Source organism: Streptomyces sp. ISL-99 (genome assembly GCF_018614005.1).
Taxonomy (GTDB): Bacteria; Actinomycetota; Actinomycetes; order Streptomycetales; family Streptomycetaceae; genus Streptomyces; species Streptomyces flavidovirens.
On the sequence record NZ_JAGGPC010000034.1, the window covers coordinates 1 to 55111 of the forward strand.

General features: G+C 70.0%; 54 protein-coding genes and 5 pseudogenes. 32 read left to right on the forward strand and 27 right to left on the reverse strand.

Features of this window, described 5'->3' with window-relative positions; all coding sequences use genetic code 11:
* The first annotated feature begins 343 nt into the window (after positions 1 to 343).
* A pseudogene (locus J7E91_RS21400) lies at positions 344 to 1289 on the forward strand (endonuclease/exonuclease/phosphatase family protein).
* 53 nt (positions 1290 to 1342) lie between these two features.
* Here the strand turns inward: J7E91_RS21400 and J7E91_RS21405 are convergent.
* The 3 genes from J7E91_RS21405 to J7E91_RS21415 form a co-directional block, all read right to left on the reverse strand.
* Complete coding sequence (locus tag J7E91_RS21405; protein ID WP_214907249.1) at positions 1343 to 1861, reverse strand: CAP domain-containing protein; 519 nt, start codon at positions 1859 to 1861, stop codon at positions 1343 to 1345.
* A gap of 93 nt (positions 1862 to 1954) precedes the next feature.
* Positions 1955 to 2365, reverse strand: a complete 411-nt coding sequence (locus J7E91_RS21410; protein WP_214907251.1) for an ATP-binding protein — start codon at positions 2363 to 2365, stop codon at positions 1955 to 1957.
* 61 nt (positions 2366 to 2426) lie between these two features.
* The gene (locus tag J7E91_RS21415) at positions 2427 to 3617 is read right to left on the reverse strand and encodes a PP2C family protein-serine/threonine phosphatase (protein ID WP_214907253.1); all 1191 of its coding nucleotides are present in this window, start codon (positions 3615 to 3617) and stop codon (positions 2427 to 2429) included.
* Between the two features lie 213 nt (positions 3618 to 3830).
* On the opposite strand from J7E91_RS21415, the gene J7E91_RS21420 reads away from it, so the two are divergent.
* Positions 3831 to 4181, forward strand: coding sequence for an STAS domain-containing protein (locus tag J7E91_RS21420; RefSeq protein ID WP_308376868.1), 351 nt, complete (start codon positions 3831 to 3833; stop codon positions 4179 to 4181).
* On the opposite strand, the gene J7E91_RS21425 is transcribed toward J7E91_RS21420, so the two are convergent.
* Entirely contained in the window at positions 4178 to 4684 is a 507-nt protein-coding gene (locus J7E91_RS21425) for a MarR family winged helix-turn-helix transcriptional regulator (protein WP_214907255.1), read from the reverse strand. The two genes, J7E91_RS21420 and J7E91_RS21425, sit on opposite strands and share 4 nt — an antisense overlap.
* 62 nt (positions 4685 to 4746) lie before the next feature.
* Positions 4747 to 5607, reverse strand: coding sequence for an RNA polymerase sigma factor SigF (locus tag J7E91_RS21430; RefSeq protein WP_251016058.1), 861 nt, complete (start codon positions 5605 to 5607; stop codon positions 4747 to 4749).
* A gap of 182 nt (positions 5608 to 5789) precedes the next feature.
* Here J7E91_RS21430 and J7E91_RS21435 point away from each other — a divergent pair, with 182 nt between their 5' ends.
* Positions 5790 to 6371 (forward strand): hypothetical protein, encoded by a 582-nt coding sequence (locus J7E91_RS21435; RefSeq protein ID WP_214907260.1) that lies wholly within the window; start codon positions 5790 to 5792, stop codon positions 6369 to 6371.
* Positions 6372 to 6473: 102 nt separating this feature from the next.
* Positions 6474 to 7019 carry a flavoprotein gene (locus tag J7E91_RS21440; RefSeq protein ID WP_214907268.1) on the forward strand — a complete coding sequence of 182 codons (546 nt, stop codon included), beginning with the start codon at positions 6474 to 6476 and terminating at the stop codon, positions 7017 to 7019.
* A gap of 12 nt (positions 7020 to 7031) precedes the next feature.
* Here J7E91_RS21440 and J7E91_RS21445 read toward each other — a convergent pair whose 3' ends face one another.
* Both J7E91_RS21445 and J7E91_RS21450 read right to left on the reverse strand, forming a co-directional pair.
* Entirely contained in the window at positions 7032 to 8144 is a 1113-nt protein-coding gene (locus J7E91_RS21445; protein ID WP_214907270.1) for a serine/threonine-protein kinase, read from the reverse strand.
* A gap of 88 nt (positions 8145 to 8232) precedes the next feature.
* A complete protein-coding gene (locus J7E91_RS21450) occupies positions 8233 to 8838 on the reverse strand; it encodes a hypothetical protein (RefSeq protein WP_214907272.1) in 606 nt (201 codons plus the stop codon).
* A 102-nt stretch (positions 8839 to 8940) separates the two neighbouring features.
* Between J7E91_RS21450 and J7E91_RS21455 the strand changes: the two genes are divergently transcribed.
* Positions 8941 to 10467: an alpha/beta hydrolase gene (locus J7E91_RS21455; protein ID WP_214907274.1), complete on the forward strand. Its 1527-nt coding sequence runs from the start codon at positions 8941 to 8943 to the stop codon at positions 10465 to 10467.
* A 28-nt stretch (positions 10468 to 10495) separates the two neighbouring features.
* Here J7E91_RS21455 and J7E91_RS21460 read toward each other — a convergent pair whose 3' ends face one another.
* A complete protein-coding gene (locus tag J7E91_RS21460) occupies positions 10496 to 11236 on the reverse strand; it encodes a PP2C family serine/threonine-protein phosphatase (protein ID WP_214907276.1) in 741 nt (246 codons plus the stop codon).
* A gap of 72 nt (positions 11237 to 11308) precedes the next feature.
* Between J7E91_RS21460 and J7E91_RS21465 the strand changes: the two genes are divergently transcribed.
* Positions 11309 to 11569 (forward strand): LuxR C-terminal-related transcriptional regulator, encoded by a 261-nt coding sequence (locus J7E91_RS21465; RefSeq protein WP_214907279.1) that lies wholly within the window; start codon positions 11309 to 11311, stop codon positions 11567 to 11569.
* 45 nt (positions 11570 to 11614) lie between these two features.
* On the opposite strand, the pseudogene J7E91_RS21470 reads toward J7E91_RS21465, so the two are convergent.
* Together J7E91_RS21470 and J7E91_RS21475 are read right to left on the reverse strand one after the other, a co-directional pair.
* Positions 11615 to 11908 (reverse strand): annotated as a pseudogene (locus J7E91_RS21470) (ABC transporter ATP-binding protein); the annotation flags it as partial.
* A 175-nt stretch (positions 11909 to 12083) separates the two neighbouring features.
* Complete coding sequence (locus tag J7E91_RS21475) at positions 12084 to 12848, reverse strand: DUF72 domain-containing protein (RefSeq protein ID WP_214907280.1); 765 nt, start codon at positions 12846 to 12848, stop codon at positions 12084 to 12086.
* A gap of 195 nt (positions 12849 to 13043) precedes the next feature.
* Between J7E91_RS21475 and J7E91_RS21480 the strand changes: the two genes are divergently transcribed.
* Entirely contained in the window at positions 13044 to 13784 is a 741-nt protein-coding gene (locus J7E91_RS21480) for a transglycosylase family protein (protein WP_214907282.1), read from the forward strand.
* A gap of 18 nt (positions 13785 to 13802) precedes the next feature.
* Here J7E91_RS21480 and J7E91_RS21485 read toward each other — a convergent pair whose 3' ends face one another.
* Positions 13803 to 14108 carry an antibiotic biosynthesis monooxygenase gene (locus J7E91_RS21485; RefSeq protein ID WP_214907284.1) on the reverse strand — a complete coding sequence of 102 codons (306 nt, stop codon included), beginning with the start codon at positions 14106 to 14108 and terminating at the stop codon, positions 13803 to 13805.
* 185 nt (positions 14109 to 14293) lie between these two features.
* On the opposite strand from J7E91_RS21485, the gene J7E91_RS21490 reads away from it, so the two are divergent.
* The 13 genes from J7E91_RS21490 to J7E91_RS21550 all read left to right on the forward strand — a co-directional run bounded on the left by J7E91_RS21490 (position 14294) and on the right by J7E91_RS21550 (position 27713).
* Positions 14294 to 15436 (forward strand): lytic murein transglycosylase, encoded by a 1143-nt coding sequence (locus J7E91_RS21490; RefSeq protein WP_251016051.1) that lies wholly within the window; start codon positions 14294 to 14296, stop codon positions 15434 to 15436.
* Positions 15437 to 15517: 81 nt separating this feature from the next.
* Positions 15518 to 16630, forward strand: a complete 1113-nt coding sequence (locus tag J7E91_RS21495; protein WP_214907286.1) for an RNA polymerase sigma factor — start codon at positions 15518 to 15520, stop codon at positions 16628 to 16630.
* A gap of 139 nt (positions 16631 to 16769) precedes the next feature.
* A complete protein-coding gene (locus tag J7E91_RS21500) occupies positions 16770 to 17837 on the forward strand; it encodes an ABC transporter ATP-binding protein (RefSeq protein ID WP_251016052.1) in 1068 nt (355 codons plus the stop codon).
* Complete coding sequence (locus tag J7E91_RS21505; RefSeq protein WP_214907288.1) at positions 17834 to 18604, forward strand: ABC transporter permease; 771 nt, start codon at positions 17834 to 17836, stop codon at positions 18602 to 18604. Before J7E91_RS21500 ends, J7E91_RS21505 begins: the two co-directional genes overlap by 4 nt.
* Positions 18605 to 18657: 53 nt before the next feature.
* A complete protein-coding gene (locus J7E91_RS21510; RefSeq protein ID WP_214907383.1) occupies positions 18658 to 19422 on the forward strand; it encodes an ABC transporter permease in 765 nt (254 codons plus the stop codon).
* 8 nt (positions 19423 to 19430) lie between these two features.
* Positions 19431 to 20675 (forward strand): MCE family protein, encoded by a 1245-nt coding sequence (locus J7E91_RS21515; protein WP_214907290.1) that lies wholly within the window; start codon positions 19431 to 19433, stop codon positions 20673 to 20675.
* Positions 20672 to 21709 (forward strand): MCE family protein, encoded by a 1038-nt coding sequence (locus J7E91_RS21520; protein WP_214907292.1) that lies wholly within the window; start codon positions 20672 to 20674, stop codon positions 21707 to 21709. The genes J7E91_RS21515 and J7E91_RS21520 overlap by 4 nt, the downstream gene beginning before the upstream one ends.
* Entirely contained in the window at positions 21706 to 22689 is a 984-nt protein-coding gene (locus J7E91_RS21525) for an MCE family protein (RefSeq protein WP_214907294.1), read from the forward strand. The genes J7E91_RS21520 and J7E91_RS21525 overlap by 4 nt, the downstream gene beginning before the upstream one ends.
* Complete coding sequence (locus J7E91_RS21530; protein ID WP_214907296.1) at positions 22686 to 23858, forward strand: MCE family protein; 1173 nt, start codon at positions 22686 to 22688, stop codon at positions 23856 to 23858. Before J7E91_RS21525 ends, J7E91_RS21530 begins: the two co-directional genes overlap by 4 nt.
* Positions 23855 to 25195 carry an MCE family protein gene (locus tag J7E91_RS21535; RefSeq protein ID WP_214907298.1) on the forward strand — a complete coding sequence of 447 codons (1341 nt, stop codon included), beginning with the start codon at positions 23855 to 23857 and terminating at the stop codon, positions 25193 to 25195. The genes J7E91_RS21530 and J7E91_RS21535 overlap by 4 nt, the downstream gene beginning before the upstream one ends.
* Entirely contained in the window at positions 25192 to 26397 is a 1206-nt protein-coding gene (locus J7E91_RS21540) for an MCE family protein (protein WP_214907300.1), read from the forward strand. Before J7E91_RS21535 ends, J7E91_RS21540 begins: the two co-directional genes overlap by 4 nt.
* Positions 26394 to 26909, forward strand: coding sequence for a hypothetical protein (locus J7E91_RS21545; RefSeq protein WP_251016053.1), 516 nt, complete (start codon positions 26394 to 26396; stop codon positions 26907 to 26909). The genes J7E91_RS21540 and J7E91_RS21545 overlap by 4 nt, the downstream gene beginning before the upstream one ends.
* 45 nt (positions 26910 to 26954) lie before the next feature.
* Positions 26955 to 27713: a hypothetical protein gene (locus tag J7E91_RS21550; protein WP_214907301.1), complete on the forward strand. Its 759-nt coding sequence runs from the start codon at positions 26955 to 26957 to the stop codon at positions 27711 to 27713.
* 18 nt (positions 27714 to 27731) lie between these two features.
* Here the strand turns inward: J7E91_RS21550 and J7E91_RS21555 are convergent, their stop codons facing one another.
* Complete coding sequence (locus J7E91_RS21555; protein ID WP_214907303.1) at positions 27732 to 28283, reverse strand: hypothetical protein; 552 nt, start codon at positions 28281 to 28283, stop codon at positions 27732 to 27734.
* A gap of 44 nt (positions 28284 to 28327) precedes the next feature.
* On the reverse strand, positions 28328 to 29104 hold the full coding sequence (locus J7E91_RS21560; RefSeq protein WP_214907305.1) for a hypothetical protein: 777 nt from the start codon (positions 29102 to 29104) through the stop codon (positions 28328 to 28330).
* A 609-nt stretch (positions 29105 to 29713) separates the two neighbouring features.
* Here J7E91_RS21560 and J7E91_RS21565 point away from each other — a divergent pair.
* Positions 29714 to 30187, forward strand: a pseudogene (locus tag J7E91_RS21565) (NAD-dependent epimerase); the annotation flags it as partial.
* 48 nt (positions 30188 to 30235) lie between these two features.
* Here J7E91_RS21565 and J7E91_RS21570 read toward each other — a convergent pair.
* From J7E91_RS21570 to J7E91_RS21590, 5 genes are read right to left on the reverse strand one after another with little or no spacing between them, the layout of a single operon-like run.
* On the reverse strand, positions 30236 to 32104 hold the full coding sequence (locus tag J7E91_RS21570) for an ABC transporter ATP-binding protein (RefSeq protein ID WP_214907307.1): 1869 nt from the start codon (positions 32102 to 32104) through the stop codon (positions 30236 to 30238).
* Positions 32101 to 32535: a lasso peptide biosynthesis B2 protein gene (locus tag J7E91_RS21575; RefSeq protein ID WP_214907316.1), complete on the reverse strand. Its 435-nt coding sequence runs from the start codon at positions 32533 to 32535 to the stop codon at positions 32101 to 32103. Before J7E91_RS21575 ends, J7E91_RS21570 begins: the two co-directional genes overlap by 4 nt.
* Entirely contained in the window at positions 32532 to 32786 is a 255-nt protein-coding gene (locus J7E91_RS21580; RefSeq protein ID WP_214907318.1) for a lasso peptide biosynthesis PqqD family chaperone, read from the reverse strand. The genes J7E91_RS21575 and J7E91_RS21580 overlap by 4 nt, the downstream gene beginning before the upstream one ends.
* A gap of 30 nt (positions 32787 to 32816) precedes the next feature.
* A complete protein-coding gene (locus J7E91_RS21585) occupies positions 32817 to 34673 on the reverse strand; it encodes a lasso peptide isopeptide bond-forming cyclase (RefSeq protein WP_214907320.1) in 1857 nt (618 codons plus the stop codon).
* 24 nt (positions 34674 to 34697) lie between these two features.
* A complete protein-coding gene (locus tag J7E91_RS21590; RefSeq protein WP_214907322.1) occupies positions 34698 to 34808 on the reverse strand; it encodes a keywimysin-related RiPP in 111 nt (36 codons plus the stop codon).
* Positions 34809 to 35399: 591 nt separating this feature from the next.
* Here J7E91_RS21590 and J7E91_RS21595 point away from each other — a divergent pair.
* Together J7E91_RS21595 and J7E91_RS21600 are read left to right on the forward strand one after the other, a co-directional pair.
* Positions 35400 to 36182 carry a PASTA domain-containing protein gene (locus J7E91_RS21595; protein WP_214907324.1) on the forward strand — a complete coding sequence of 261 codons (783 nt, stop codon included), beginning with the start codon at positions 35400 to 35402 and terminating at the stop codon, positions 36180 to 36182.
* Positions 36183 to 36218: 36 nt separating this feature from the next.
* Positions 36219 to 36878, forward strand: coding sequence for a hypothetical protein (locus J7E91_RS21600; protein ID WP_214907325.1), 660 nt, complete (start codon positions 36219 to 36221; stop codon positions 36876 to 36878).
* Positions 36879 to 36917: 39 nt separating this feature from the next.
* Here J7E91_RS21600 and J7E91_RS21605 read toward each other — a convergent pair whose 3' ends face one another.
* Entirely contained in the window at positions 36918 to 37613 is a 696-nt protein-coding gene (locus J7E91_RS21605) for a CPBP family intramembrane glutamic endopeptidase (RefSeq protein ID WP_251016055.1), read from the reverse strand.
* 749 nt (positions 37614 to 38362) lie between these two features.
* On the opposite strand from J7E91_RS21605, the gene J7E91_RS21610 reads away from it, so the two are divergent.
* Positions 38363 to 40012 (forward strand): CdaR family transcriptional regulator, encoded by a 1650-nt coding sequence (locus J7E91_RS21610; protein ID WP_214907327.1) that lies wholly within the window; start codon positions 38363 to 38365, stop codon positions 40010 to 40012.
* 215 nt (positions 40013 to 40227) lie between these two features.
* The gene (locus J7E91_RS21615; protein WP_214907329.1) at positions 40228 to 41529 is read left to right on the forward strand and encodes a diaminopimelate decarboxylase; all 1302 of its coding nucleotides are present in this window, start codon (positions 40228 to 40230) and stop codon (positions 41527 to 41529) included.
* A 704-nt stretch (positions 41530 to 42233) separates the two neighbouring features.
* Here J7E91_RS21615 and J7E91_RS21620 read toward each other — a convergent pair.
* Complete coding sequence (locus J7E91_RS21620) at positions 42234 to 42518, reverse strand: hypothetical protein (protein ID WP_214907331.1); 285 nt, start codon at positions 42516 to 42518, stop codon at positions 42234 to 42236.
* A 345-nt stretch (positions 42519 to 42863) separates the two neighbouring features.
* Here J7E91_RS21620 and J7E91_RS21625 point away from each other — a divergent pair, with 345 nt between their 5' ends.
* On the forward strand, positions 42864 to 43304 hold the full coding sequence (locus J7E91_RS21625; protein ID WP_214907333.1) for a hypothetical protein: 441 nt from the start codon (positions 42864 to 42866) through the stop codon (positions 43302 to 43304).
* Between the two features lie 43 nt (positions 43305 to 43347).
* On the opposite strand, the gene J7E91_RS21630 is transcribed toward J7E91_RS21625, so the two are convergent.
* The 3 genes from J7E91_RS21630 to J7E91_RS21640 form a co-directional block, all read right to left on the reverse strand.
* Complete coding sequence (locus tag J7E91_RS21630) at positions 43348 to 43554, reverse strand: hypothetical protein (RefSeq protein WP_214907335.1); 207 nt, start codon at positions 43552 to 43554, stop codon at positions 43348 to 43350.
* A gap of 307 nt (positions 43555 to 43861) precedes the next feature.
* Positions 43862 to 44661 (reverse strand): IS5 family transposase gene (locus J7E91_RS21635; protein WP_214907390.1). Its coding sequence is split into 2 segments (ribosomal slippage): positions 43862 to 44313 and positions 44313 to 44661, totalling 801 coding nucleotides; the frame shifts between segments, so codons are not numbered across the junction.
* A gap of 59 nt (positions 44662 to 44720) precedes the next feature.
* Positions 44721 to 45176, reverse strand: coding sequence for an NUDIX hydrolase (locus J7E91_RS21640; RefSeq protein WP_214907337.1), 456 nt, complete (start codon positions 45174 to 45176; stop codon positions 44721 to 44723).
* A gap of 30 nt (positions 45177 to 45206) precedes the next feature.
* Between J7E91_RS21640 and J7E91_RS21645 the strand changes: the two are divergent.
* A pseudogene (locus J7E91_RS21645) lies at positions 45207 to 45929 on the forward strand (GntR family transcriptional regulator); the annotation flags it as partial.
* Positions 45930 to 46031: 102 nt separating this feature from the next.
* Here J7E91_RS21645 and istB read toward each other — a convergent pair.
* Together istB and istA are read right to left on the reverse strand one after the other, a co-directional pair.
* Positions 46032 to 46877 (reverse strand): IS21-like element helper ATPase IstB, encoded by an 846-nt coding sequence (gene istB / locus J7E91_RS21650; protein WP_214907339.1) that lies wholly within the window; start codon positions 46875 to 46877, stop codon positions 46032 to 46034.
* Positions 46874 to 48439 (reverse strand): IS21 family transposase, encoded by a 1566-nt coding sequence (gene istA, locus J7E91_RS21655; protein WP_214907392.1) that lies wholly within the window; start codon positions 48437 to 48439, stop codon positions 46874 to 46876. Before istA ends, istB begins: the two co-directional genes overlap by 4 nt.
* 255 nt (positions 48440 to 48694) lie before the next feature.
* On the opposite strand from istA, the pseudogene J7E91_RS21660 reads away from it, so the two are divergent.
* From J7E91_RS21660 to J7E91_RS21680, 5 genes and pseudogenes are all read left to right on the forward strand, one after another.
* A pseudogene (locus J7E91_RS21660) lies at positions 48695 to 49390 on the forward strand (tyrosine-type recombinase/integrase); the annotation flags it as partial.
* A gap of 346 nt (positions 49391 to 49736) precedes the next feature.
* On the forward strand, positions 49737 to 49997 hold the full coding sequence (locus J7E91_RS21665) for a CopG family transcriptional regulator (RefSeq protein ID WP_214907341.1): 261 nt from the start codon (positions 49737 to 49739) through the stop codon (positions 49995 to 49997).
* Positions 49994 to 50437, forward strand: coding sequence for a PIN domain-containing protein (locus J7E91_RS21670; RefSeq protein WP_214907343.1), 444 nt, complete (start codon positions 49994 to 49996; stop codon positions 50435 to 50437). Before J7E91_RS21665 ends, J7E91_RS21670 begins: the two co-directional genes overlap by 4 nt.
* Before the next feature lie 865 nt (positions 50438 to 51302).
* Positions 51303 to 52883, forward strand: coding sequence for a molybdopterin-dependent oxidoreductase (locus J7E91_RS21675; protein WP_308376881.1), 1581 nt, complete (start codon positions 51303 to 51305; stop codon positions 52881 to 52883).
* 54 nt (positions 52884 to 52937) lie between these two features.
* On the forward strand, positions 52938 to 53585 hold the full coding sequence (locus J7E91_RS21680; protein WP_214907345.1) for a fasciclin domain-containing protein: 648 nt from the start codon (positions 52938 to 52940) through the stop codon (positions 53583 to 53585).
* 159 nt (positions 53586 to 53744) lie between these two features.
* Here the strand turns inward: J7E91_RS21680 and J7E91_RS21685 are convergent, their stop codons facing one another.
* Positions 53745 to 54494 carry an anti-sigma factor domain-containing protein gene (locus J7E91_RS21685; protein WP_214907347.1) on the reverse strand — a complete coding sequence of 250 codons (750 nt, stop codon included), beginning with the start codon at positions 54492 to 54494 and terminating at the stop codon, positions 53745 to 53747.
* Positions 54491 to 55078: a sigma-70 family RNA polymerase sigma factor gene (locus J7E91_RS21690; protein WP_214907349.1), complete on the reverse strand. Its 588-nt coding sequence runs from the start codon at positions 55076 to 55078 to the stop codon at positions 54491 to 54493. Before J7E91_RS21690 ends, J7E91_RS21685 begins: the two co-directional genes overlap by 4 nt.
* Positions 55079 to 55111: the final 33 nt, after the last annotated feature.

A 55111-nucleotide genomic window follows, 5' to 3' on the forward strand; every position in this document is an offset into this window, starting at 1 on the left:
GGGGGAGGGGGGTGCGGCGGGGGTGGGGGGCCCTGGGCTTCGGGGTCGGTGCCGTGCCGGGGCGTCTCCTCGGGCGTCGAACGTTCGGGTAGGTGTTGGTTCGTTCGCGGGGCTTGCGTTCAACGCCCTGCGGGGAGCGCCCCGGCGCGTCCCCTCACCGGCGGCGTGGCAGGTGAGGCGGGGGCGGGTGGGGTCCACGGGGCTGGCGGCGGTCCTGGGGGAGCGCTCCGGCGTGTTCTGTCCTGGCGGCGTGGCAGGTGAGGCGGGGGCGGTCCACGGGCCGTCGGCGGCCTTTCGCGTTCCTCTCGGGGATGCTGACCGGTGGCAGCGTTACGGTCGGGTGATGAGTAGCGACCTCGTACGCCGGTGGGAGTGGGGGCGGGGGTTTGTGCCGGCCTCGTTCGCCGTGGTGGTTGCCGGTCTCCTGGTTTTCCCTTCCGTTGTGCCTGATGTGGCCGGGCGGCCCGGCAGCCTTCTGGAGACGTTCCTGCCCTGGCTCGGCGTCGCCGTTCCCGTGCTGCTCGTTCTGGTCGCTGCTGCGCCGCTCGCTCGTCGGCCTGGCGGCCCTTCTGCTGCCCGTTGGTGCCTGGGTCGGCGCCTTCGGTGGGATGGTGATCGGTGCGGATGAGCCGGCGTACGACCTCATCGCGGTTCAGCACAATGTGAGTGACGAGAACGCTGATCCGGCAGGTACGGCTCGCGCCCTGATGGAGACGCATGCGGGGGTCGTTGCCGTGGAGGAGCTGACCGCCGGCGCTTTGCCGGTGTACGCCTCGACGTTCGGCGCGGAGTATCCCCACCACGCGGTGGTGGGCACGGTCGGGCTCTGGTCGAAGTACCCGCTGACGGACGTGCGGCCGGTGGACATCAAGCCGGAGGGGGTGGGCGCGGGCTGGAACAGGGGGCTGCGGGCCGATCTGCGGATGCCGGGACGGGAGCCCGTCGCGGTGTACGTCGCTCATCTGCCGTCCGTACGGATGGGGCCCACCGGATTCCGCTCCGGGTGGCGGGACGAGAGCGCGGGTCTGCTGGGGGCGGCCATTGCCGAGGAGCCACGGGAGCGCGTGATCCTGCTCGGCGACCTCAACAGCACGGTGGACGACCGCGGGCTGGACCCGGTCGGCGAGCAGCTGAGCACGGCCGAGGGCTTCGCCTTCAGCTGGCCCGCCTCCTTCCCCGTGGCGCGGATCGACCAGGTCATGGCCCGGAAGGCGACCGTCACCAAGGTGTGGTCACTGCCCGCCACGGGGAGCGACCACCTGCCGGTCGCCGCTCGCATCAGGTGGTGACGATCGACCCCTGGGTACTGTGGCGGTGTCAGGAGATGTGTGGTTTCCGGTGGTTATCGCCGTTTGGTGAGGAGTAGCGTCCACCAGCCCTGGCCGTCGCGGGTGCTCATGCCGACGCCCGCGTGGTGGTAGGCGCAGGTGAGCATCGCGGCGCGGTGTTTCGGGCTGTTCTTCCACAGCCGGAGGGCCGTGGCCGCTTTGGGCTTCGAACGGGCGAGGTTCTCGGCCACCCGGTGCCACCTGTACCCCTCGTCCGTGAGCCGGTCGCCCGGACGGGACGCGTGGGCGCCGGTGTGGGACAGCTCGCCGACGCGTGCCATGTAGTCGCTGTGCCGCTGGGCGGCTCTGGTCACGGCGGGGTGGGTTCGTAGCGGCCGGCAGCCGTTACGGATCCGCTCGCGGTTGAGGAGGCGGACCAGGGCGGCCTGGGCGCGCGGTCGGTACGTCTGCCCGGTGACGGGTGGCTGCCACGTCTCTTCCCAGGGGTCCGGCAGCGACGGCGTGTGCTTCTCGGCCGGAGGGGGCGGCTCGGCGGTCGTGGCGGCAGGTGTGGTGGCCGCCAGCGAGAGCAACAGAAGGACGGTCGTCGCGCGGCGTCTGACTTTTCGGTCCGTCGGTCCGCGCACGGCTGCCCCTGTCTCTTGGCGATTACGGGACCAATCGTGTCAGAGGCTGACGGCCGCGCAGATCTTCTTGCCCCCTTCGGGGGACGCGGTGACCGTGACGAAGCGGGCCAGGAAGTTGACCAGGGTCAGGCCGTAACCGCCTTCGTAGCCGGTGATGTCCGGGTGACGGGGGCGGGGGCGGGACGGGCTGGGGTCCTGCACGGTGATCTCGACGGTGTGCGGGTTCGCGGTCAGGCCCAGCTTTGTGATGCCGCCCGCGTGCCGCAGTGCGTTGGTGACCAGCTCGGAGACCACCAGCACGACGTTCTCGGTGGTCTCCTGGGTGGGGGCGGGGGCCAGGTCGGACAGGAACTCGCGAGCGGTGTCGCGCGCCTCGGCCGCTGTGTGCGGCCGAGTGGTCTTCTCGGCGACGCCGGTGCTTCGGTCGCAGGTGGTCTGCGTGCGGTTCATGTCGTTCACCCCCGTTGGATGGAAAACCGTGCTCTGGTGATCCTGGGGCTTCTGCCCCGCTTTACCGCGCGCTAACTTCGCGCGTCGCCCGGCCGAACCAGTCCAGACAGACGACGAGGGCGTCGTCGGCGGCGTCCGCGTCGGTGTCACGGTACGAGGCCAGCTCCTGGAGGACCGCACGGGGTACCGCGGCGGCGGGCAGGAGGCTCGCGGCCTGGATGGCTCGCGCGAGTGCCCGTTCGCCGTACGTCTCGCCTGCCCGGGTGGCTGCGGCGTACACACCGTCGCTGACGAAGACCAGCCGGTCGCCGGGGAGTACGCGGAACTCCTGGGCGACGTACGCCGTCTCCTCGAACATGCCGAGCGGGAGCTGTGCCTCGAAGGGCACGCGCTCGACGGTCTTGTCGCGCTGGCGCCACAGCTGGGGGGAACCGGCGTCGACGACCTGGGCGTGCCCGGTGGCCAGTTCGAAGGAGAACAGAAGGGTGGAGACGTACGCCTCGCCGTGGTGCTGTCCGTAGATGGCCTGGTCGGCGAGGGCGGCCTGGTCGGCGATGCCGGTGCCGGCGCGGCGGGCGTTGCGCAGCGCGTTGACGGCGAGGTTGGTGAGGAGGGAGGCCTCGATGCCCTCGCCCATTCCGTTGGTGACGGTGAGGGTGAGGGTCTCGGCGGTGGTGGCCCAGTCGAAGTTGTCGCCGTGGATGGCGTACGCGGGCTCCAGCTGGGCCCCGATGGCGTACTCCTGGCGGGAGCAGGCGCGGCCGGGCAGCAGTTGCCACTGCATTTCGGCGGCCAGCGTGAGGCGGCTGACCCGGCGGGCCTGGAGGTACAGGTCGGTGTCGCGCTCGGCGACGATGATTTCGTGCCCGAGGAGTTCGGCGACTTCGGTGAGTTCGTCGATGGCCTCGGGCGTGCATCTGTGTTTGGGCAGGCGCACGGTCAGGATGCCGAGTCTGTCTCCGCGGACGGTCACCGGCAGGTGCAGGTCGATGGTGCCGTTGTGGGCCACGTACTGCCCGTACGGCTCCTGGCTGCCGAAGGCGCGGCCTTCGGGGCTGGAATGGACCGGGAGGGCCGGTGCGGTGTGGGGCAGGGCGGTGACGGGACGGAGGACCGTGAGGCTGTAGTCGGCCATCACGAGGTCGACGTCGGTCGCTTCATAGTGCTCGACCAGTGCGGCACGTGCCGTATCGAGGAGGGCGTGCGGTGCGGCGGTGCGCACGGCACGCTCCACGGCCAGGAAATGCGTCACGAGTCGGTGGTCCTCTTTGTGATGGGATGGAGGGGAGTTGGGCTGTTCGGGACGGTGCAGCGTAACGGTGTGAAAGGGTTCTGGTGTTCTGACTGTTGACAAGTAGCGAGTGTTGCCAAGTGGCAACTGTCCGTCCTAGGGTGATTGTGCCGCACCGTCGGGGCAGCCGCGTCGGGTCGCCCGGCTTTCGCTGCCACACCTGAGGGGCCAGTCGTGCACACTCGTAGCACCGAACACCACATGCTCCTCGTCACCCACCGGCTGGGACACGCTGTCGTGCTCGCCCCGCAGGGCGAGGTGGACCTGGAGTCGGTCGGCCCCCTGCGGCTGGCCCTCGACGCCGAGGCACGCCACGGGGAGGGGCCGGTGGTGCTCGACCTGTCGGCGGTGCGGTTCGCCGATACGGCGTTGGTCAACGCACTTCTGCGGGTGCGGCCCGAACTCGGGGACCGCCTGCGGATGGTCGCGCCCTCCGCGCTCGTGACGCGGCTGCTGCGGGTTCTGTGTCTGGAGAGCGCCTTCACGATCCGCGACAGCTGGGGCGCGGCGGTGGACAGGCCCTAGGCGGGGCGTACTACGCGCATGCGGGAGTCGCCCTCGGCCGTGCCGCCGCCGTCGACCACGTCGGCGGCGGCGTCCCGGAACGCGGCAAGGCCCTTGGCCAGCTGTGCGAGGGCTTCGGGAGGCATCCTGTCGAGTACGGGGGCGAGCTCGCTCACCTGGCACTCGCGCACCTCGTCGAGCAGGGCGCGTCCTGCCCTGCTCAGGTAGAGCTCCACTTCGCGGCGGCTGGCAGGGCTCAGACGGCGCTCCACCAGTCCGGCCGCCTCCAGGCGGTCGCACAGCCGGCTCGTCGCGGGCGGGCTGGACCCGAGCGTCGCGCCCAGGGACCGCAGGTTGCCGCCCTCAAGGCGCTCGATCGCCAGCAGCGCGCGAAGCTGCGACGGCGAGATGGGCCCGGACGGGGCCCTCAGCTGAGCCCTGCCCCACAGGACCGCAAGCAGATCCGTCACCTCGGACGCGGTGTGCGCCGGGTCTGGCGGGGACGACGGGGGTCTGCGGGGCATCGCTCCACTGTGCCACCCCGGGGGCGGCGCTGTCAGTACGGGTCGGTGAACGGGCGGGGCCGTCAGTGCTCGTCGACCAGCATCCCGCTGCGCAGCCGCTTCAGTACGCGCGTCAGGAGCCGGGAGACCTGCATCTGGGAGACGCCGAGCTCCGCTCCGATCTGCGCCTGGGTCATCTCCTGGCCGAAGCGCATTTCGACGATGCGGCGGTCGCGCGCGTCGAGCTGTTCCAGGAGCGGCGCCAGGGTGTGGAGGTCCTCGACCGTCTCCATGGCCGGGTCCGGTTCGCCGAGCTGGTCCGCGAACGTCCGCCCGTTCGCGTCGGGGCCGTCAGCGCTGTCGTTGGGTGCGTCGAGGGAGCCCGCGGTGTAGCCGTTGGCGGCGACGAGGCCCTCGATGATCTCCTCCTCGGAGAGGTCAAGGTGCTCCGCGAGCTCCGGCACGGTCGGATCGCGGTCCAGACGCAGGGAGAGTTCCTCCTTGGCCCTCGCCAGGTCGACGCGCAGCTCCTGGAGGCGCCGGGGGACGTGGACGGCCCAGCTCGTGTCGCGGAAGAACCGCTTGATCTCGCCGACGATGTACGGCACGGCGAAGGTGGCGAAACCGACCTCGCGGCTGAGGTCGAACCGGTCGATGGCCTTGATCAGGCCGATGGTGCCGACCTGGACGATGTCCTCCGTATCGCCGCCGCCGCGGTTGCGGAAGCGGCCGGCGGCGAACCGTACGAGGGACAGGTTCATCTCGATGAGGGTGTTGCGGGCGTACTGGTACTCGTGTGTGCCCTCTTCGAGAACCTGCAGCCGGTCGAAGAACAGCTGCGACAGTGCTCGGGCGTCCTTGGGTGCGACCTTGCCGGCGTCCTCGATCCAGGGCAGCCCCCCGACCGTCTCCGCGTCGGCGGCAACATCCTGCCCGGTCACCATCGTCGTCCTCGTCATCGTCCTAGCCCTCCCAGTTGTCGGACCCTTCAAGAAGCGCTCCTGCCCCGGACTCAAGAACTCATTCCAACATCACTCTCCGCGTTTGTGCGGCGAAGATCTGGTAACACTCCGTAGTGAAACAGCGGAATCCTCGGGAGAGGAAGCCCCACGAAAGGCGGGAACTCATGTCTACGGGCGTTGTGGCCCTTCTGGGTGTGGTGGCCGCGATCATCACGGCCCTCCTGCTGGCCCGGCCGGTGGCGCAGGCCGGCCCCGGCGATCCGCGGCGCGGGTCCGGGCCGGAATCCGACGAGACGGCCGCCCGGTACGGCGGGCCGCGCGTCAGAAGTCTGACGCTGGAGGCGCGTGAGCAGTACGCGGCGCAATGGGCGGGGATTCAGGAACAGTTCGTCGACGCGCCGGGACCGGCCGTCGTGAGGGCCGACCAGTTGCTGGGCGATCTGGCGTGCGACCGGGGCTTCACCGTGGAGTCCCTCCAGCGGCAGTACGAGGCGCTGGCCGCGCACTGCCCCCGTGAGGCGGGCGCCCGTCGCCTGCTCCACGCGGCCGCCGAACGCGCGGCGGCGGGCGAGGCGGACACCGAGACGATGCGCCAGGCCCTGCTCGCCGGGCGCGCGCTGTTCGCCGAGCTGATCAGGACGCGCCCGAACGACGAGGGCGCCCGAGAGATCCGGGCGCCCCAGCACCTCGCCCGCCGCCCCTGGCTCCCCGCCCAGCGCGTCGCCGCGCACACGCGGGCCGACTGAGGTCCGGGTACGGCCGGGCACGGCCGGGGCCCCGCCGGACATGCGGCGGGGCCGCCCTGTTCCACTTGCCGTACGGGGTCAGCCGTCGACCGGGAGCTTCGCGTGTCCGATCAGTCCAAGCCTTTTCTGTACGTCGTCGTCTGCGCGGCAGGGGTCGCCGACGGCGTCGGGGAGCTCATCACCGCCGCTCAGGAGCAGGGCTGGGACGTCGGGGTGATCGCCACGCCGCAGGGTCTCGGCTTCATCGACGCGCGGGCGGTGCAGAAGCGGACCGGCCGGCCGGTCCGCTCCGCCTGGCGCTCGCCCGGCGATCCGCGGCCCTTCCCTCCGGCGGACGCGATAGCGGTCGCGCCGGCGACGTTCAACACCATCAACAAGTGGGCCGCGGGTATCGCCGACACTCTCGCTGTGGCCACCCTGTGCGAGGCGTACGGCTCCGGCGTACGCACTGTCGTCCTGCCCTGCGTGAACCCGGCCCTGGCGGCCCATCCCGCGTACCGGCAGAGCATCGAACGGCTGCGGGGGATGGGCGTCCTGGTCGGTGGGGGCGCCGGGCCGTTCCGGTGGGAGGAGGCGCTGGAGCTGCTCGCGGCGGGCGGGCCGGGCTCCATGACGGCCGCTCAGCCGGTCGCCGCCGAGGGTGAATGACGGCGGGCCGGCTTACTGGGCGGACTCCGCGGTGGTCTCCGGGCCGGGCTCCGGGGTCTCGGCCGAGCTGGGTTCCGGGGCCAGCCAGGCCATGCCGATGAGTACCGCCACCAGGAAGGCGATGGCACCGGCGATCGCGCTCGCGACGCGGGGGCGGCGGCGTACGAACTTCCGGGTGCTCGGCCGCTGCATGGGCGGCGCCGCGCGGCGCCGGGACGCCGGGCGCGTGGTGCCCGTGGAGGGCAGCGAGTACGTCGCCGTGGCCCGGGCCGCCGGATCGGTCGCCGGGAGCGGCGGGGGGAGGGGCTCGGGGTGGCCGCGCCAGGAGTCCTGGCGGAACCAGTCGGCGACCTGCTCGGCCGTCGGCCGGTCCTCGGGCTGCTTGGCGAGCAGCCCCAGCAGGTACGTCTCGAAGGGGCCGGGTACGTCGACGCCGAGGTTGCGCGGGGGTACGGGCACTGCGTCGACGTGCTGGTACAGCGTGCCGGTCGCGGTGTCGGCCTGGAACGGCGGGCGGCCCGCCAGCAGCTGGTAGAGGACGCAGCCGAGGGAGTACATGTCGGAGGCCGGGCCGGCGGGTCTCCCCAGGGCGCGCTCCGGAGCCAGGTAGAGGCTGGTGCCCACGATCTGGCCCGCGGTGGTGAGCGCCGTGGCGGGGTCGTCCACGAACTGGGCTATGCCGAAGTCCGCGATCTTGACCGTACCGTCGTGGCTCGTCATCAGGTTGCCGGGCTTGATGTCGCGGTGCACGACTCCCTGACGGTGCGCCGCGGCCAGACCCGCGGCCGCCTGGGCGGCGATGCTCGCGACCCGCTCGGCCCTCAACGCCCCCTCGGAGAGCAGTGTCTGAGCCAGACTCGTGCCCTCGACGAGCTCCATGACGAGGTAGAAGCGGTCCTCCCACGCCCCGAAGTCGAACACCGCCACCAGGTGCGGATGGCTCAACCGGGCGGCGGTCTGGGCCTCCAGGCGGAATCGGGCCGCGGCCGACGCGTCGGCCCCGTTGCCCAGCAGCAGCTTGACGGCGACTGGCCGGCCCAGCACCTCGTCCGTGGCCCGCCAGACCTCACCCATTCCGCCCCGCCCGATGGGTGTGTCCAGCCGGTATCTGTCCGCCACCAGCACTTGCGCACCAACCCCGATTCACTCTGACAATCTCAAGGCTGCTGAACCTACTTCACCCAGTTGTCGCCCCTTCCGGTGAGGGCGGAAGTTACGTGAACAGGAACGTGGCCGCGGTGGCCGCGCCGAGGGCCGCCCCGGCCACCGTCTGCGCGACGGTGTGGTACCGCAGGGCGACTCGGGACCAGCAGACCGCGGCGGTCATGACGTGGGCGAGCAGCCACCAGGGGGAGTGCACGACGGCGAGCAGGGCCACGACGGCCGACGCGACCGCCGAGTCCACCGAGATCTTCCAGACGGTGTTCACGGTCAGGAGCACGACGGTCATCACCCAGAGGCCGAGCATCGCGAAGAGGATGCCGGTGGGGGCCTGGCCGAGGACCATGACGACCGAACCGGCGCCGACGGAACCGAGGATGACGAAGAAGATCGGTGCCCGCTTGGTGCGGTCGACGACGTGCCGGTCGCCCCACGTTCCGCGCTTACGCTCCCACTCGATGTACCCGGCGGGGACGAGACCGGCGCACAGGGCGCCGAGCAGGCCCCACAGCAGCCCGGTCCAGTCACCGGCGGCGGCGAGCCCTATGCCGAGCATGCCCGCGAGCAGGACGTTGCGGGGCTGGAGGGCGTCGGTGACGGTGCGGGCTATAGCCGGCGCTGTCGCCGTCGTCGCCGTCGTTCGGGCGCGGGTGTTCACGTACTTCTCTCCTGGATCGGGGCCTTCGACGGGGGCTACCCCCACCACCGGTGTCCAGCCTGCCGCATGGGCAAGGGGGCCTTGCTCAACAAGCCTTGGGCCATGACGACTTACTCTCGCAGAGCCACCAGGACCCTTCTTTTCGCACTCTCCGCCGCAGTCGTCGCTTCCACCCTGACCGCTGCCCCTGCCGCCGCGGGCGCTGCCGGCGGCGGCGCTCCCGGCGGAGTACGCGCCCTTGCGTGGAAGCCCTGCGCCCAGGCCAACGGCCCTGCCGACCAGGAGTGCGCCCGGCTGCCCGTACCGCTCGACTACCGCGACCCGGACGGTCGGCAGCTCACTCTCGCCGTGTCCCGCCTTCGCAGCGACCGGCCCCAGGCGCGGCGCGGGACGCTGCTGGTGATCGCCGGGGGGCCCGGCGGCTCCGGTGTGCAGCGGCTGACGCTGAAGGGGGCGGCACTGCGGAAGGAGATGGGAGGCGCGTACGACATCGTCAGCTTCGACCCGCGTGGCGTGGGCGGGAGCACCACGGCGAGCTGCGGGCTCGACGAGGGCGACCGCCACATGGTGACCCTGCGCCCCTGGCCGGGCGAGGACGGCGGGATCACCAGCAGCCTGGCCCGGGCCCGGCGGGTCGCCGACGCCTGCGACCGCAACGGTGGCGCTGTACTGCGCAGCTTCACCACGGCGAACGAGGTACGTGACATCGACCGCTTCCGGCGGGCGCTGGGTGAGGACAGGCTCTCGGCCTGGGGGAGCTCGTACGGAACGTACGTGGGGGCGGTGTACGCGCAGAAGTACCCCCAGCACACCGACCGCTGGGTGCTGGACAGCAGCGGGGACCCCGACCCGTCCCGCGTCGCGCGGGGCTGGCTGGCGAACATGTCGGCGGGCGCGGAAGACCGTTTCCCCGACTTCGCGGCCTGGGCGGCGGACCCGGCGCGGGACGACGAGGGGCTGCGGCCGGCGCGGCGCCCCGAGGACGTACGCCCGTTGGTGCTCGCACTGGCGGCGCAGCTCGACCGGGAGCCGAGGGCATCGCAGACGCCCGGCACCCCGCTGACGGGCAACCGCCTGCGCCAGGCCCTCCAGAACGCTCTGTACAGCGACAAGGCCTTCCCGCAGGTGGCCCGGCTCATCAAGCAGGCCCGGGATCAGGGCGCCGAGGTTGTTCTGACGCCCGACATCGCCAAGGCGCTGTCGGACCAGGACGCGGCGGTGACGATGGGCGTCATCTGCAACGACGTGCGGTGGCCCGCTCCCACGGCGTCTTCGTTGGAGCGGGCGGTGGCCGCCGACCGCGCCCGGTATCCGCTCACGGCGGGGATGCCGGTGAACGTCACGCCCTGCGCCTTCTGGAAAAGGGAGCCGGTGGAGAAGCCCACCCGGATCACCGGCCGGGGCCCGTCCAACATCCTGATGGTCCAGAGCCTCCGCGACCCCGCCACGCCGTACGCCGGCGCCCTGAGGATGCGTGAGGCCCTCGGTGACCGCGCCCGCCTCGTGACGGTCGGGCACGGCGGCCATGGTCTCTACCTGGGCGACGGCAACGCCTGCGGCGACCGGGAGGTCACCAGGTTCCTCACGACGGGGCACCGGCCGGCGCGCGACACGTACTGCGCGGACTGAGGCGGATTGATGGGGAATGGGGGGTGCGCTATTCGCCGATGCGCACCATCGCGAGCGTGATGTTGTCGGGGCCTCCGGCCTCGATGGCGCCCTTCCACAGCTCGAAGGCGGCCCGGCCGCCGTCGTGCTCCCGCAGCACGCTGTCGATCGCCTCGTCCGGGCACGGGTCGGTCAGCCCGTCCGTGCACACCAGGTAACGGTCGCCCGCTGACAGCGCGCGGGCCGTGACATGGGGCGCGACGGTGCTGAACACGGGGCTGCCGCCGAGCGTCTGCGTGACGGCCGACGTCGTGCGGCGCCCCGGCGGTGGCAGCGGGCTGTCGTCCACGCTCACCTGCCGCAACCCGCCCGGGGCCGCGTCGAACACCTTGCTGTCACCGACGTTGAACACCAGCAGCGACTCCGCCAGGACGACGGCGCCCGCGACCGTGGTCCCCATCGTGACCAGTTCCGGATCACCGTCAGCGGCCGCGTACACCGACTGATTGCAGATGTCCAGCGCGTCACGGACAGTCCCTTCGCCGTCCAACGAAGGCCCCAGCGCGGCGAGTTGGCGTACGACGAGTGAACTGGCCACCTCGCCGGCCGGCTGCCCGCCGAGCCCGTCGGCGACAGCGACGACGAGCGGTGTGCCGAGGGGGAAGACGAGGGTCTGGGGATTCTCGGTCACCGTGCCGCACAGCGTCCACGGTCCGACGACCAGACTGTCCTCGTTGTGATCGCGAATCAGTCCGGAATGGCTCAGAGCAGTCACAGCTGCGTACGGCACCGGAAGTCCCGCCTCTCCACGATGGAAGGCACGTCCGTCCCCACCATTGTCCCGCCCGGAAGCGAGTACTGATTGATCCGGGTTCTGCTCGTCGAGGACACCGGCCTCATCGGGAAGGACGCGCCCGCGGACCGGCTGGTCGAGGGCATCCGGAAGGTGGCCAGGGGCCAGCGGTACATCGACCCGGATCTCGCCGTGCGGGCCATCAACGCGGCGGAGAGCCCGTTGACGCCGCGGGAGCCGGAGGTGCTGCGGATGACTGCCGAAGGCACGCCGACCAGGGAGATCGCCGACCGGCTTGCGCTGGGTCGACACGATCCGGATCGTTCGTGAGTCGGGCTTAGGCCGGGCGCTGAGGCGGACCGGTCGTCCACCTGGTCATCCGGTGCGCGCGACCGGGCTGTACGCGGTCGCTGCCGGTGACTGTGGCCACGGTGGCGGGGCGGCCGTGTCCCAGTGGCCCACCAGATCGCGGTAGAGGGCGGACGCGGCCATCAGCTCCTCATGGGTGCCGAGCCGGTCCCGCGTACCGTCCAGTACGAGCAGGAGGTCCGCCCGCAGGGCCGAACTGATCCGGGGGGCGATCACGATCAGTGTGCCCGGACGCCGGGCGAAGGCCTGCTCCGCGACCGCTTCGGCGGCCGGGTCGAGGTGGCAGGTGGCCTGGTCCAGCGAGGTAGGTGAGGTTCTCGCGGAGCGTGCCGCCGAAGACGTAAGCCGGTTCAGACTCGACGATTCCAGAGGCTCCGGCATCAACCACCACCATGTGTCACGCGATGCCTGTGAAAACCCCACCCCCGGCCCATGTGATCCGCACACCCCGAGCGCCACCGCTCCCAGGGGCGGCTCAGAGCGAGGGCGTACGGCTCACCGTCCGGCCCAGCGCGGCCGCCTCCCGCGCGAACCTCGCGGCGTCCGCCACGGCCGCACCGCCCGTGTCGTTGTTGAAGTACACGAACACGTCGTCCTCGTCGGACCAGGCGGCGGCGACGCGCCCGGCCCACGCCCTCAGCGCCTGGCGGCCGTAGCGGGGCGGCGGTTCGGCGCTGCCGCCGTGAAACCGTACGTACCCCCACGACGCGGTACGCCACAGCGGCGTCACCGGACGGGACCCCCGGTCCGCCCAGCACAGGGCGCTGCCGTGCCGCTCCAGCACCGCCCGCAGCTCGCGCTCCGCCTCCCACCACGAGGTGTGCCGCAGCTCGACGGCCACCCGGACGGTGCCGGGAAAGCAGCGCAGGCAGGCGTCCAACGCGCCTGTGTCCGCGCGGAAGTTGGGCGGCAGTTGCAGCAGTACGGGCCCCATCCGGTCACCGAGGCCGACGGTACGGTCCATCAGCCGGCCCACCGGCTCCTGCGGGTCGCGCAGCCGCTTCAGGTGGGTCAGGTAGCGGCTGGCCTTGACCGCCATGACGAAGCCCTCCGGTGTCCGGTCGCGCCAGGAGGCGAAGATCTCCCTGGTGGGGAGCCGGTAGAAGGCGTTGTTGTTCTCGACCGTGGCGAAGTGGCGGACGTACTCCTCCAGCCAGAGCCGCTGCGGCTGTTCTGGCGGGTACAGGACGCCGCGCCAGTCCTTGTACTGCCACCCCGAGGTTCCGACGAGCATGGGCATGTTCCGATCCCTGCCCCGGCGGCCCCCAACCGGCACGGTGCGAAGCCGGGACGGGCCTCCAAGCGAGTGAAAGCGCGGCAGGTCGCGGCCCGCGTACGCACCGAAAAACGTACTGCCGGGTTATCTGGTCCATGCCTACCGGCCGTGGCGACACTGCGTCACGGCGCTGCCGGAGTCAGCGGAGGAGAAACCCGGATGTCGCCTTCACCCTTTGCCAAGCGGTCCGTCCAAACGATCCTGTCTCTGCTGCTGGTCCTCCTGAGCGCCCTGGGCCTCGCGGGCCAGAGCACCGCGAGCACCGCGCCGCGGTCGGTGCCGGCGCAGACCGACTGGGAGAGGATCGCCGCCTGCGAGAGCAACGGCCGCTGGAACATCAACACGGGCAACGGCTACTACGGCGGGCTCCAGTTCGCCCCCTCCACCTGGCGGGCCTACGGCGGCCACCGCTACGCGCCGCGCGCCGACCTCGCCACCCGGTCCGAGCAGATCGCCATCGCCACACGCGTCGCCCAGGACCGCGGCCTCTCCGCCTGGCCCAACTGCGGGCGCCTCAGTACGGCCGGCTCCAGTAGTACCGGGACGGCCTCCGGACACAGCGGTTCCGGAGCAACCGCCGGCCAGCCGCAGCGGCAATCCCAGACCCAGCCCCAGGCGCAGCCGCAGACCCAGCCCCAGGCGCAGCCTCAGGCTCGGCCCGACGTCCAGCAGCGCCGGGACGCCCAGCCCCCGGCAGCTGTCCCCGCGCCGTCGCGGAGTTCCCACGAAGCCATCGGCTCACAGACCTACGTCGTACAACCGGGCGACTGCCTCTCCGTCATCGCGGAACGCGCCGACGTCCCGGGCGGCACCAAGGCTCTGTACGAACTGAACAGCGACAAGCTCGACGAGGGTCCCGACCGGATCTACCCCGGCCAGCGTCTGCGACTGCGCGCATGAGAGGCGGATCGCGGATGCTCAGGAGGAACCGCCCGACGGAATCACGAGCTCGCGGCCGCGGAAGTAACCTTCCCGCTCCTCGACGACGTACGGAGCCATCGCCTCACGCCGGTCCTTCTCCGCGTCGGACTCCCGCCAGGAATCGCACGCCTGCCTGGAGTCCCAGAACGAGACCCCGGTTACCTCTTGCCCGTCCTCCGACCAGTACGCGAAGGCCTGGCGCATGCCGTCCGGATGCGCGGTCGGACGCCATGCCCTCTCGAAGTCCTCCAAGGTGCCCGGCTTGACGCGGCGCGTCGTCACCCACACGAAGTGCTCGTCCATCGTGGCCTCCTCCGGAGCGCCGTCTCGGGTCGATGAGCGCTCTCTCGGACCACGGTAGGCGCGTGGCACGGCTGCCGCCTCCGCTGGCTGTGTTCGTCCGACGGACCAGCCCCCTCCCGCCGTAGAGACAGGTGACAGGGTCCGCGCACCTGGGCGCGGCGACGGGATGGGGAGGGGTCTGACGCATGGCGCGATGGCTTGCTGGACGGTTCTCGGGACGGATGCGCAGGGGCGTTACGGGCACGGCGGTCGCGGCGGCTGCCATGGCGGCGCTGACCGGTTCACAGGCACCGGGCCTGGTGGCGGGGGAATCAACCCCCGAGGAGGCCGCCACCACGTCACCGGGTCAGAGCGGTTCGGGCGATACGCACTACTTCCGTGAGCTGCCCCCCTTGGGCGTGCGCTACATGTCGGGTCCGGCCGCGCAGCCGTCCCCGCCCGGCGCCGCCGTCGCGGCCCACGGCGCGGGGGTGCCCGCCACGGTGTTCGGCGCGTACCGGAAGGCCGAGACGGCGCTCGCGAGGAGCACCCCGCGCTGCGGTCTGCGCTGGGAGTTGCTCGCCGCGATCGGCCAGGTGGAGTCCGGGCAGGCGCGGGGCGGCAGGGTGGACGCGGACGGGACGACGTACCGGCCCATCATCGGCCCGCAGCTGAACGGCCGGGGCTTCGCCCTGATCGCGGACTCCGACAACGGCGCGTACGACGGAGACACCTCCTTCGACCACGCTGTCGGCCCGATGCAGTTCATACCGTCGACGTGGGCCGGATGGGGCGCCGACGGCAACGGAGACGGGAGGTCCGATCCCCACAACATCTACGACGCGGCGCTCTCGGCGGGCCGCTATCTGTGCGCGGGCGGCCGCGTGCTCTCCCGGCCGGGCGACCTGGACCGGGCGGTCCTCGCCTACAACCCGTCGCGGGAGTACCTGGGTGTCGTCCTGTCCTGGTACGCCTATTTCCGGGACGGCCACCGGGTCGTGCCGGATGCGAGCGGCACGGGATCCGGTACGGACGCCAAGGACTCCGGTACGAAGCCGGCCTCCCCCGGCCCAGCACGGACCGAACCCGCCGACCGGACGCCGCGTACCGGCGCGACACCCTCCCGGCCAGCCTCTTCGACGCCGAGGCCGTCGTCGCCCCCGAGGACGTCACCCGCACCCGCGCCCAAGCCGTCGACGAAGCCGTCGCCGTCGCCGGACGGGCCGGTCGGCGGCGTGAAGCCCCGGCCGCCCCTGGTCGGCACAGAGGGCCCCGCTCCGGACACCGGCGCGGAGCTGCCGGGTGACGACGTGCTGCCCGTCGGCGGGACGCTCACCGGCAACGGTTAGGACTCACTCCCGCGCCACCCCTCCACAACTCCGGATACCGGGCGGTAACGTCCCCGCGAGGCGTGAGCGCGAGGAGGCATCATGGCGACGGACAGGCACCCTGCGCACCTGGCCGGACCGGGTGACGAAGCGGCCCACCTGCGGTGGCAGCGCATGTGGAGCCACCGCGAGCAATTGCTCAAGGTGGCGCGCCGCAGGTCCATGAGCGCCGAGGACGCCGAGGACGCCGTGCAGGAGGCGATGCTGCGCGGCGCCCAGAACGCGCACCTCGACGACGCGCGGATGGGCGCATGGCTGACGACGGTGACCATGCGCCTGTGCGTCGACCGGTACCGGCAGGTCAACCGCGAGGCCCAGGTGTGCGGCACCCCGAAGCTCACCGCCCCCGGCCCGGTCCCCGTCGAGGAGGCGGTGTGCGACCGGGCGGAGGCCAGGTGGCTGGCGTTCCGGAGCCGGGAGCTGCCCGCCCGGCAGGCGGAGGCACTCCGGCTGAAGTCGGAGGACCGGGACGTCGGACAGATCGCCCGTGAGATGGACCTGAGCTATGAGGCGGTCGAGTCGCTGCTGGCCAGGGCCCGCCGTACGCTGCGCAACTCGCTGGCGGGGACGCTGGCGCTGGGCCTGTGGCTCCTCGGGCGCGGCCGGGACCAGGCGGGAGGGCATGCCCCCGCCCTGGCAGCGGCGTCCGCGGCGGCGACGCTGGCCGTGGTGGGGCTGGTCATTCCCTTCGCGTACGAGCCAGGCCAGCCCGGGCCCGGGCGGCACGCCACCTCCGAGCCCGGGGAGGACTCGGAAACGGCCGGCTTCGGAATACCGACAGCCTCGCCCACCACCACGCACCCCTCCCCGGCTTCCCCCGTGAGGCCCGACGCCGCCGACCCGGACCCCCGCAGCGGAAAGGCGTCACCCACCGGCCTCCCGCTCCCGACGGTGCTGCCGGAGGTGCGGCTGCCGAAGATCGCGCCGGAGCTCCCGCCCGTGCCCACCCCTTCCGTCCCCACCCCGGCGCTCCCGCCCGTCCCCGCCGCTTCCGTCCCCACCCTGCCCGTCCCCACCGCCCCCGAGCCGACGCTGCCGCCGGTGCCCACCCCTGCGGTCTCCGCGCCGACGCTCCCGTCCCCGCCCGCCGTGACCGCCCCGCACGTCCCGGTGCCGGGAGGGGGCGTGCCAGGCGCGCTCCCCGCAGGGCGTTGAACGTGACCACCGCGAATGAAACAAGGCGGTACCCGCTGATTTCGGCCACGTAAAAAATCTTCGCTTTCTTGGCGACGGACCCGCCGCCCCTCCCCGTAGAGCAGATGTCAGAGCTGCTCCCCGCTGAAGGGTGAACCGGATGGGTGTCGAGATCTGTGTGGAGGGGTTGACCAAATCCTTCGGCAACCAGGTCATCTGGCAGGACGTGTCCCTGACACTGCCGGCCGGCGAGGTATCCGTCATGCTCGGCCCCTCGGGCACGGGAAAGTCGGTGTTTCTCAAGACGCTCGTGGGACTGCTCAAGCCGGAGCGGGGATCGATCACGATCGCCGGGCAGGACATCACCAAGCTCCGCGAGCGCGATCTCTACGAGGTACGCAAGCTCTTCGGTGTGCTGTTCCAGGACGGCGCGCTGTTCGGGTCGATGAGTCTGTACGACAACATCGCCTTCCCGCTGCGCGAGCACACCCGCAAGCCGGAGAGCGAGGTCAGACGGATCGTCCTCGAAAAGATGGACATGGTCGGTCTGATCGGCGCCGAGGACAAGCTGCCCGGCGAGATCTCCGGCGGTATGCGCAAACGTGCCGGGCTGGCACGCGCGCTGGTGCTCGACCCGGAGATCATCCTGTTCGACGAGCCCGACTCAGGGCTCGACCCGGTGCGCGTGGCCTACCTCAACCAGCTGATCGTGGACCTGAACGCGCAGATCGACGCGACGTTCCTGATCGTCACCCACGACATCGCCTCGGCCCGCCTGGTCCCGGACAACATCGGGCTGCTTTTCCGGCGTGAGCTGGTGATGTTCGGCCCGCGCGACAAGCTGCTCACCAGCGACGAGCCGGTAGTACGGCAGTTCCTCAACGGCCGTATGCAGGGCCCGATCGGCATGGCGGAGGAGAAGGACGCCGCCCAGGTCGAGCAGGAGCTCGCCGAGCTCGGCACCGACGGGAACTCCGGGGACGGGGAAGCGTCCGCGACGCCCATGACCCCCCGCCTGCTCCCCAGCCCCGGAGTCACCCGCCCGCCCCGCTGGCAGGCGATCGCCGAGCGCGAGGCGGAGCTCCACGAGCCGAAGCAGAAGCAGGAGCCGGAGGAGAGGCAGGAGCCGGAGGAGAGGCAGGAGCCGGAGCAGGAGCAGGAGCCGAAGCGGGAGCAGGAGCAGCAGCCGAAGCAGGAGCCGAAGCAGAAGGAGGTGACGGACGCGTGAGTCTTTCCCCCACCGGGGCGCTGAGACACTCCGGCAGCCTCTTCGCCATGGCCCTGGATGTCATCCGCACCCTCCCCCGCCGCCCCTTCCAGCTCAGGGAGTTCATCCAGCAGGCCTGGTTCATCGCGAGCGTCACGATCCTCCCCACGGCCCTGGTCTCCATCCCCTTCGGCGCCGTCATCGCGCTCCAGATCGGCAGCCTGACCCGGCAGCTCGGCGCCCAGTCGTTCTCCGGCGCCGCCTCCGTACTCGCGGTCCTGCGCGAGGCGTCCCCGATCGTCACGGCGCTGCTCATCGCCGGAGCCGGCGGCACCGCGATCTGCGCGGACCTCGGTGCGCGCAAGATCCGCGAGGAGATCGACGCCATGCAGGTCCTCGGCATCGACCCCATCCACCGGCTCGTCGTCCCCCGCGTGCTGGCCACGATGCTCGTGGCAGTACTCCTCAACGGCCTGGTCTCCGTGGTCGGGGTGGCCGGCGGCTACTTCTTCAACGTGGTCATGCAGAACGGCACCCCCGGCGCCTACCTGGCCTCCTTCACCACCCTCGCCCAGCTCTCCGACCTGTGGGCGGCAGAACTCAAAGCCCTGGTGTTCGGCGCCATCGCCGCGATCGTCGCCTCGTACAAGGGACTGAACGCCAAGGGCGGGCCGAAGGGCGTCGGTGACGCCGTCAACCAGTCCGTGGTCATCACGTTCATGTTGCTGTTCGTGACGAACTTCGTGATGACGGCCGTGTACTTCCAAATCGTCCCGCAGAGAGGTTAGTTGTGCGACTTCTCGACCGCCCACTGCGCTCCCTGGAGGAGCTGGGCACGCAGATGGTCTTCTACGGGCGTTCCCTCGCCTGGACCGGCCGCACCCTGCGCCGCTACAAGAAGGAAGTACTGCGCCTGCTGGCCGAAGTCAGCTTCGGACGCGGCGCGCTGGCAGTCGTCGGCGGCACGGTCGGCGTCATCGCGTTCCTGTCGTTCTTCACCGGCACCGAAGTCGGGCTCCAGGGGTACGCCGCGCTCAACCAGCTCGGCACGTCGAACTTCGTGGCGTTCCTCTCCGCGTACTTCAACACCCGCGAGATCGCCCCCCTCGTCGCCGGGCTCGCGCTGTCGGCGACGGTCGGCGCCGGGTTCACCGCCCAGCTCGGCGCGATGCGCATCAGTGAGGAGACCGACGCGCTGGAGGTGATGGGCGTCCCCTCCCTCCCGTTCCTGGTGACGACCCGCATGATCGCCGGCTTCGTGGCCGTCATCCCGCTGTACGTCGTCGGACTCCTCTCCTCCTACTTCGCCGCCCGCACCATCACCACCGGCTACTACGGGCAGTCCACCGGTACGTACGACCACTACTTCCAGCAGTACCTGCCACCGGTCGACGTGCTGTGGTCCTTCGGCAAGGTGATCGTCTTCGCCGTCGTGATCATCCTGGTGCACTGCTACTACGGCTATTACGCGAGCGGCGGCCCGGCCGGTGTCGGTGTCGCGGTCGGCCGTGGCGTACGTACCTCCATCGTCGCCATCAACGTCCTCGACTTCTTCCTCAGCCTGGCCATCTGGGGCGCCAACACGACCGTACGGATAGCGGGGTAGGGCGGCCGATGCGCAAAAGCACACGACTCCAGCTGTACGGGATCGTCTTCATCACGGTCATCGCCCTGCTGCTGTCCCTGACCGTCGCCATCTACCAGCAGGTGTTCACCTCCGTCGTCCGCATCACCCTGGAGGCGGACACCCTCGGCAACCAGCTGGAACCCCGCGCCGACGTCAAGCTGCGCGGCCTGCTGGTCGGCGAGGTCCGCGAGGTGCGGGCCGACGGCGAGAAGGCGACCCTCGGCATCGCGCTGAAACCGGAGCACGTCCGGCTCATCCCGGCCGACGTCCATGCGCGGCTGCTGCCCAAGACCCTGTTCGGTGAGAAGTACGTCGACCTGGTGGCCCCGCGCAACGCCTCCACGCGCCACATCCGAGCCGGTGACGTCATCACCCAGGACCGCACCAAGGTCGGCATCGAACTCCAGCAGCTCATGAACGACCTGCTGCCGCTGCTGCGCACCGTGCAGCCCGCCGAGCTGAACGCCACCCTGTCGGCTTTCGCCACCGCCCTCGAAGGGCGCGGCGACAAGATCGGCGACAACCTCGTACGCCTGGAGGCGTACCTGCGCCGGCTCAACCCGCACATGCCCTCCCTCCAGGAGGACATCTCGCGGTTCGCCGACGTGGCCGAGGTGTACGGCGAGGCGGCCCCCGACCTGCTGCGGGTCCTGGAGAACACCCTCACGACGAGCCGGACCCTCGTCGAGCAGGAGGACCAGCTCGCGTCGGTCCTCACCTGGACCGCGACCGCCGCGGACACCACGGAAGCCGTACTCGACGAGAACTCCGCCCGGATCATCACGCTGGGCCGTGTCTCCCGTCCCACGCTGGCCCTGTTCGCCCGCTACTCACCGCAGTACCCGTGCCTGCTGGCGGGACTGGTGCGCCAAGAGGCGGAGGCCGAACGGGCGTTCAGCGGCGGGAAGATGCGCATCACCCTCGAATTCGTCCCCCAACGTCCCCCCTACCGACCCGGCGAGGAACCGCGCTATGCCGACCGCTCCGGCCCCAACTGCAGAGGTCTGCCCCACCCGCACGTCCCCGCACCGCCCATCAAACTCAACGACGGCACGTCGGCGTCATCCAAACCCGGCGGAGCCGTGCCGCCCGTATCCGGCACGGCGGCCGAACAGCACGCCGTCGCCTCGCTCGTGGCCCCTGCCATGGGTGTGCCCGCCGACGAGGTGCCGGCGGTCACGACCCTGCTCTTCGGTCCGATGGCACGGGGAACGGCGGTGAGCGTCGTATGAGCCGTACGAACGCCAGGACGACAGCTCCGCAGCTCATCAAGCTCGGCCTCTTCGCGGTGGTGACGGTGGTGGCGACCGCGGTGCTCGCGGCGACCATCGTCAACTTCTCCTTCACCCCCAAGGAGGCGTACTCCGCCGTGTTCAGCGATGTCACCAGCCTGGAGGAGGGCGACGACATCCGGGTCGCGGGGGTACGCGTCGGCCAGGTCGAAAGCATCGACATCAAGGACCGGACGCTGGCCGAGGTCACCTTCAGCGTCTCCAGCGACCGGCCACTGCTCACCAGCACCCGTGCCGTCATCCGCTACCGGAGCCTCATCGGGCAGCGGTACATCGCGCTGACGGAGGGCGCGGGGGACGGGACGCGGCTGGCACCCGGCGGGCGCATCCCGCTCTCCCGTACCGAGCCCGCGCTCGACCTCAACGCCCTGCTGAACGGGTTCAAGCCGCTGTTCGCCGCGCTGAGCCCCAAGGACGTGAACCAGCTCGCCACCGAGATCGTCAAGACCCTCCAGGGCGAGGGCGGTACGGTCCGCAGCCTGCTCACGCACACCGCCTCGCTCACCACGACCCTCGCGGAACGGGACAAGCTGATCGGTTCGGTGATCGACAACCTCAACACCGTCCTGAAGACCGTGGACAAGCGAAGTACCCGCTTCTCCGAGCTGATCGCGCAACTGCAACGGCTCATCTCGGGGCTGTCGGCCGACCGCAAACCCATCGGGGAGTCGCTGGCGGGCATCAACGGCCTCGCCGAGGCCACCTCGGGCCTCCTCAAGGACGCCCGGCCGCCGCTGAAAACCGACATCGCCGAGCTGGGCGAGCTCACCGGAACGCTGAACGACCACGAGAAGACCGTGGAAGGCGTCCTGCAACGGCTGCCCGGCAAGCTCAACAAGCTCACCGGCACCGCCTCGTACGGCTCCTGGTTCAACTTCTACCTGTGCGACTTCGACGGCCGGATCGTGCTGCCGAAGACCGCCGAGGTCATCACACCCGAACTCCATGTCGCGCGAGCGAGGTGCGGCCGTTGATTCCCTTCCGTGAACGCAATCCCGTGGTGATCGGCGCCGTCGGCCTCACCACGATCTCGCTGCTGATCGCGGCCGCGTTCAACGTCCAGGACCTGCCGCTGATCGGCAGCGGCGAGAAGTACAGCGCGGCGTTCTCCGAGGCCGGCGGGCTCAAGCCCGGCGACGAGGTACGGATCGCCGGCGTCAAGGTCGGCAAGGTCGACGACGTGGGGCTGGACGACGGCCACGTCAAGGTCGATTTCCGGGTCAAGGGAGACCCGGAGTTCGGGACGAGGACGGGTGCGTCCATCCGTATCAAGACGATCCTGGGCGCGAAGTACCTCGCGCTGGAGCCGGAAGGCGGCGGGCAGCTTGAGCCGGGCAGCGAGATCCCGCTGAGCCGCACGGTCGCGGCGTACGACGTCGTGGAGGCGTTCAGCGACCTCACCACCACGAGCGAGCAGATCGACAAGAAGCAGCTCGCCACCGCCCTGGACACCCTGTCCGCCACCTTCGAGGACGCCCCCGAAGAGGTCAGGGCCTCCATCGAGGGGTTGTCGAAGATCTCCCGGACCGTGGCCTCGCGCGACCGGTCGCTGCGCGAACTCCTCGACCACGCCAACGGTGTCACCGGTGTACTCGCCGACCGCAAGGGCGAGTTCAGCAAGCTGGTGAAGGACGGCGACAAGCTGTTCGAGGAGATCCACAAGCGGCGCCAGGTCATCCACGCGCTGCTGCAGAGTTCCATCGCGCTGGGCGTTCAGCTGTCCGGCCTGGTCGAGGACAACCGGGCGGCGATCGGCCCCGCACTCACCCGCCTGAACACGGTGGTGCGGATGCTCGAACGCAACCAGGCCAGCCTCGACCGCAGCGTCGAACTCCTCGCCCCCTTCGCCCGGGTCTTCACCAACACCCTGGGCAACGGACGCTGGTTCGACAGCTACATCCAGAACCTGGTGGCCCCCACCCCCGTGGTCCCGAGGACCGGAGGCTCACGATGAGAATCGACCGGCGGCTGCTGCGCCGCCTCGCGCTCGCCACCGTGCTCGTGGTCTCGGCCGTCCTGGCCTTCGTCCACCTGTCGGAGTCCCCGACGGTCCGGGTGACGGCGTACTTCCCGCGTACGGTCGGCATCTATCCGGGGTCCGACGTGCGCGTGCTCGGCGTCCGGATCGGCGAGGTCAAGAAGATCACGCCGCAGGGGAAGCGGGTACGGGTCGAGCTGGAGTACGCCGCCGAGTACAAGGTCCCGGCGGACGCCAAGGCGGCGATCATCAACTCCTCGGTGGTCAGCGACCGTTACCTCCAGCTGCTCCCCGTCCACCGGGACGGCCCGGTGCTGCGCAGCGGCGCCGTGATCCCCGAGCGCCGGACGGCCGTGCCGGTCGAGCTGGACCGCGTATTCGACAGCCTCCGTACGACGGGCGACGCGCTCGGGCCGAAGGGCGCCAACAAGGACGGTTCGCTGTCCCGGCTGCTGGCGGTCGGCGCGGACAACCTCCAGGGGCAGGGCGGGAAGCTGCACCGGACGGTGGAGGACCTTTCGCAGGCCGTCACCACGCTGTCCGACGGCCGGCAGGACCTGTTCGGGACGGTGGAGAACCTTCATGAGTTCACGGCGGTGCTGGCGGAAGACGATGCGAGCGTCCGGTCGTTCAACAACAGCCTGGCCAAGGTGGCCGACCAGCTCGCCGGGGAACGCAAGGACCTCGCCGAGGCGATCAGGCAACTGGCGGCGGCGCTCGCCGATGTGACCGACTTCGTGAAGAAGAACAAGAAGGCGCTGACCGCCAATGTGAAGGGCCTCAGCAAGGTGACGAAGGTGCTGGTCACCCAGCGCGCGGCCCTGCAGGAGCTGCTCGACGTAGCCCCTGCCGGTCTGTCCAACCTGCAGAACGCCTACAACCCCGAATCCGGCACGCTCGACACCCGTAACAACGCCGAACATCCGCAGGACCCGGCCGCCTTGCTGTGCTCCCTGCTGAAGACGACGGGTGACACGGCCGACTGCCGGGACCTGGAAAAGCTGTTCGACTCGCTGCCCGAGCTGCCGGTGGCCGACGCGGTCACCGGAGCGGTGCCGAAGGCCCCGGCGGGCTCGGCGAACCCGGCGGGCTCGACGGCCTCGACGGACAAGACGCTCGGCGGAATCCTGGAGGCCCGTACATGAGAGCCAAGCGAGCTCCGCAGAAAGCGGCCCTGTGGGCCGCCGCCGGTTCACTGCTCCTCACCGGCTGCGAATTCAACGGGCTGTACGACGTCCCGCTGCCCGGCGGCGCCGCCGCGGACGGCGACAGCTACCACGTGACGGTCGAGTTCCGGGACGTCCTCGATCTCGTCCCGCAGTCCACGGTGAAGGTCAACAACGTCACCGTGGGCGCCGTCGAGAAGGTGGAACTCGACGGCTGGCACGCCCGGGTGCGGCTGCGCGTGTCCGACTCGGTCAAGCTCCCCGGCAACGCGATCGCCGGCCTGCGGCAGACCAGCATGCTCGGTGAGAAGTACGTCGCGCTGTCGGCGCCGACGGACACCGAGCCGGTGGGCAGGCTCACCGACGGCGCGGAGATCCCGCTGTCCCGCAGTGGCCGCAACCCCGAGATCGAGGAGGTGCTGTCGGCCCTGTCGGCCCTCCTCAACGGCGGCGGGGTCGCTCAGCTCAAGACCATCACGGTGGAGCTGAACAAGGCGCTGGAGGGCCGCGAGGACCGGGTCAAGTCCCTGCTCACGGAGCTGGACATCTTCATCGGCGGCCTCGACAAGCAGAAGAAGGAGATCATCCGCGCGCTGGAGGGCGTCGACAAGCTGTCGAAGACGCTCGCCAAGGAGAAGAAGACGATCGGCCGGGCCATCACCACCATGCCGCCCGCGCTGAAGGTACTGGCCGACCAGCGGACCAAGCTGACGAAGATGCTGACCTCGCTGTCGGAACTCGGTAAGACGGGCACGCAGGTGATCAAGGCGTCGCGGGCGGACGTCATCGCCAACCTGCGCCGGCTCCAGCCGATCCTCCAGCAGCTGAACAAGGCGGGCGCGGACCTCCCCAACGCCCTGGAGCTGCTGACGACGTACCCGTTCCCCCGCAATGTCGTGGACGCGATCAAGGGGGACTACGTCAACCTCAAGGTCACCGCCGATCTCGACCTGGAGAGCGTCTACGGCAATCTGGCCGACGGTCCCAAGAAGCCGGGGAAGCCGGGCACGCCCGAGCTTCCCGACGTGCCCGCCCCGGACATCCCCGAGCTTCCCGGCGTTCCCGAGCTGCCCGGACTTCCCGAGGCGCCGGACCTGCCGGACCTGCCGGACTCACCTTCGTCCCCTCCGGTTCCGCCGGTCCCGCCGGCTCCTTCCGACCCAGCAGGCCCCGGAGGCGGCGACCTGGGGTGCCTGCCGCTGTGCACCGGCACCCACGCGTCGTACAGCAACAGCGGGCCATCGGCCGGGTGGAGCCGTCCGCGCGGTGTCGACATGTCCCTCGCGGAGCTGCTGATGAAGGGGATGATGCCGTGATCACCCGTATGGTCAGGCTGCAACTGCTCGCCTTCGCCCTCATCACCGCCCTCGGCGTGTCCTACGTCGGCGCCGAGTACACCGGCCTTGTCGACCGCGTCCTGGGCCGCGGATACACCGTACGAGCCGAGTTCGCCGACTCCGGAGGCATCTACTCCGGCGCCGAGGTCACCTACCGCGGGGTGCCCGTGGGCCGCGTCGGCGAACTGCGGCTGTCCGGGGCCGACGGTGTCTCGGTGGCGCTGCTCCTGGAGGACTCCCCGAGGATCCCGGCGGACAGCCTGGCCGTGGTGGCGAACCGTTCGGCCGTCGGCGAGCAGTACGTGGATCTGCAGCCGCGGTCCGGGGCGGGCCCCGGCCTGCGGGACGGCAGCACGATCCCGCGCCGGAACACCCGCGTGCCGGTACCCGCCACCGAGATGATTCTCAGCCTGGACCGGCTGGTCAATTCGGTGAACAAGAAGGATCTGCGGATCACCGTCGACGAACTGGGGAAGGCGTTCGCCGGCACCGGCCCGCACCTGAGCCGGCTGGTGGACTCCGGCAACGCCCTGATGGAGTCGGCGTCGGACTCGCTCCCGCAGACCATCGCGCTGATCGAAGACTCCCGGAAGGTCCTGAAGACGCAGGCAGACCAGGGCTCGTCCATCAAGTCCTTCTCCCGCGATCTCGCCGCGCTCACCGCGCAGTTGAAGGCGAGCGACGGGGACATCCGCGACCTCATGGCCAACGGCACCTCCGCCTCCCAGCAGGTGAACACCCTCCTGAAGGACAACCGGACCCACCTTCCGGTCCTCCTGGGGAACCTGATCAGCGGCGGTCAGATCACCGTCGCCCGGCTGCCGGGCGTGGAACAGGCGCTGGTCACCTTCCCCGTCGTCGTCTCGGGCAGCTACACCGTGCTCCCCGGCGACGGCACCACCCACTTCGGCATGGTCGTCAACGCCGACGACCCCCCGCCCTGCCGCCAGGGCTACGACACCCAGCACCGCGACCCCGCCGACACCGCGGACCGCCCGGCGAACACCAAGGCCCGCTGCACGGCCCCGCGCGGCGGCGACACGTCGGTGCGCGGCGCCCAGAACGCCCCGCGCGCGGGGGCCACGTACGACAAGCCCGTCCAGATCGGCTCGACGGGCGGGGCACAGAGCGTCTTCGGAAAGGAGTCCTGGCAATGGCTGCTGGTCGGACCCATGGCATGACCCGCGCACTCACGGCCCGCATCGCCCTGTGGGCGCGCAACCCGAGAGCGGTGGTGGTACTCGCCGCCGTGGCCGCCGTACTGGTGGCCTCCTCCGGCTGGCTGGGCCTGCGGGTGTACGAGCGTCATACGACGGAGCAGCGTCACCAGGACATCCTGGCCGCCGCCCGCCAGTCGGCGCTCAACTTCACCTCGCTCGACTACCGGCACTACGGCCGGGACAGCAAGAACGTTCTGAAGGGGGCGACCGGGGACTTCGAAAAGCAGTTCTCGGCCCAGACCGAACAGCTGACGAAGATCGTCGCCGACAACAAGTCGGTCTCCGAGGGCCAGATCCTCGACGCGGGCATCGCGCGGGCGGACGAACGTACCGCCCGCGTCCTGGTGGTGGCCGACAGCAAGGTCACCAACGTCTCCGCGCCCAAGGGAACGTCCCGCAACTACCGCCTTCAGCTCGACCTCGTCCACGAGGGCGGACGGTGGCTGACGTCCAACGTCGAATTCGTCGGCTGAACGCATCCCGCAGCATCCCCGCACCACCCACCGAGGAGAGACACCGTGGCGAACCCGACCGTCCGAGGCCGCGGCGGCACCGGCGCCCCCCGGCAGCGCTCCGTGGCAGCGGCCGCCCGCGCCGCGGCCAAACGCGTCGAGAGGACGCACCGGCCCAGCGACCCGGACCAGAAGCCGAACCCGAAGGCGACGCGCACGCTCACCAAGGAGCCGACGCGCGCGAACCCCGCCGAGCCGTCCCGCGCGACCGCCACGGAGTCCTCGCGCGCGACCGCCACGGCGCCGGGCCGCACCCGTCCCGGCCGGCGCGGGGCGGTACTCGCCGTCCTCGCCCTGCTGTGCCTGCTGGGCCTGGCCGCCACCGCCACACTCGCCTGGCAGCACCGGGAGGCCGAACGCACCGCCCAGGCGCGCACGGCCGCGCTCACCACGGCACGCAAGGCGGCGCCGGTCATCCTGTCGTACGACTACCGCCGCCTGGACCGCGACTTCGCCGCGGCCCGCGGCCACCTCACCAAGCCGTTTCTCGACCAGTACAGCAAGACGACCAAGTCCGTGGTCGCGCCGACCGCCGAGAAGTACCGGGGCGTGGTGAAGGCGACGGTCGCGAAGCCCGCGGGCGGTGACACCCCGGCGGCCGCGGTGGTGTCGGCCTCGCCGGACAAGGCGGTCGTCCTGGTCTTCATGAACCAGGTCACCACCAGCACCCAGGTCTCCGGCCCCCGCCTCGACCTGAACCGGGTACGGATGACCCTCGTACGGACCCCGCAGGGCTGGAAGGTCAGCGCTGTGGACGCCCTGTAAGGAGGGCGGTGCCGTGTCTCAGGCGCCGTCCTCGGCGATCGCCCAGCCCGGGCGGGTGGGCGACGCCTGCCGGGGCGGTCTCGGGCGCGTCGTGGCGCTGTCGGGCGGGTCCATGGGGAGTGCCGGGGCCGGGGCGCTCGGGGTGGGCGCGCTCGGGGTGGGCTGCGGGCCCCGCCATGGGCGGGGGTCGGCGGAGCCGCGGGGAGTGGAGAGCCGGGACACCTGTTGATGCGACAGGCCGAGCAGCCGGCCGGCGTCACTCTGGCTTACGCGCAGGTCCTCGACCAGCGTGCGGCAAGCGTCGGCGAGCGCCTGCGGTTCGGCGGCACCGGCCCCGGCGCTGAGCCTTCTTGCCTCACGTACGGAGTTCAGGAGCGGCGCGAGTTCCGGAACCACCAACTCCACGGTGACGGTATCCGGTTGGATCCCGAGCGCTTCGGCGATGGCGTCGCGCGCCATGCCTTCCGCCTCGTCGAGGGTGCGGCACTGCGTGTGGATGGCGACTTCCGGGATCTCGACGCCCCACCACCGGCCGATTCTGTGCAGCCGGGCTTCGTAGCCAGTGGTCACGGGGACTCGGCCTCCTTGCTGCCGCGGCGGGAAAGTCAGACGTCTCACTGCTGCCCGACGCACACACCGATCAGGCACACGTGCGTCGACGACGCGGGCTCGTCCGCCGACGGGTCCGACAACAGGCCGTCCACCACCGTGCCTACGAGGCCGGGGCGTTCGGTGGAAGCGGGCGGGGCCGTCTCCGGGGCGGGGGCGGCCGGGGCGGAGGCCGTCGGGGGTGCCGGCGCCGGGTCGTCGGCGGTGCCGACGCCCGTTGCTCCCCTGGGCGGCTCAGGTGCCGACTGCTGTGCCGTCTCCCGCGCCGACTCGAACGCGGTGCGCTCCGTGGCGCTCCGGGGCGCGGCGGACCGGGCCGCGCCCGCGGACGTGCCGGTGGCGGCCGGGCCGGCGGTGTCCGGCATGGCGTCGGCGGTGCTCCGCTCCCGTCCCGTCGTACTGGCCGGGCGAGTGCCGGGATCCCGCGCGACCCGGGTGTCGGCCTGCTCCGACGACGACCCGGTGGCGGCTGCTCCGGGGGTGTCCGACGTGTTCACCGGCTCCGGCGGCGGGGCGGCGTGGGTGTGGCCGGCGGACGGCCTGCCGGCCGGCAGCGCGGCCATGGTCAGGCCGCCACCGACGAGGGCGACGGCTGTCGCGGCCACGATCCGGCGCCGGTGCTTCTTCAAACGGGCCAGATGCCGACGCCGGGCCGCCCGGCCCTGCCCGGTGGGGGCGGTGCCTTCGAAGCCGACGGACGCACCACTGCCCGACGCGTCCGCCATCGCGGCCTCGGACGCGCCGGCCCCCGAAGCGGGTATCTCCTCCGCTGTCTCCGCCACGTACTGGGCGGGCGGGGCGATGTCAGGAGCGCATGCGCCGCATCCGGGGCACACGAGTGCCCCATTGAGATGTCGGCGGCACGAGGAGCAGTAGTCCATCTGCGATCTTTCTGTGCTGACTGCGTTGCCAGGGAGGCCGGCGACCTGTTCAAGTTCGCACGCGGGATCGAGCGGCCGTAACGCTAATCGCACACCCCGAAGGTGGTGCGCAGTCCATGTGACGCTGCTGCGAAGATTTGCTGCCGGTGGCCTCTCCCATCCCGGATATGTCGTCACGAATACGTCGATGAGACAGGCCCGCGACCCAGGGCCTTCGTCGTGGGGCATGGTGGCGGCAGGCTGCCTAGCTTGGGATGAAGCGATCGTGCCGAGCGGCGTGGGTGTTCCGAATGAAGCGACCCGCTGTTGAGGGGCGGCGATGGCGGGCTGTGGCTCGTCGAGGGCGACGCGGGGGCCGGCAAGACGACGCTGGTGGAGTCCCGGTCCTGTCGTCGCGACCGCGCGTGCTGCGAGGCGGCGGGCCGGGCAGCGGAGTTCCGTACGGACCGCTCAGGACCGCACTCGGTGGGCACATGCCCGCGGCGGAAGGGGCGCGGGGCGACGTCCCGGCGGCCCGGCGTGACCGACGGCGGGCACCTGGCCGCGCGGGTCGTGCCACGACTGCTGCGCGGCAAGCCGGTCTCCACCCTCGGTGACCCGGACGCCCCGCACAGCTGGAGCTATCTCCCCGACGTGGCCGGGGCCCTGGCCGAGGTCGCGGGCGAGGAACGCGCCTGGGGACGGGCCTGGCACGTCCCGATGGGGCCCCCGCTGTCCACCCGGCAGATGGTCGACCGCCTCGCCGCTCAGACGGGAACGGGGCCGGTCGCGGTGCGCAGGCTGCCGCCGGCCGTGCTGGGCGTCGTGTCGGTCTTCTCGCCGCTGATCCGCGAACTGAAGGAGATCCGCTATCAGTTCGACCGCCCGTTCGTAGTCGATTCGAGCGCTTACGAAGCCGCATTCGCGGTCCGAGCCACCCCCGTCGACGAGCAGGTCAAGGCGACGGTGGACTGGTGGCGTGAGCGGCTGACCACCACCGGGTGACGTCCGTGTTTCCGGCGCCGCGCCATACGTGTGGTGTCCGCGACCGGTTCAGCGTGGGCCGTGCGGGTGGGTGCCCGCGGGCGTCACGGGGGAGGGCGGGGTGGCGGCCGGCCGGAGCATCTGGCCGGCGGCCAGCTCGCGGTAGGCGGGGCTGCTGGTGAGCAGCTCCTCGTGACGTCCGCAGGCGACGGCAGTGCCCTGGTCCAGCACGACGATCCGGTCGGCGTGCTGGACCGTGGAGAGCCGGTGGGCGATCACGAGGACCGCGCACTCTCGGGCCACGTCCCGCATCACCGCGGTGAGCGCCGCCTCGTTGACGGCGTCCAGGTGGGACGTCGGCTCGTCGAGCAGCAGGAGGGAGGGCCGGGCGAGCAGGGCGCGGGCCAGGGCGACCCGCTGCCGCTCGCCCCCGGAGAGCGTGCCGCCGCGTTCACCGAGCATGCCCGACAAGCCGCCCGGCAACCGTTCCACGACGCCTGTGAGCTGGGCGAGTTCGACTACGCGCCGGACCTCGGCCTCCGAGGCGTCGGGCACGGCGTAGGTGATGTTGTCCCAGAGTGAGCCATGGACGACATGGTTGGCCTGGTCGACGACCGCGATGCGTGACCGGCACTCCCCGCGGCTCAGCTCGACGGCGGGCAGACCGTCGAACAACAGGCTTCCGGAGTCCGGTTCGTAGAACCTGGCCACGAGGGAGAAGATCGTGCTCTTGCCCGCACCCGACCGGCCGACCAGCGCTGTCTGGCTCCGCTGCGGGACGGTGAAGGAGACGCCGCGCAGCACCGGCCGGCCCGGGTCGTAACCGAAGCTGAGGTCCCGCAGGGCAAGGGCGGGCTTCTCGTGCGAGTCGCTCCGCCGGGCCGCCTCCCCTTCCCCTGTACGTGCCCGGACTGCCGGCGGCCGGGCCGGTGAGGGCTCCGCCGGCAGGGACAGCGCCTGCTCGACGCGCTGGTAGGCGCCCATGCCGCGCTGGATCAGGCCGACCGCACGGAAGACGGAAGACAGCGGCAGGACCAGGTAGGAGGCGTACAGCAGGAAGGCGACCAGGTCGCCGAGGGAGTTGGCGTCCGTGTTCACCCGCAGACCGCCGATGACCAGGACGATCAGGAAGGAGCCCTGTACGGCCAGTTCGACGGCCGGGCTCATCACGGAGGCGAGTTTCGCGGTCCGTACCCCGGCGCCGTATGCCGCTTCGACGCGTTCTCCGATGCGGGCCGCTTCCCGGTCCTCCGCGCGGTGCACCCGGACCATCGGCAGGGCGCCGAGCGCGCGTTCCAGGTCGGCGGCGATCGCGCCGACCGCATCCTGCATGCGTTCGGAGGCGGCCCGGATGCCCCTGAGCAGCGAGGCGACGATCAAGGCGGCCGTTGCCACGGTCACCGCGACCAGGAGCAGCAGCAGCGGGTCGATCCACACCATGAGGACGATCGCTCCCGCCGCGACGAGGGCCCCCGTCACCAGGTCGACCAGCGCCTGGGACACCACCTCTCTCAGCAGGGTGGTGTCTGCGGTCACCCGGGAGATCAGGTCGCCGCTGCGATGCCGGGCGTACTCCCTCATCTCCAGCCGGAGCAGCCGCGCCACCAGGCTGTGCCTGAGCTGTCGTACGACGCCTTCGCCCATGCGTTCCAGAACGAAGCGGCCCACCGCGCCCGTTGCCGCTTCGGTGACGAACAGGGCGGCCAGGAGCAGCAGGAGGGGCCCCAGTACCTGTCCGCGTCCGCTCGCGTCCACGACCTGCTTGGCGACGAGCGGCTGAGCCAGGCCCAGGGCGGAGCCGACGAGGGTGAGTACGGTGGCGACGGTGATGGAGGCCCGGTGGCCGGTGGTGAGCCGGTACATGGTGGCGATCGCGGCCCGGGTGGAGCGGTCGACCGGGTCCGCCGGCTGTGCCTCGTCCACGGCGGTGTGGGTCATCGGCCCGATCGGCTCGCTGGGGCGACCGTGATGAGCCGGGTGAAGTAGTCGTCGGGTACGCCCTCGTCCACGGGGCGGCCGTCCGCCTCGATCCAGGCGTGTGCCGTGAACGGCGGCACCACGCGCACCCCGGTGCACCAGGTCGGCCAGCTTCCTCCCAGGCGGCACAGCAGGGCGGCTCCCAGGGAACGGGGCAGGCAGCCCTTCGGACCGGCGCAGCGCAGGCTCACCGCGCATATGGCGTCCCGCGCGTTCTTGGCCTGTGCGGCGGTGGCCGGTGTGGCGCCGCGGTGTACGCGGGCGAGCACAGCACGGATCCGGCGCGGCGGCAGGAGGGAGAGCGCGAGCGCGGGCAGGAGGACGAGGCGGGCGGCCAGACGCCGGGCGAAGGGGACTCCGGTGGGCCTTTCCAGTGCGCTGGGTGTCGTCATTCGGCCAGTCCCGAGGTCCGCAGTTGTTCGACGAGGGCGTCGACGTCCTGTCGGGCCCGGTCGACGTCGATGTCGAATTCGTTGGTGAGGGCGGTGACCGCGTCCGCCTCGTCACCGCCTGCCATCAGGGTGCTGACCACCAGGGTGGCGGTGGGATTCAGTTCCCAGTACTCCCCGGCGCGTTCGTCCAGGAGGACCGTGCCGTAGTCGGTCCGGGCAGTGGAGACGTCGGCACCGAACTTCAATGTCATGGGTGTGTCCTTCCGTTGGCTGATGCACCGTCATGAGGAGGCGGGCGCTGTGGGCTCGGTATTCCGGCTGAGGCCGCGCAGCCACACTTCGGCGGCGATGGTCGAGTAGAGGATCGCGTCGCGCAGTTCGGGTGTGGACGGCCGCTGGGCGAGCCGGCGCAGCGCGTTCCCGTCGACCAGGCCCAGCTGTTCCAGCCGGGAGTCCTCCCACAGCTTCAGCAGTTCGCCGCGGTGCTCGCGCAGCCCGTTGGAGGCGTCCATGGAAGCGGCGGCCTTGTTGGTGCGCCGCAGGCACGCGTCGGGCACGAGCCCGCTCATGGCGGCGGTCAGCAGGGGTTTGTACCGCCAGGGCGTGACCCGCTCGCTCGGGCGCACCGCCAGGCACGACTCGATGACGCGGTCGTCGAGGAACGGCGAGGCCATCGGCACACCCGCCCGGGCGGCCATCCGGTCCCACTGGCGGATGAGGCGCGTGCAGGAACGGATCTGTTCGAGGTCGGCATGCAGGCCGCGGTCGCGGTGAAGAGGGACCGCGTTCGCGGCGGCCTCGCGCAGCGCTCGCTCAGCCGCCCTGGCGGCGTCGGGGGTGACCCAGCCGAAGAGCCGGGGCGGCATGCCCCAGCCGAGGCTGGTGCTGACGGTGGCGGGCAGTGGGTCACGCAGGCGACCGCTGGAGTCGGCCAGCCACTTCCCGTACGGCCGTGAGTCGGCCAGCGCGCGGGCCGTGCCGCCCAGTGGCCACTGCCACAGGGCCCGGAAGCCGCGTAGCTGGGAGAGGGCGAACAGCGGCCGCGTGCGCAGCAGTCGGTGGTAATACGCCTCGGAGCACCAGGCGACATGGTCGCCGCCGATGCCGGTCAGGTGCAGCCGGCTGCCGCGCTCGGCCATGGCGGGCAGGTGGTGCAGGACCCGGGAGCGGTCCATGACACCGATGGTCGGTTCGTCCAGCAGGTCGTCGATGCCGAGCAGGTCGTTGTAGACCAACGGCGAGGCGTCGGCGTCCCACACCACGTGGTCAACGTCAGGCATCGACCGGGCGGCCTGCTCTGCCCAGTACAGATCGGTGTCGGCGGGGTCGCGCCCCGGCCAGGTACTGGCCACGACCCGCGCCGGTGAGCGCTCTGCCAGGAAGCAGATGGAGGTGGAATCCAGGCCGCCGGACAGGTCGCAGCTGACCACGCCACCCTGCCGGGTACGCGCGTCGACCGCCGCGGTCAGGGCTTCTCGGACGAGGGGGGCGCCATCGGCGAGCGTGCGTACCGGCTCCGGTGGTGTCCACCAGCGCGAGTGGCGTACGGTCCGGCCGTCCGCAGCGACGATCAGCGCGTCGTGCGGCGACACGGCGGTGATCCCTCGCCACATGGGCGTCTCGGCGAGCGGATGGGGGACCGGCCACAGCAACCGGACGGCCACTTGCTCTTCGTCCAGGCCGGCCCCGAGTGCGGCGGCGAGTACGTCGGCGCGGCTGGCAGCGACCTGTGCCCCGCGGATGGCCGCGTGGAAGACCAGCCGGAGCCCGGACGCGGTGCCCTGCACCCTGATCCGTCCGTCGAGCGCGGCGACGAGATGGAAACTTCCAGGAAGGGAGCGGGCGAGTGCGTCGAGTTCGGCAAGGTCGCGCAACCGGCCGGCACGGCGCTGCAGTTCGGTGGCATCGACCGGACAGCACCCGATGACAGCGAGACCGGTGCGGCCTGCGTGCGCGGTGACGATCTCGTCGTCGTGCCAGTGGCCGACGAGCCAGGGACGGCCCGAGGCGTGGGTGAGGGTCCGGCTTCCGGGGCGGGAGAAGGAGCGGGCCACGGCGGCCGCGTCCTCACGGTCGGTGAAGACCGCGAAGTGCGCGTCGCCGGGGCCCGTCCCCGCACTCTCGTGCAGTTCAGTCATGACGTCGAGTCAGACCGTCGGTCGTCAGTTCTTGCTCAGGACGAGCCGGTCGTTGCCGGAGCGCTGCAGAAGCCCGGTCTTCTTCCGGAACGTCCCGAGCTTGGCGAGTGTCGGCGCTTCGTAGGCCTTCTTCATGGCGTCTCCTCACATGCGGGTGTCACGCCCGCCTCCCCGGCCGGCCGCCAGCCGGAAGCGAATCCGGTTCGCTGCCGCCCTGTCAGGGCTCGTCGGGAGCCCGGAACAAGAAAGCGGGTGCACGCCATAGCTACGTGCACAAGCGGACGTCGTGACAAGGCCGCCAGAGAAAATCGGATCATACACAAAGAGCGAATTCGGTCGGACGGCTGCACTGCCGGCCACGGCTTTCGTCAAAAAAGAAAAATTGGCCCAGCGGATGAATTCGGGGTCGGAGAAACGTTTCGACCTGCGTATCCAAAAGCGCAAAGCGGTTCGCCGACGAGGGTGCGCCGACGGATCCCGCCGGAGCCGCCGGGGCGCACTCCGCCCCGCCACCGCGCTTCCGTCCCGCGCACATCCCATCTCTGAGTGCCTGCTCGAACTCTTCACGGATGGCTTGGCCGCCGAAGGGGTCGGCGGTCCGCTCGGGAGCATTGAACTGCTCCTCACGCTTACGTCACAGGTTCATCACTTCCGGAGGATCCCCCTCACCCAGCTCCCGACCGGGCCGTTACGGTCATTCCTCCACGAACCACCCTGGGGGGACGAATGAGTTGGAACACCCAAGCGCAGCCGCAGTGGGGGCAGCCTCCTGTGCAGCCACCGAAACCGCCAGGATCACGGCCCGGTTGGGCACAAAAGCGAGTCGTCATTCCTTCTGCGGTCGGCCTGTTCTTCATCGGCGTCATCATCGGCAGCGCCGGAAGCAGTGGTACGGAAACCACCAGCAGTGCGAAACCTGAGCCCAGAGTGACGGTCACGGTCACGGCTCAGCCCAAGCAGGCCGGCAAACCCGACGACAAGCCGGCTGAACCGAAAGAGAAGGCGAAGCCCACCGCCGAGGACACCGGCGAGGAAGCGTCCGTACCGAACTTCGTCGGCATGGGGCTGCAGTCCGCGCAGGACACCGCCCAGACCAAGGGCTTCTACGGCCTGTCGTCGCACGACAGCCTGGGCCGGGACCGGTTGCAAGCCCTTGACCGGAACTGGAAGGTCTGCTCGCAGAACATCAAGGCAGGCAAGAAAGTCCCCACGGAAACCAAGTTGGACTTCGGCGCGGTGAAGCTCGAAGAGGACTGCCCCGCCAAGGACGAGGAACCTCTGGAAGCGGCGGGCAGCAAGATGCCGAACCTCGCCGGGAAGTCGGTGAAGGCCGCCCGCGGGACCCTCGACTCGGGCACCTCGGTCACTGTGACGGATGCTGCCGAAGGCCGCATGGTGCTGATGGAGAGCAACTGGAAGGTATGCACTCAGACGCCCGGCCCGGGAACGAAGCTGAACGGCCAGCCGGTCGAGATCACCGCGGTGAAGTTCGAAGAGAACTGCCCGTAGCGCCCCACGGTTACTGCCACTGCTGAGGAGCGGAAAATGGACACCCATCGGGCAGGCCTGTACCCGGACGTGGCCGCTCCGGGTGGCCTCGTAGCAGCCATGAAAGAGGCTGCGAGGCTGCGTGGATGCGACATCGGACCAGTGTCCCCGACACCCGACGGCGTCGCGATCGAGACGGCCAGAGGTTACGTGTCGGTCGATCCCGCGGTCGAGGAGCGTCTGTTCCGGATGGGTATCCGTATTCCGGGCTACGACTGGGCGATCGGCTCGACGGACGATCTCGGATTGCTCGTGGAGGCGGTCGCCGCATGGCGGCAAGGTATGTCGTTCGACGAGTTGGAGGGGGGATTCCAGTTCCTGGAGCTCGATGAGTTCACCAGGGCGCTCGAAAGCGGAGAGCCCACCTCTTCGCAGTGGTCCGACCTCCTGTCGACCGACTTCTACAGGAGACAATGGAACCTTCTGCGTCGCTTCCATGCGGATGAGACGCTCCGGTGTTTCTTCCCCACGGTCTCGCACGGTGCCGTCCGCCTCCAGGTGGACCGGCTGGACGGAGTAAGCCGGCAGGTCCTGGTGGCGGAGCTGGAGGGGGAGCGTTATGAGGTCGTGCGCGTCGGTGAGCCCGGGGCCACCTGGGTCGAGGTTCCGTCCGCCGACCTGATCGCCTGCCTGCGAGCCTTCCTGACCGAGCAGTGATCTCGGCCGCGCTGTCGAGGCGACGGTAGAAACCCTCGATTACTCGGCCCACCAGCGACTCGCCGCCCAGGCGAGCGCGTAGCCCGCACTGTTGAGAGCGCAGTGCAGCGCCACGGGCGGGATGAGGCTGCCGGAGCGGCGGCGGAGCTCGCAGAAGAGCACACCGGCGAGGGCGGTACCGGCGACCGCCGCTGTCACGGACAGGGCGACGCCGACCTGGCCGGTTCCGAAGACCGCTTGGGCCGCCGCGTTCGCGCGCGTGAGCCCGCGTGACGGCTGTACGTGCCAGAGCCCGAAGAGCACCGAGGAAACGACGGTGGCCCATACAGGCCCCCACCGTCGCCAAACCATGGCCCACAACACGCCGCGAAACGCGATCTCCTCAAGCAGCACCGTACCGAGCGGTACGCGGACCAGCACGCGGTACACCAGTTCTCCGGGAGGCAGGCCCGCGGCCCGCTCGTCCTGGAATGCCTCCCGGGTGAACGGCAGGGCCAAGCCCACAAGGTAGACCACGAGAACGGCTCCGGCCAGGACCAGGCCCCAGCACAGACCGCGGCGCGCCGCGGCCCTGCCGAGCCCCAGATCGTCCCAAGTGAGGCCGGACCGGCGGGCGATCAACACAAGCAGCCCGGACGCGACTACACAGACCAGCACGTACCAGCCGGGCGCGAGCAGGTTGTTGAGCGCGTTCGCGGCCGCGAGCACCACGACGGCCCAGAGCAGCATCCACATGGCCGCACAAGGATCGCCGACGTTCGCGACGAGCGACCCGCAACGCGCCGTTCCACGGAGCGCCGCCTCATTTCGGTCGCTGCACTGATGACCGCCGGGTGGATCTCCGGCGACACCTCGACCGGTACGCGAAGGAGGGCCCGGACGGGCTGCTTGCCGTGGGGGAAAGGGACGCCGTACCGCCGGTCCAGCTTCGGCAGGGAGCGGCGGAGGGCCTGATTCGGCCCAGACAACAGCAAAGCCCCGGGTCTCTGACCTGGGGCTTTCGTATGGAGCGGGTGACGAGAATCGAACTCGCGCTCTGAGCTTGGGAATCAACGACGCCTGCGGCGCCTGAACGCACTCTGACCTGTGCAGACGTCAGTGTGATCGTCGCGCCGTAGACGCCTCCGTTTACTCCTCTTGACTGGTGTTTACCGCGCTGAAGGGCACGGATGGTGCACGAGGACGGCGAAGTGGTGTCAGTGCGTCCCCCTTGACGCCAAGGGCGGCCAGAACGCCTCGCCGGATGGAGAGGGCTCACAGGGCTGTTACGGGTGCAAGCATGTGGGCACCTCAGCGAGGCCATACGCACTTGCCTCCGACCGCATGCAGCGCGAAGCGAGTTGGAGGAACTGCCCATCACTCCACCTGGCCGATGGCCTCGGCCGAGGGGTGGCTGGTCGAACCCCCGTGCACGCGTCTCGCGCCGTTCTCGTGACAGCTCCTACACTCACCGTCACATGTCACGCTGACGTGAGGGGGACTGCATGGCGCTGAACGGATTACCCGAGCAGGGGGACGCCGCCGCATCGGGGCCGACGCTGGAGAAACTGCTGTCGGTCATGGGGGCCGGTGCACTGGAGCTATGCGTGGCTCCACGTGGCCAGGGAGTCGTGGTTGAGGGAGTGACGGTGCTGGACTCGCTGGAGCCGGGGCTGTCGCCGGGCCACGTGTTGCTGGCGGTGGGTGTCGACCCGCAGTCGGCCGCCGCCGTCGACGTCGTACGCGATGCCGCCGCATCGGGAACGGTTGCGGTGGTCTTCGGGCAGGGCAGGTCGGGTCGGTCTCCTGACGCGTTGCGGGCGGCTGCCGAGGACGCCGGTACCGCGCTGCTCTTCCGGACGGCATGGTTCGGCTGGACGGAGTTGGTCGGAGCGCTGCGGGCGGGACTGGTCCTGTCGGGAGTCGCTGCCGATCCAGCTGTGGCGGCCGTGACGTTGGGCGACCTGAACGGACTGGCTGACGCGGTGTCGGTGCTGGTCGGTGGCGCGGTGACGATTGAGGACGTGGAGTCCCGGGTCCTGGCGTACTCGTCCACGAAGGAGGACGTCGACGAGTTGCGCCGGCTGACCATTCTTGGCCGTCGGGTACCGGAGTGGCGAGTCTCCGCGATGCAGGAGGCGGGATTCTTCCGGGCCTTGTGGGGTACGGGCGACGTCATCCACCGGCCGGCACACGGAGAGAACCCCGAACGCCTGGTGGTGGCCGTCCGGGCAGGCGGGGAGGTCCTGGGGTCAATCTGGGTGGCGGCCGCGGGCACGCCCCTCGCGCCGCACGCGCCCGACGCGCTGCGGTCGGCGGCGCGGGTGGCAGCTGCCCATCTGGTGCACCACCGGTCGTACCGCTCGCACGCCCGGCTCGTCGACGACGCGGCGCGTGCGCTGCTCGACGGGCGGGGCTCCGCCGACATGCTGGCCGAACGCGCTGGGCTCCCGGCGCATGGACACTGCGCGGTTCTGGCGGTACGACCTGGAGCCTCCCGGGATGGTGACGGAACCGGACAGCTGCGCGGCCTCCTGGCGGTGCATTGCGGCGCGTACGACCACAAGTCGGTGGTGCTGCCGGTTGACCAGGGGGCCTTGGTACTGCTGGGCGCACTGCACCAGGACAGGCAGCGGGCCGTCGAGCAAGTCTCACGTCTGGGGAAGTCACTGGTCCTGCAGGTGACCGCCGCGTTCGGGCCGGGAGCGAAAATCGGCTTGGGCATGGTGGTCGAGGGTTTGGCGGATCTGCCCGAGTCCCGCCGGTCGGCCGATCTGGCGCTGAGAGCTCTGCTGGCGAGGGGGCAGGACCGCGTCGTCGCGTTTGCGAGTGAGGTCGCCGAGACGGTGGCCCTGAACCAGATCATGGACGCGCTGACAGGGCTGGCCCTGGCACCGGAGACTCCGGTGGCACGCCTGGTGGCGTTCGATGCCGGGCCCGGCGGGGGCACCATGGTCCAGACCCTCCGGGCCTACCTCGACCACTTCGGTCACGTGCCGGCCACCGCCCGGGCGCTGGGTGTGCACGCGAACAGCTTGCGGCACCGGATCGGCCGACTTACCGAGGTGTCCGGGCTCGACCTGCGCAGTCCAGATGCCCGGCTGCTGGCCCAACTGCAACTGCACCTGCTCGACCGCGGCGGCCGGGAGGCGTGAGCACTCGGGCGCCGCTACGAAGAGAGGGCGGCATCTTCGTGCCCGGGCACAACGGTGGCGGTGTGACGCCCGCGGGTTCGCTCGCCGGTGAGAGCCGCGCAGTGGAATACCGGGGCTCTCGACGAAGACGCCCGCACTGTTCCGACGGGAGTCTGGTGGTCCGCCCGGCAGCAGCCGTGGGCGGGTAGAGACCCTCGGCTCAGGGAAGGTGCACGATGAGTGGTTCCGGCAAGGCCGACCGGCGTGAGTGGATTCTGCGGGCAGCCGTACAGCAAGGACTCCTGGACCCCGAGGCGGCCGTGCTGGCGGGGTTCATCGACCTCGACGGCGTCAACGAGACCGTCAGGTCCCTGCGGAACGCGTTTCCCGACTCGCCCCGCGTCCTGCACGCGTTCGCGGCCAAGGCGAACTGTCTGGTTCCCGTACTCGAAGAACTGCGCGTGAGCGGCATGGGCTGCGAGGTCGCCAGTGCCGGCGAGCTCGCCCAGGCGCTGGACGCGGGCTTCGAGCCCGCACAGATCGTGTTCGACTCCCCGGCCAAGACCCGGGCGGAACTGGTCCAGGCACTGACCCTTGGGATCGCGGTGAACGCGGACAGCTTCCAGGAGCTTTCGAGGCTGGACGAGATACTGGCGACCCACCGCTCCGACTCGCGGATCGGCGTGCGCATCAACCCGCAAGTGGGAGCCGGCTCGATCACCGCGATGAGCACGGCCACCTCGACGTCCAAGTTCGGCATTCCCCTGGAGGACGAAGGAAACCGGCAGCGGCTGCTCCAGGCGTACCGGGACCGTCCCTGGCTCACCTGGGTTCACACGCACGTCGGCTCGCAGGGCTGTCCCCTGGACCTGATCGCCCGGGGCATCGCGAAGGCCGTGGAGTTCGCGGAGGAGGTCAACGACCGCCTTGGCCGTCGACAGGTGACCGGCATCGACATCGGGGGAGGGCTGCCGGTCAATTTCGACAGCGACGAGACGACCCCCGGCTTCGGCACCTACGTGGACCGTCTGCGCGAGCAGACGCCGGTCCTGTTCTCCGGCGCGTACGAGATCATCACGGAGTTCGGGCGTTCCGTCCTGGCCAAGAACGGATTCACCGCCGCGTACGTCGAGTACACCAAGACCGTCGGCGGCCGTCCCATCGCGATCACCCACGCCGGCGCACAGGTCGCCACGCGGACCGTGTTCGCTCCCGACACATGGCCGCTGCGGATCGAAGCTCACGACCCCCGCGGCCGAGCCAAGCAGAGCCGGCCCGTGCCGCAGGACATCGCGGGCCCGTGCTGCTTCGCCGGTGACCTGCTGGCACGCAACCGTACGCTGCCCCTTCTCGACGCGGGTGACATCGTCGTCGTCCCGGACACCGGTGCCTACTACTTCTCCACCCCCTTCCACTACAACAGCCTGCCCGAACCCGCCGTTCACGGCGCCCGCGTCAACGCCGGCGGCCGGGTCACCTTCCAACTGCTCCGCCCCGCGCAGGCTGTGCACCCGGCCTCGGCCCTTGCCGGGACGTGACCCTCGCTCTCCCGGTCCGTCCAAACCCCGGCGTGACCCCACCGGAACGCCGACCGCAGTCACTTGGGCCAGGGCGGCCCGAGCGAGAGTGCCTGGCTGTCCGGAGAGAACCACAACGCGAAGGAAGGCAGGTGCAACCGCCATGAAAGTACGGCGCGCCCAGACAGGGTGCCCCATGGAGAAAACGACATCCCCGGGCCGATGGGGGGCCATCGGACGACGGCTGTCCGCCGCCGGGGGGCGCTGCGGCCGGACGGCGCGTGGTTACGCGCGGTGGATCTCACGGCGCCGGCGAATCGCGGCCGACCAGTTCCTTCGGGGTGCATGCTACGGGGCGGGTACGGCTGTAGTGGGTCTGCTGGTGGTGTTGGCGCAGTCCCGTTGACGACGGCGCGCGCCCGACCTCGATGGTCCCCGGCCTCCTCAGCGACCCCCGAGGCTGTGGCCTGAACGGGAGCCACCCGACAACCAAGAAGCCCCGGGCCTCTGGCCCGGGGCTTTCGCGTGGAGCGGGTGACGAGAATCGAACTCGCGCTCTGAGCTTGGGAATCACTGATCGTTTGAGGGTGTGCGGGGGGCTGGCCTGCGGCAACCATGCCACCGTGGCTCTACTTAACCGCCTCGGTCTAGCCTCCAGTGACCGCTGTTGACCGGCTGTTCTGGTGCCGATCTGGTGCGTTGTGGTGCAACCTCGGTGGGCCGTTTCAGTCCTCCGAGACGGCTTGGGCCGGCGCTTCCTCTTCCTCACCACCCATGGCCTCGTGAAGACGCTGCTTCGCCGCGGCCAGGCGTTCGCTGTAGTCGGGCATGAAGATCTCGCTGAGCGTCTTGTCGAGCGTCCCGGAGATAGCGTAGATCGCAGACCAGACCGAGCGGTCCTTCACGATGGCGCTCAGGTCGTCGGACTGGAACACGGCCTCGTAGAGCCAGTCAGACAGGACGAACGCTTGATCGCGCGTGAGCTTGATGACCACAGGTTCTTCATCCACGCGGACACGGTAGTTGTTGGGCGGCCGACAGCAACGTGCGCCTGGGCTCCTGCCCCGATGCGACACTCGCTTTAGGAATTCGCCCGGACGTCTTCTGTTGCTGGCGCTCCCATGGCTGCCCGTGCGGCGAGGAGACGTGCACGGCTGCCGTGATCCACCGCCGTTGATGTCAGACGTAGATGTCATTCCTCCGCCCGGCTCGTCTACCGCCGGAGGCAGACGAGCGAGACACTCCCTGGCTCCGGATCCTCCACCCTAAACTGGACCGGACAAGCCCACACACATGCACGCATGAACCCGCCGGTGCGCCTGAACCAACGGAGGTTCGTAATGCAATTTGTGGGAATGGCCATTTCCATCCTTGCGTTCGGAATCAGCATCTTCTCGCTTGTTGATCGAAAGAGGCTAGATAAGAGAGACCTCACCCTCAAGCTGCACGAGACACTCATCTCCCCCGAATTGCAGGCTGGAAGACATATTCTTTTCAACCTCGACAGAGAGGTAACCGAACTCAGCCGAGAAGAATATGGCAGCGCCAATAGGGCATTGGCCACCCTCGATGTCGCTGGCTTCTATTGCGCCAAGGGATACATCAACGAAGGGGACTTCCTTGACCTTTGGTCACCTTCTTTGGCTAAGCTCAAACACAAGGCGGCCCCTTTCCTTGCCCATCGAGACGCTGAGAGGCCAGCCGACCTGCCGGCGTGGCCTTACTTAGAGAACTTGTTGACAAAGCCGAGAGGAATCTTAACTCCCGCTAACGTGCGCTACCCGCTAGGCATATAATCCGTAGCGCTAGCCAGGTCCGTCAGCGACGGCTAAGTGAGTCCTACAGCGTGTCATCGCGTTCCAGGATCAGGCTGATCGATCCGTCTTCGAGGTTGATGCCGCTCTCGAGATGCTCGTGGTAGCCGCCCCGGAGTTCAGGATCGGCAAGACTGACGAGTCGCTCGGCCAGGCCCCGCAGCCCGGCGGCGTTCGCCGCGACGGTGATTTCGGTGGCTGAGCCGTACACCTTGATCCTGGGTTCATCCATGCGGTCACGCTACAGAGGGCCTTCACCACCCATCCCAACCCACCACTCGCCCCAGCTCCCATCCCGTCCGCCTTCGGCCCACACACCGTGGAGCGGGCGTGGTTCAGGGCGTCAAGGTGGAGCGCGCCACTGTACGCACGACCTTGACGCCCTGGGCCGCGACTGCTCGGCTCTGCCTGGGTCGAAGGCGGACGGGATGGGAGCCAACAACGCTCACCACGAATCCGCCGGCACTCGCGAACGGCGCCCTATCCATCCCGGGGTCTGAGCGCCCCCGCCGTGCGCGGGCCTTGATTAAGACGTCATCTCATTTGGTGAGTCGGCGGTAGCAGATGAGGGTGCAGGCGATGCTGGTGAAGGCCAGGAAGTGCTCGGCTTTGCGCTCGTAGCGCCGGTGCAGACGGCGGCATCCGGCGAGCCAGGACATCGTGCGTTCGATGGTCCATCGGTGACGGCCCAGGCGAGTGGAGGACTCGATGCCCTTGCGGGCGATGCGGTGCCTGATGCCGCGCCCGCGTAACCATAGCCGCAGGTGGTCGTAGTCGTACCCCTTGTCGGCGTGGAGCTTTCCAGGTCTGCGTCGACGGCGTCCGCGCCTGGAGCGGATAGGCGGTATCCCCTTCACCAGTGGGATCAGGGCCTGGCTGTCGTGCAGGTTCGCACCCGAGATTCCGACAGACAGGGGCAGACCGGTCCGCTCGGTGATCAGGTGGATCTTCGAGCCGTACTTGCCCCGGTCGACAGGATTCGGACCTGTCAGCTCCCCCTTTTCAGGGCCCGCATGTTCACCGAGTCGATCGCGCAGCGGGACCAGTCCAACTCGCCACGGGAGCCGAGCTCGTCAAGGACCAGGCGGTGCAGCTTGGCCCACACCCGGGCCTTCGTCCATTCGGCGAAGCGCCGGTGGGCCGTTGCTCCCGACGGCCCGAACGACGCGGACGGCAGCTGCTGCCACGTGCAGCCCGACGTCGCCACGAACACGATCGCGGCCAGCACCTCCCGGTCGCCATGCCGGCGCCGGCCGCCGCCCTGAGGCCGCGACGGAGCCTCCGGGACCACCCGCTGAAACAGCTCCCACAACTCATCCGGCACCAGCCGCTCCACGATCGAAACCACGACCGACAGGCTACTGATCCAAATGAGATGACGTCTAAGTAGGGAAAGTTCTACCGCGCTGGGGTCAGGCGCTTGCCGTCGTGGCTTCGGACGTGCGGGCCTTCCTCGTCCAGGGCGTCCAGGAGCCGGACCGCGTAGACCTCGGACATCCGCTCGGTTACTTCCTCGGGCGTGAGCCAGGCAACCGCGGTCGACTCGTCGGAGGTGCGCTCGGTGCCCCCGGAGGGCTTGCAGCGGAAGACCAGGGCGACGATGCCCCGGGTCGTGTTCTTGTAGACGCCGGACAGTTCGTCCACCTCGACGTGGATGCCGGTCTCCTCCAGCACCTCGCGCCTGACGCCCTCTTCTGGTGCCTCGGAGAGCTCTAGGACTCCGCCCGGCAGTTCCCATGTCCCGTTGTTCGCGCGGCGGATCGCCAGTAGTCGGCCGTCCTCGCGCAGCACCGCTCCCGCGACAGACACGGAGTGCAGCGGCGTTGACGTTCTTTGCCGGGACCCGTTACTCATGTACAGGAGCGTAGGAGGAAGAGAAGGACTATGGGAACTGCGGTAGGAGGTGGCAGGGTCGTACCTCGGTACGTGCAGATCGCCGACGAGATTGTGCAGCAGATCAGGGCGGGACTCCTCAAGCCCGGAGAGATGGTGCCGAGTGAGTCTGAGCTGGTCGAGCGCTACGGCGTATCCGGCGGGACGATCCGCAAGGCCATGGTGGAGGTCCGGGCCAGTGGGCTCGTAGATACCCGTGAAGGACCGGCCGCCCGTACGGCAGCGGTCGTCGGACCGGTTCCGCAATTCGCACAAGCGTGGCGGCAAGGCCGCGTACCTGGCTGAGTCTGAGCCGTCGGGCGCAACGGCGAAGGTGAACCTCCTGTACAGCGGCGCCCTGGATGCGCCCGAGGAGATCGCCGAACGGCTCGGCATCGAGGCCGGCACTCAGGTGCTCGCGCGTCGGCGCCTCTCCTTCCGCAACGGGACCCCGTCGAGACAGCTACCTCGTACGTGCCGTGGGACGTGGTGAAGGACATCCCCGAGCTGTTCGCCGAGAACCCCGGCCCCGGCGGCATCTATGCCCGCCTGGAGGATCACGGGCACGAGTTCGCAGAGTTCGTCGAGACCCTGCAAGCGCGTCTCGCCACCAAGGCGGAGGCTTCGGAGCTGGCTCTGAACCCTGGTGCCCCGGTCGTGCACCTCGTCCGGAACGCTGTGACCGAGGAAGGGCGTGTGGTGGAGGTCTGCGACACGCTCATGGCCGCTGACCAGTGTCCACGGACACGCGGACATCCGGGTGAGCGGACATTTGACTTCCTTGCTGGCGGACAGTTCATCTCCCTGCGCGATATGACTTTTCATCCCTCGACTGGCTCAGTGCAGTGGCTTGACGCCCTTGCCCGTGGTTGCCTGGGTGAGCCGGAGGCTGCTGCCCTCGGTCAGGACGATGTGCGCGTGGTGCAGGAGCCGGTCGACGGCGGCCGTGGCGAGCGTCTTGGGCATGATCGAGTCGAATCCCGACGGATGAAGGTTCGACGTCACGATCACCGAGCGCCGTTCATAGGCCGCATCGATCACCCGGTAGAACGCCTCGGCGGCGGCCTGCCCGGACGGCAGCATCCCGATGTCGTCCAGGATGATCAGGTGGCATCGGGTGATCTTTGCGATCGCCTTCGCGACGGAGTTGTCGACGGTCGCCCGGCCGACGTGGGCGGTGAGCGATTCGAGGCTGAACCAGGCGACCTGCTTGCCCCGGTCGATGGCCTTGTGCGCCAGGGCCTCGGCGAAGTGGCTCTTGCCGGTGCCCGACGGGCCGGCGATGGCGAGGTTCTCCGCTCGGTCGATCCACTCCAGTGTCATCAACGCCTGTTGGGTGGGGGTGGGGATGGAGGAGTCCTCCTCCCGCCAGGAGTCGAACGTCTTGCCGGTGGGCAGGTTGGCCGACTTGCGGTGCTGCCGTCTCGTCGCGGCCTCCCGCCCCTTGATCTCCTCCTCCAGCAAAATGCGCAACACCTCCGCCGGGTCCCACCGTTGCGACCTGGCGGTCGCCAGCACGTCCGGGGCCGCCTTGCGGAGATAGGGGAAACGCATCCGCTTCAGCACGGACTCCAGCTCGGCGGGGATCGGCGGCGGGGCCGGTGGGGAGGGAACCGGTGACGGCGGGGCCGGCGCCTCAGCGGTCGGTTCGGTCTTCGGGTCCAGCAACGCGATGCCGGTCATGGCTGCAGATTCCTTTCAGCGGGGCCGCCGTTGCGGCCGAAGTCAGCCCAGGCGGAAGTGCCGGGCTGAACGGAATGGGCCTCGTCAGCGACGACGAGGTCGGCGGGACGGACGCCGGACTTGCGGTGCTGGACGATGGACAGCAGGTCGTCCTCGGCGAACCGGCCGGCGGTCGCGGCCAGTCCGAGGGAGATGTCGACCTCGGCGATGCCGACCAGGGCGGCCAGCTCGACGGCGGCGGCCATCTTCACCCGCATCCGCGTCGTTCCCGCGGCGGCGGCCTCGATCAGCCACGACTTCGCCCCGGGACCGAGCGCGAGGAACGCGGCCTCGGCGTCATCGGCGGGCTTCGGCCGCGGCGGCCTGGGGGAACCGTCCATCTCCTGCGGGTGGTTGGGATAGTGCGCCGGATCGATCACCGGACGTCCGGGCAGGGCGATCTGGTGCCGCGCGACCTCCGCCAGGCCGGCCGGCCCCTGCATCCAGTCGGGCCGGCGGACCAGCCGGGCGAGGTCGACCACGACGACCAGCTCCTCGCCGTCGACGCGGACCCAGGCTTCCTGCCCGACCAGACCGGGCGGGGTGGAATACCGCACCGACCCGAAGCGGACGGTCTGGTCCCGCAGCACCTGCCGCGACTCGCCCAGCGCGAGCGTGTGAGGTTCGACGGGCAGTGGGTGCAGACGGGTTCGCTCGATGTCCAGCATCGACGACGGCGTCTTGGTCGTCTCGCGGTGGATCCGGTTGTTGACCGTCTGGCAGAAGATCGCGCACTCCCCGCGGAGTTCAGCGAAGCTGTCGTACTCCTTGCGCAGATTCGCCGTCGTGGGCACCAGATCCGCCTTCGCGATGCGGACCGTTGCCTCCGATCCGCCTTTGGATTCGGGATCGAAGGGGACGCAGGTGTGAACCTGCATCCCGTAATGCCGTCCCGTCGCGACGATTTCGGGATGCCGGACCGCGACGCCGGCGACCCGGTCCATCGTCACGGTCTTCTCGTTGCCGGTCAGCGCATAGGTCGGCGCCCCGCCGATCGCCCGCAGCGTCGAGTCGATGCACGACACCAAAGTGGGCAGGGTCCGGTCCCAGGTCGGGATCACCACCCGGAACCTCGACCAGGCCAGCCAGGCGCAGAACAGCAGCGTCTCGCGCGGCTCACCGCCGCCGGGACCGGGGACCTTCGGCCCCCAACCCCAGTCGAATTGGAGCCACAGACCGGGCTCGGTGATCCACGGCCGATACGTGCGTCGCTTGCCGGCCCGCCAGGCTTCCTTCGCCTTGGCCACCGCCCGGCGGGTCGTGCGCTCGTCGCCAGTGAACCCCAGCAGCTGCAAACGGTCGTGGAGGGTGTCCGCGCGCACCTTGCCCTCCGAGCGTTCGACCCATTCCTCGATCTTCGGCATGAAGGGGTCGATCATCTTGGGCCGTTTCACCGGTCCCGTGACCGGTCGACCGGTGTCCCTCATCCGTGCGTACCGGCGCACGGTCTTGGGATCGACACCTGCCAGCGCAGCCGCCGAATGCGCACATTCGGTGGCGTCCAGGGCTTCGAAGATTTCCATGATCTCCCTGTCAGACTTCTTCACGGTCCCTCCGGAGGGTTGGCTGCAATGCCCGGCAGCAATGAGCCAACCCCCGGGGGGATCGTCTGTTCGGAACCGACACGAATGGGTCCACGGAGAGGGAGATCAGCTGTCCGCAGGAGGGGAGCTGTCCTGTCCGCCTACAAGGATCTTGCGCTGTCCGCTCTCAACCAGTTCGTTTTCAGCTACCGGATCCCGGCTACCGACTGACGCTCGCTCAACTCATCACAGCCCCGCGGCAATCCCTGCCGCATCAAGGGCGCGGGCAAGGAGTCGTCCGCCGAACGGCAGATCGCCACCGTCGACCAGGTCGACGAGCTCGCCAACGCGACCGGACCCCGCTGGCGGCTGATGGTGTACCTCGGCGCGTACGGACCGATGCGACCGGAGGAACAGGCCGAGCTACGCCGCAAGGATGTCGACCTGGACGCCATGACTATCCGCATCCGTCAGGCAGCCCCCGAGCTGAACACCGGGAAGCGGGCGGAGGGGCCGACCAAGTCCGAAGCAGGCAAGCGTGTCGTGGTCCTGCCGGCTTTTCTGCGGGCCGACCTTCGACGGCATCTCGACTGGTACGCCGAGAAGGGACCTGGCGGACGGCTGTTCGTGGGGGAGAGGGGCAAGCCGTTCCAGCGTTCCACCTTCGGGCGGAAGTGGCACCGGGCCCGCGTGCTCGTCGGCATGCCGGACGGCTTGCGCTTCTACGATCTTCGTCACACCGGTCACACCCTGGCCACCCGGTCAGGGGCCACGCTCAAGGACACGATGGTGCGGGCCGGGCAGTCGTCGGAGAAGGCCGCGCTGATCTATCAGCATTCGGATCTTGAGCGGCAGCAGGAAGTGGCGAGCGGGCTGGATGACCTCGTGCGGGCCGCCCGCAAGAAGGCTGATCAGGGGCCTTCTGGTGCGGATCTGGTGCGCGACGCTTGAACAGGTCCAGACAACAAAGAAGCCCTGGGCTCTTGGCCTGGGCCTTTTTCTTTGGAGCGGGTGACGAGAATCGAACTCGCGCCCTGAGCGAGAACCCTGTGCGGATGTGCTGTTGGTCGGCGGCAGAAGGTGCCCGTAGTGACCGCTGCTTACTCCTTCGAATGGCGCGTAGTGGCACGGGGCTCTCAGGGGAGTGCCCGCGCGGTGCGACTTCGCTCGGGCCACGGGAAGCAGGGGGCGCGGCTTTGGTGCGGGATCTGTGGTCATCGAGACGCTGCAAGCGTGTGACGTTTCTTGGTTAGCGCGCATACGTACATCATTCTGGTACATGGACTATGGTTGGTACATGTCGATGAAGCGCACTAACGTCTACGCCGACCCGGAGGACCTCGCGATCATCAAGGAAGCGGCCAAGCGCCGCGGCATAAGCGAGGCTGAGATCATCAGGCAAGGCATCCATCTCGCCGCGATGGCCAACCGAGTGTGGGACGAGCCACTGTTCTCCCGTACCTTCCCCGGCCCGGGGTGCACCCTTCGTAAAGACGAAGTGCGTGACGCCGTCGCCGATGCCGTCCAGCGCGAGACGGATCCCGGAACCGCCGCGTGATCATCGTCATCGCCGATACGTCCGGCCTGCTGGCCGCCCTTGATTCAACGCACCCAGAGTGCGAGGCGGCCCAGGAAGCGATCATGGCCGCCGGGCTGCTCGTCATGTCTCCGCTGCTGTTGGCCGAACTCGATCACGTGGCTACCCGAGAGCTCGGCCGTGAGGCCGCGATGAGTGCGATCGATGACATCCGGGGCTGGATGCGCCGCGGCCGGGTCTCCGTACCCGAGATCACTGAGGAACGCCTGGGCGTTGCCCAATCTGTCCGTGCCCGCTACCTGGGACTCGATCTCGCTCTGGCTGACGCGGTGAATGTGGCCCTGGCGGCCGACTACGACACCGATGCGATTCTCACCCTGGACCGACGCGACTTTCGTGCCGTCCGCCCTCTCGGCCGCCACAAAGCGTTCCGAGTCCTGCCCGACGACTTGCCCCTCTGACGGGTCCGGGGGGTGCCAACTGATGCTTCCTGTGGGGCTGAAGCCCGCTGGAGAGGCTCCAGAGGGTGCGCTACGCCTGAGCCGCTCCGGACAACAACAAAGCCCCGGGCTCGTGGCCTGGGGCTTTTGTTTGGAGCGGGTGACGAGAATCGAACTCGCGCTCTGAGCTTGGGAAGCAACCGGCACTTGCACGCAAGCTGCGCGCTGACCAGCGGGAATGGTTGGGTGTGCTGCGGTCAGCGGTCGGACGGTGCCCGTGGCAACCGCTGTTCACCCCTACGTATGGCACGTAGTGGCACGAGCGCTGAGAGAGGAGGCGCGCTGGCCGCTCACCGCAAGGCGCATGCCTGCGCGCCGGCTTCGGTAAGCGCGGTTCGCTCCGGCAACCGGTCCGGGAATGGCGGCGGCGGGCGCTTGTGAGGCTCGTGGGCTCGGCGTGCGGCGAGCAGACGCTCTCGTCCGGCCGCTGTGGCTGCCCACCGGGGGACTCCTCGTAGGTGACGGCCAGAACGCGACAACTGCAACGCCCCGGCACCCATGTCGCCGGAACCGCCGAGGGAGCGGGCTGCGCGTGCCGAGGTCATCAGACGCTCGGCCTGCGAACAAGGCGGCCCCCCGTTGAGGTGTACCGCGATGTCGATTGCGCCGGGCTGCGGCTCATCACCTGCGGGGGCACGTACTCCGCGGGCCGGCCTCGCCATCCTCCTTGGAATGACGCGACGTGGTCGTTGGCCGGGGTCCTGCTGAGATCAAGGCATGCGGAGCGGCCCCGGGCTGCCGTGCCGGGATGCCGGGTCCGTATGCCTGGCGTCACTCGTTCGAGTGAACGACCAATCCGGTTGCCGTCCGGCCCCGAAGAGCGAGTGTGACTACTTCACGCGCTTCGTGGCAGCGGCCGGCCTTCGCGGGGCCGGGCGGTTTGCTGGCTGGGTACGCGGCTTTGGCCGTCGCCGAACTGATCGCCGCCATGGTCCGGCCGGAAGCGGGCCCGATCACCGCGGTGGGCGGCGCGGCGATCGACCGCACCCCCGCTCCGGTCAAGGACTGGGCCATCCGCACGTTCGGTGAGGACGACAAGGTCGTACTCCAGCTGGGCATCATTGCCATGCTGGGCCTGCTGGCCATCGCGCTGGGCCTGGTGGCCCTTCGCCACCGGCGCCTCGGTGCCGCGGGCGTGCTCGTGTTCGGGGTGGTCGGTGCTCTCGCCGCCACGAGCCGCCCGGACTCCGCCTCCCTCACCGACGGGCTGCCGTCCTTGGCAGGTGCGCTCGCGGGTGCCGGAGCGCTCTACTGGCTGGTCGGACGCCTCGTGCCCCGCACCGTCGCGGAGCCGTCCGGCGCATCGCCGGAGCCCGGCTGGGACCGGCGGGGTTTTCTTCTGTCCGCCGCCGTGGTGGCAGCGGCGTCCACCGGCGCCGGTGCTCTTGGGCGGGCTCTGGGCGGGACACGGACGCGGGGTGCCGTCGCCTCGCGGGAGGCCGTGGTCCTGCCACGGCCTGCTTCACCGGCCGCGCCGGTGCCAAGGGGCGCGCAGCTGCGCGTCGCGGGTCTGAGCCCGTTCGTCACGCCGAACAAAGACTTCTACCGTGTCGATACGGCCTTGGTCGTACCCAAGGTCGACGCCGGCCGCTGGCAGCTGCGCGTCCACGGCCGAGGCGTCCGCAGGCCACTCACGCTCACCTTCCAGGACCTGCTGGGGCGGGAGCTGATCGAGCGGGACATCACGCTGGCCTGCGTCTCGAACGAGGTCGGTGGCCCCTACGTCGGAAACGCCCGTTGGATCGGCGTACGCCTCTCCGACGTGCTCGAAGAGGCCGGCGTGAGGCCGCCGTCACGCGGCGGCCCGGCCGACCAGCTGGTGGCCCGCTCCGTGGACGGCATGACGCTCGGTACCCCGGTCGAAGACGTCATGGACGGCCGCGACGCACTGCTCGCCCTCGGCATGAACGGCGAACCGCTGCCCTTCGACCACGGTTTCCCCGTCCGCATGGTGGTGCCCGGTCTGTACGGCTACGTATCGGCCTGCAAGTGGATCGAGGACATCGAACTCACCACGTTCGACGCCTACGACCCGTACTGGGTGAAGCGGAAATGGGCTCGTAAGGCACCCATCAAGACACAGTCGCGGATCGACACGCCCAAGCCGTTCGCCCGACCCACAGCCGGAACCGTCGTGGTCGCCGGCGTCGCCTGGGCCCAGCACCGCGGCATCGACCGAGTAGAGGTACGCGTCGACGACGGTCCCTGGCAGACGGCCGACCTCGCGACCGAGGACACCGCCGACACGTGGCGTCAGTGGTCCTACCGCTGGGCGGCCACCCCCGGCACCCACACCCTCACCGTCCGCGCCACCGACCGCACCGGCCAGGTGCAGACCGAGAGGCGCACCCGCACCATCCCCGACGGAGCCAGCGGTCGGCATTCGGTGGTGGTCAGCGTGGACTAGACCGTCGAACCGCACACACATCCGTGCTCAACCCTTACACGCCAGGAGATCCTCATGAACACACTGCGCATCCGCCGAGTTGCCGTCGCCGTGGCCGCTGCCGCCGCACTTCCTCTGGGCCTGGCCGCCTGCTCGGACGATCCCGCCACCTCCACCTCGGACGCCGCCTCCACCACTGCCCCCGAGGAGGGACAGAGCCAGGCATCCGACGACATCACAGCGACGGACAAGCCGTTCGGTTCGGCGTGTGCGTCGGTGCCGAAGGAGGGTGCGGGGTCGTTCGAGGGGATGGGGAAGGATCCGGTGGCGACGGCCGCGTCGAACAATCCGGCTCTGTCCACGCTGGTGAGCGCGGTGAAGAAGGCCGGTCTGGTCGACACGCTGAACAACGCGCAGAACATCACCGTGTTCGCGCCGACGAACGACGCGTTCGCGAAGATCCCGGAGGCGGATCTGGACAAGGTGCTGAACGACAAGGTGACGCTGACGAAGATCCTCACGTATCACGTGGTGGGGCAGAAGCTGACGCCGAAGCAGCTGGAGAGCGGCTCGTTCGAGACGCTTCAGAAGGGGACTTTGACCACGTCGGGGTCGGGTGAGTCGTACGAGGTGAACGGCACCTCCAACGTGGTGTGCGGCAATGTGCCCACCGCGAACGCCACCGTGTACATCGTCGACACCGTCCTCATGCCCCCGAGGTAACCGCGGAAGCAGCCGCGGACACTGCGAGGGCGGGACGACCGGCAGTGGTCGTCCCGCCCTCGCACCGGGCCGACCGGAGACGGTCGGCATCCTGCCATGAACCCCGCCGACTACCCGGCGGGGTTCATGGATGTCTCGGGGTCGGCACCGGGCCGTCGGTCAGGTGGGGAGGCCGAGGAGGGCCAGCGGAGCGCTCGTGGGCCGAGGTGAGCCGGTGCTCGGCTCGACCGTGACGCCCACACCCTTGGCGGCGCCGACGTCTCCTTCCAACATCCGGCCGCCGTCGTGCGCGACGAGGCCGGCCGGCCTCATCTTCCCACCGTCGTCGAACCACAACTGGTAGGTCTTGCCCTGCGGAAGCTCAGGCAGCCCGGAGGCCAGGAAGACAGCGCTGTTCTCACCGCGGGAGACGATCACTGTGGCTCTGGCCCCGCCCTTGACGTTTCCGGTGACGGTCCGGGCATCGGGAGCCGACAGGACGCGGGCCATGCCGGCCGTCTCCGCCCGGGCCTGCTCGGCACGCTGGTCGGCCTGCCGCGCTTCCTGGTACTGCCAGGCGGCCACCCCGCCGAAACCGGTGGCCCCGGCGAGGCAGGCGGCCAGAACCAGCCTCGGCAGGTACCCGCGGCGACCGGCGACCGCCCGCTGGGGCATGCCGTGGCCTGCCCGCACCTGTGGAGGGAGCTGGCGGACGGTCCGGATCCGTTCCAGGACCTGCCTCTTCAGCGCCTCGGGCGGCGCGGCCGACACGGCCGTTCCCAGCCGGGCTGCGGTGGCCTTCAGCTCTCTTACTTCCTGGGCACACGCGGGGCAGCCGCGCAGGTGGTGTTCGAAGGCTTCCCGCTCGTCATCGGGCAGCGCGTCGAGGGCGTACGCGCCGGTGGGGGCGTGCATGTGGTCCTCGCTCATGCGTTCACTCCCATGCAGTCACGTAGCCGGATCAGTCCGTCGCGCAGCCGTGTCTTGACCGTCCCCAAGGGCGCCGACAAGGAGGCGGCGACCTCCCGATAGGTGTAGCCCTGGTAGTAGGCGAGTGTCACGGCCTGCCGCTGGAGATCGGTCAGGGTCCGCAGACAGCGCCGTACCTGTTCACTCTCCAGCCGCACGGTGACCTCCTCGCTGACCTGGTCGTAGGGGGGTGTCTGGTCGCGGCGCGCGGTGCGCTGCTCGCGGTCCGTGGCCGCCTGCTCGGAGCGGACCCGGTCCACCGCGCGACGGTGGGCCATCGTCATCACCCACGTCATCACGCTGCCCTGTTCCGGGCGGAACCGGGTCGCTGTCCGCCATACCTCGACCATGACCTCCTGCGCGACTTCCTCCGACTGCGAGGGGTCGCGCAGCACCTTCAGCACGAGCCCGAACACGGGACCGGCGATGGAGTCGTACAGGGTGGCGAAGGCGTCCTGATCACCATCGGCGACGCGCGCGACGACGTCGGACAAGCCGGCGCGGCCGCTCTGCGGCACGCCACGGGCGCGTGCGAATTCCTTCATCGCGCACCACCGCGGCGGCGGCCGGAGCCGACG

Bases quoted from the DNA above. Each gene is read 5' to 3' on its own strand.
- J7E91_RS21410 (WP_214907251.1), bottom strand. From the start codon at position 2,365: ATGAACCGCACGCAGACCACCTGCGACCGAAGCACCGGCGTCGCCGAG.
- J7E91_RS21425 (WP_214907255.1), bottom strand. From the start codon at position 4,684: ATGCCCCGCAGACCCCCGTCGTCCCCGCCAGACCCGGCGCACACCGCG.
- J7E91_RS21430 (WP_251016058.1), bottom strand. From the start codon at position 5,607: ATGGTGACCGGGCAGGATGTTGCCGCCGACGCGGAGACGGTCGGGGGG.
- J7E91_RS21435 (WP_214907260.1), top strand. From the start codon at position 5,790: ATGTCTACGGGCGTTGTGGCCCTTCTGGGTGTGGTGGCCGCGATCATC.
- J7E91_RS21455 (WP_214907274.1), top strand. From the start codon at position 8,941: ATGACGACTTACTCTCGCAGAGCCACCAGGACCCTTCTTTTCGCACTC.
- J7E91_RS21475 (WP_214907280.1), bottom strand. From the start codon at position 12,848: ATGCCCATGCTCGTCGGAACCTCGGGGTGGCAGTACAAGGACTGGCGC.
- J7E91_RS21480 (WP_214907282.1), top strand. From the start codon at position 13,044: ATGTCGCCTTCACCCTTTGCCAAGCGGTCCGTCCAAACGATCCTGTCT.
- J7E91_RS21485 (WP_214907284.1), bottom strand. From the start codon at position 14,108: ATGGACGAGCACTTCGTGTGGGTGACGACGCGCCGCGTCAAGCCGGGC.
- J7E91_RS21490 (WP_251016051.1), top strand. From the start codon at position 14,294: ATGGCGCGATGGCTTGCTGGACGGTTCTCGGGACGGATGCGCAGGGGC.
- J7E91_RS21495 (WP_214907286.1), top strand. From the start codon at position 15,518: ATGGCGACGGACAGGCACCCTGCGCACCTGGCCGGACCGGGTGACGAA.
- J7E91_RS21500 (WP_251016052.1), top strand. From the start codon at position 16,770: ATGGGTGTCGAGATCTGTGTGGAGGGGTTGACCAAATCCTTCGGCAAC.
- J7E91_RS21510 (WP_214907383.1), top strand. From the start codon at position 18,658: ATGGTCTTCTACGGGCGTTCCCTCGCCTGGACCGGCCGCACCCTGCGC.
- J7E91_RS21515 (WP_214907290.1), top strand. From the start codon at position 19,431: ATGCGCAAAAGCACACGACTCCAGCTGTACGGGATCGTCTTCATCACG.
- J7E91_RS21520 (WP_214907292.1), top strand. From the start codon at position 20,672: ATGAGCCGTACGAACGCCAGGACGACAGCTCCGCAGCTCATCAAGCTC.
- J7E91_RS21530 (WP_214907296.1), top strand. From the start codon at position 22,686: ATGAGAATCGACCGGCGGCTGCTGCGCCGCCTCGCGCTCGCCACCGTG.
- J7E91_RS21535 (WP_214907298.1), top strand. From the start codon at position 23,855: ATGAGAGCCAAGCGAGCTCCGCAGAAAGCGGCCCTGTGGGCCGCCGCC.
- J7E91_RS21545 (WP_251016053.1), top strand. From the start codon at position 26,394: ATGACCCGCGCACTCACGGCCCGCATCGCCCTGTGGGCGCGCAACCCG.
- J7E91_RS21570 (WP_214907307.1), bottom strand. From the start codon at position 32,104: ATGACCCACACCGCCGTGGACGAGGCACAGCCGGCGGACCCGGTCGAC.
- J7E91_RS21575 (WP_214907316.1), bottom strand. From the start codon at position 32,535: ATGACGACACCCAGCGCACTGGAAAGGCCCACCGGAGTCCCCTTCGCC.
- J7E91_RS21580 (WP_214907318.1), bottom strand. From the start codon at position 32,786: ATGACATTGAAGTTCGGTGCCGACGTCTCCACTGCCCGGACCGACTAC.
- J7E91_RS21585 (WP_214907320.1), bottom strand. From the start codon at position 34,673: ATGACTGAACTGCACGAGAGTGCGGGGACGGGCCCCGGCGACGCGCAC.
- J7E91_RS21590 (WP_214907322.1), bottom strand. From the start codon at position 34,808: ATGAAGAAGGCCTACGAAGCGCCGACACTCGCCAAGCTCGGGACGTTC.
- J7E91_RS21595 (WP_214907324.1), top strand. From the start codon at position 35,400: ATGAGTTGGAACACCCAAGCGCAGCCGCAGTGGGGGCAGCCTCCTGTG.
- J7E91_RS21600 (WP_214907325.1), top strand. From the start codon at position 36,219: ATGGACACCCATCGGGCAGGCCTGTACCCGGACGTGGCCGCTCCGGGT.
- J7E91_RS21605 (WP_251016055.1), bottom strand. From the start codon at position 37,613: ATGTGGATGCTGCTCTGGGCCGTCGTGGTGCTCGCGGCCGCGAACGCG.
- J7E91_RS21610 (WP_214907327.1), top strand. From the start codon at position 38,363: ATGGCGCTGAACGGATTACCCGAGCAGGGGGACGCCGCCGCATCGGGG.
- J7E91_RS21615 (WP_214907329.1), top strand. From the start codon at position 40,228: ATGAGTGGTTCCGGCAAGGCCGACCGGCGTGAGTGGATTCTGCGGGCA.
- J7E91_RS21625 (WP_214907333.1), top strand. From the start codon at position 42,864: ATGGCCATTTCCATCCTTGCGTTCGGAATCAGCATCTTCTCGCTTGTT.
- J7E91_RS21630 (WP_214907335.1), bottom strand. From the start codon at position 43,554: ATGGATGAACCCAGGATCAAGGTGTACGGCTCAGCCACCGAAATCACC.
- J7E91_RS21640 (WP_214907337.1), bottom strand. From the start codon at position 45,176: ATGAGTAACGGGTCCCGGCAAAGAACGTCAACGCCGCTGCACTCCGTG.
- istB (WP_214907339.1), bottom strand. From the start codon at position 46,877: ATGACCGGCATCGCGTTGCTGGACCCGAAGACCGAACCGACCGCTGAG.
- istA (WP_214907392.1), bottom strand. From the start codon at position 48,439: ATGGAAATCTTCGAAGCCCTGGACGCCACCGAATGTGCGCATTCGGCG.
- J7E91_RS21665 (WP_214907341.1), top strand. From the start codon at position 49,737: ATGTCGATGAAGCGCACTAACGTCTACGCCGACCCGGAGGACCTCGCG.
- J7E91_RS21680 (WP_214907345.1), top strand. From the start codon at position 52,938: ATGAACACACTGCGCATCCGCCGAGTTGCCGTCGCCGTGGCCGCTGCC.
- J7E91_RS21685 (WP_214907347.1), bottom strand. From the start codon at position 54,494: ATGAGCGAGGACCACATGCACGCCCCCACCGGCGCGTACGCCCTCGAC.
- J7E91_RS21690 (WP_214907349.1), bottom strand. From the start codon at position 55,078: ATGAAGGAATTCGCACGCGCCCGTGGCGTGCCGCAGAGCGGCCGCGCC.